Raw genomic sequence first — 57,671 nt, 5'->3', positions numbered from 1 at the left:
CCCAGAGATTGCCGATGCCGCCGATAATGGTCGCGGCGATGGCGAAGAGCATCAGGTCGATCGCCGTCGTCGGTTGCACCTGCGCGCGAGTTCCGTAGAGAAACATCCCGAGAGCAACGAGCACTGCGGCCGTCAGCATCGTCGCCAAATAGATCCGCTGCTTGGCGATGCCGTAGAGCTCGGCCAAATCCGGGTTGTCGGCGACCGCAACCATGAACTGACCGGTTCGCGTGAAGCGCAGAAAGCCAAACAGCACGACCACCGAGCTCACCGCGACCCCGACAGCGGGAATATCCCACTGACTGACCGCCACGTTACCGACGAGCGTGACGGGCCAGAACAGCGACGGAAAGATCGTCGACGGCCAAGTGCCGAACACCAGCATGGCAAGGAACGCAACCACCTCGGAGACAATCAGCGTGAAGATAAACACGAAGATCTGGTCGGCCCGGCGGCGACGCAGCGTCCGAAAGCCGAAGACTTCGATCACGATCGCAAGGATTATGCTCGCTGCCAGCGCAGCAGCGAAGCCAACCCATCCGGGAAGCCCCCAAAGGGCGACGCAGGTGTAGGCGGCGTAAAATGCCACGGTCATCATCGCGGCCTGCGCGAAGTTGAACGCACGGTTGACCTTCAACACCAAGGCGAAGGCGAGCGCGAACAGAACGAAATAGCTTGACGTCGCAAACGACGTCCAAAGGATCTGTGCGACAATGTCGAACGACAACATGGACTTGCTCCGGGACGTCGCGCGGCGTCGAAGCCGCGCGACGATCAATCATTCAACGACGGCGAGTTGCACCCATTTGCCGTTCTTCACTTCCATCAGGAAGACCGGCTTGTTGACTGTATGGTTCTCGTTGATCGTAAGGCGACCGGTCAGCGGCAGATCGAAGGTCTTCGTGGCCACCATCTCGCGCCGGAAATTCTCGCCGGTTAGCGGCAGTTTCTTGTCGTCGAGCGCCTTGAACACCGCCGCGACGATATAGGGCGCATCATAGAGGTACTGCGTATAGGGCAGACCGTTCGGCTCGCGCCCCACCTCCTTGCGCCAGCGTTCGACGTAGTCGGCAACCGCCTTGTCCTCGACACCCGGCGCCAACGAAGTAGCGATCACACCTTCGGCCGCCTTGCCGAGCTGTTCGATCAGCTTGGGATTGTAGACCGCCGAGTACGACGAGACCGGAACGGTCAGACCAAGCTGGCGCATCTGGGCGATGACCTGTGGGGTGTCGGCGACCAGACCCTGGATGTGGATGATATCGGGATTGGCCGCGCGCACCTTGAGCAACGAGCCTGTCCAGTCGGAAGCCTTCGGATCATAGGCCTCGTAGGCGACGACCTGACCGCCGGCCTTGCTGAAGACGTCGCGGTAGATCTGCGCCGCGACAACGCCGGTCTCGTTGTTGATGTACAGCACGGCAGCGCGCTTCTTGCCGAGCTTCGTCGCCGCATGGTTGGCCACGGCGGATATGTCGACATCGGCCAGCGGGAACGTCGTGTAGGTATAGTCGCCAAGCCGGGCGATATCAGCCGAGTTCGCCCCAACCGAAAGCTGGACGACTTTGTTATCATTGGCCACCGGCGCGATCGCCTTGACCACGGCTGACCAGGCGCTGACGAAGACCGGCACCTTCTCGACCGAGACCAGGCGGTTGGCAGCTTGGATGCCCGCCTGCGGATCGGCGCGGGTATCAAGCAGCACCATCTCAAGCTTCTTGCCATTGACGCCGCCGGCCGCGTTGATCGCAGCGACAGCCCATTCGGCGGCCTTGACCTGATCCTGCCCATAAAGCGCCTGACCGCCGGAGAGCGGCATGGCGAGACCGAATTTCAGCGTCTCCTGCGCCATGGCACCGGTGATCGTGAGCCCGGCGAAGAATCCAGCGGCGGCAATGAGCGCGCGCCGCGTCGGAAACCTTGTCGTCATCATCGTGTTCTCCTCTGCGCGTCCTGCCGGACTTGTCGCCGGCCTTCCTTGGCACCGCCCTCAGACGACCCGCCGCAGCGCGGCCAGAGCATCCTCGGTCGGCATTACGTCGGCATATTTCGCCGCCATGTCGAACAGATTGACCGCATGCGAAGTGGCGGAGCGGTCGTAGACCGCGTCCTCGGGCACGAGGACACGGAAATTATAGGCAAAGGCGTCCACGACGCTGCCGCGCACGCAACCACTGGTGCTGCAGCCGGTGACGACCAGCGTATCGGCGCCGACATTGATCAAGTAGCTTGCCAGCGGCGTACCGAAGAAGGCGCTCGGATGCTTCTTCGGCAACAGGATATCGCCCTGAGCCGGCGCGATCGGCGCGACGAACTCATAACCTTTCGCCGCGACGTTCATAATCGCCGGCACCTTGTCGGAAAGCCGACCCATGTCGAAATCCTGCTTCGGCGCGACGTAAGGATAAAGAACCGGCCAACCGCGCTCGCGGAACAGGCCGAGCAGCGCGGAAATGTTGCCGACGGCATTCCAGGCGATCTCACCGCAGGACGTCGGATATTCCTTGATGGCTTCCCAGAACGGCATCGGCTTCGTACCGACCGTGCGGTACTGCACATCGATGATCAGCAGCGCCGGTCGCTTGCCGAGGCCGGTCGTACGACCGAAGCCTGCGGCATTGTAGGCCTTCTGTTCGTCCTCGGAGATGATTCCATCCCATGGCCTTGCCATCGTCAGTCCTCCCTCATGCGCCGATCCGGTAGCGCGCTTCGAGCGCATCCCATCGATCTTTGGCTACCGCCCGCTGCCGTTCCTCGAAGGACGCGAGACGGTCTGCGACCGCCGTGAGTGTTCCGTCGCGCTTGAGAGCGCCCAGCACCTCATAGGAGGCACGAAGCGCCGCTTGCAGAGCGGCATTGGCGTAGAGCACGATGGAGAAACCCATGTCCGCGAGCTTCTCCCGGCCGGGGTCCGGGGTCCGACCGCCGAAAACGATGTTGGCCACCTGCGGCACGGCGAGCGAGGCCGGGATGCGTGCAAGCTGCTCGGCAGAGATCGGCGCCTCGACGAACGTGGCGTCGGCGCCGGCCTCCACAAACGCCTGAGCGCGCTCGATCGCCCGGTCGATCCCCTCGACGGCCGCAGCATCCGTGCGCGCCACGATCTGTAAATTTTGATCCTGCCGCGCGTCGACAGCGGCTTTGATCTTCTGCACCATTTCGTTGAGCGGGATCACGTCCTTGCCGTTGAAGTGCCCGCATTTCTTCGGAAAGACCTGATCCTCGATCTGAAGCCCCGCGGCCCCTGCGCGCTCCAGCGCGCGCACGGTGCGCACCATGTTGACGGCGTTGCCGAACCCGGTGTCGGCATCGACCAGCAGCGGCAGGGACACCGTGTCGGAGATCGCCGCCACCGCCTCTGCAACCTCGGTCAGCGTCGTCAGACCGATGTCCGGCACGCCGAGAGACATGTTGGCAATGCCGGCGCCGGTCACATAGATCGCCTCGAAGCCAAGATCCTCGATCACGCGGGCAAACATCGCATTGGCGGCCCCAGGCAGGGTCACCGCGGCGCGGCGCGCCATTAAGGCCTTGAGCTGGTCGGTCGAACGCATCCGCACATTCCTAGTCTTGCAACGCCCCGGCGGGAGCGAGCTGCACGGACGATACGCATGCCTCCGGAACTGTCAACAGTTTTCAGGATAATTCAGCTACAGAACTCATCTGCACGAGCTTCTCTCTCTAAGTGGTCATAAATTCGCAGAATATGCGCATCTTTTACGCATGACTGCTTATTGCCAACTGTTTTCACTGTGCGAATCTTGTGCAGCGTGTTACGCCTCTGTGGTCAATCGGGATGTATGAATGAGCGCGCTGCACCCCATCGCTGGTACCTCACTCGCGAGCGAGGCCTTCACGAAGATCGTCGAAGCGATCACTTCCGGAGAGTTCGAGCCGGGGGAGAAGCTTTCCGAGGCCGAGCTTGCGCGGCAGCTCGGCATCAGCCGGGGCCCTTTGCGCGAGGCGCTCGGTCGTCTCGAAGGTCGGCTCGTGACGCGCACCCCCCGGCTGGGCGTCAGCGTCATCACCTTCAGCAAGGCGGATCTCGAACAGCTTTTCCTGGTGCGAGAAGCCCTGGAGGGAATGGCCGCGCGACTGGCCGCAGAGCGCGCGACCGGACGCGAACTCGACCGCCTGGAGGAGATGCTGGCCCATCATGCCGAGCAGCCCGCGCTTGCCGCAGGCGAAGCGTATGTCCAGCGCTCCACGGATGAAGACTTCCATTTCGCAATCGCCAAGGCCGCGCGTTGTGAGCGGCTTGAGCTCTTGCTACTGGACGGGGTCTATTATCAGCTCCGATTAAACCGGCTACGTTCGAGCACGCGTCCAGGGCGGGCGCAGGCCGCATTCAACGAACACAAGGCCATCTTGGCGGCGCTGCAAGGGCGCAATCCGTCGAACGCCGAAGAAGCGATGCGTAACCATGTGCGAAATGCACGTTTCAGCACACTCGCCGCTGCAGAGGACGGTTATCCTTCAACCTCGGCGAAGCGCAGCCGGGGCTAGGCGATCATCCACCCCTGCTTACGTTTTCAGAAGCCCTGGTTGCATTGCGCGGCCAGTGCATGGATCCGCAGCCGCTCACGTCATACATCGCATAGCGGTCAAACCCTTCCGGAAAAGACCAGGATCGCTCAATCCACTTTGATGTTTCCCTTGCGGACGATATCGCCCCATATCTGAAAATCGCTCTTGATAGTCGCATCGAACTCTTCCGGCGTCTTCACCGGCAGTTTCGAAAACCCCAGATTGGTCAGCTTCTCGGCCGTGTCAGGCGCCGACAGAACCTCGTTAATTGCCTTATTCAGCCGATCGATGATGCTCTTCGGCGTACCTGTCGGCGCGACGAATGCATAGTAGGCAGCCACATCAAAATTGACGCCCTGCTCGGACATGGTCTTGACGTCGGGCAGTTGCGGCACGCGATAAGGACCGCTCACTGCGATCGCCTTGAGCTTTCCCGCCTGGACCAGAGGTAGGCTGATCGCGACTGGCGCAAAGGCCGAGTCGAGAACGCCCCCCATCAGATCGGTCAGCGACGCCGGCGACGATTTGTACGGGATATGCTTGATCTGAAGTCCGGTCTGCTGCTTGAGCGCTTCCATGCTCAGGTGTCCACCGGAGCCCGAGCCCCACGAACCATAGGACAATTCATCGGCAGGCTTCGATTTCACATAAGCGATGAACTCACTGAGATTGTTCGCCGGCAGCGTCGGAGCAACAACGAGAAGATTACCGCCGGAGCCGACTTGCGCGATCGGAGTAAAATCCTTCAGCGGATCGTAAGTCAGCTTGGGGTAAAGCGCCGGATTGACCACATGCGCGGCGGTGTACGTGTACAATAGCGTGTAGCCGTCGTTCGGCGACTTGGCTGCGGCCTCTGTTCCGACGATCCCGTTCGCTCCCGGTTTGAAATCGAGAATGAACGGTTGTCCGAAGGCCTTCGTCAATCGCTCCGAGAATATCCGGCCGGAGGCATCGCTTCCGCTACCGGCAGCCGCATTGACGATGATCCGTACCGGCTTGTTCGGCCAGTTGTCCTGTGCCTGCACTTCGGCGAACGGCACAACCAGCGTCAGCAGACTCGCAACCACAGCAAATCGCTTAATCACAACTCTCTCCCACTCGTCACAATCAGATCAACTTGTTCGTGCGCACGTTACAAACGAACTTCAACAGACCTACGCTGCGATCTCGCGTGAAGCGGGTTCGACATTCGCATCACACCTCGCCGCGGTCAAAAATGCGAATGTCAAATCCAAGCGCTCCACTAAGCCACTATGTTTGCCGGCGGTTCTTCGATTCCAACATTTGCAAGCGCCGCTATCGCAATGGGATGCACATGTTGGATCGAACCACTCGATATCTAGATGTATCGTGTCAGGTGATATTCAGAGTCGCCCAACATGGCATCCAGCGAGATCAGAAATTTTGCGTAGTGGCTGATGGGCGTCTCATCCTGGAAACCAATAGCACCATGGAGCTGCAGCACATCATGTCCGATCTGGCGTGCAGCCTTGCCCGCCATCCATTTGGCCGCCGAAACAGCTTTCCGGATAGCGACGCCGTCGCCGTCCTGATCAACGGCGGTGACTGCAAGTCGAACAAGCGATCGAACGTTATACAGCGCAAGTGAATGCTCAACGAGACGGTGACGCAGTGCCTGGAATTCGGAGATCGAGCGCCCAAACTGCTGTCGGGCTTTCATGTAATCGATGGTGATCTTCAACGCCCGCTCCATCGCGCCGACGCCTTCGGCGCACAAGGCCAGCGTCACGAGGTCGACGACCTCGTGCAAGACAGCGGATGCAACATCGCCTCCTGCGACGAGCGCGTCGTCCGCAAGCAGCAGGCCATCGAAGGCAATGTCGGATGTCGAGCGGTCATTGTAAGCACGACCCGGCCGGATCGGCGGCAGTCTCGTCGTATCGACACAAAACAACGCAAGCTCGCCTTGCGACGTCTCAAGACGTGCGCTGACGATCATCACCGAGGAACTACTTGCTCCCCAGACCAGCTGCTTCTGTCCGGTCAGGACCCAGCCCGCGCCCGATCGCCTGGCGACAGTCCTGCAATAGGCAGGATCGAAGCGCGCTCCGCGCTCGAGGTAAGCCAATGCGACACGCTGCTCGCCTGCGATCATCTTCGACAGCGACAGACCCGCTGCTGCGGCGGCCTCTGGAAATGCACCCGCAATCTTAACGCCGGCAACCGCTGTCCAAACGTAAGGTTCGACAGGTATCCCTTCACCCAGACTCTCGGCGACGATGGCGAGATCGCGAATTCGACCGCCATATCCGCCAATCTCGGCGGGTGCGATCAGGCCAACCATGCCAAGATCGGCAAGCCCCTTCCAGGCATCAGCGTCGAACGGTACCGGTTGCGCGACAATGGCGCGACGTCGCGCAAACGGGTAATCGCGCTCAATGAAGCGGCTGACCGTCTCGCGCAGCATCTGCTCATCTTCGGTTTCGGCGACCGGCTGGTCGACTGTATCGCCACGCTCGAAAATCTCGCGTGCCACCAGATCGCGCTGGACCTCGGCCGAACCCGTTCCGAGCGTAATGCCTCGATAACGGAAATGGTGGATATGGATGTTCTCGGCGTAACCGGGCCCCAACGGCTCCGCTGCGGCGGCTCCATCCTCCTCCAGCGATGCAGGATCGACTCGCAAGCCATCGGCGCCAACCACCTCCAGCTGCAAGCCGAACAGCTCCTGCAGCAACGCGCCGCCAATCAGACGCAGCTTCATCACTTCGGCGCCGAGATCGTCACCATGCTGGGCACGCTCTACGGCGCGCCACCAGGCTGCCTCGAAGGCCTGCAGCCGAATCTCAAGCTCGGCAATCCGTCGCCCGAACCACGGCTGCTCCTGCAAGTCGCATCCGCCAGGGCCTGCATGGACCGTCAGCGCCTTTAAGTGGGCGAGCTGCGCCTTGCACTCCGGAACGCGGCCGGTGAAAAGCCGTTCGGTGACGAGCAGGCTCTTGGCAATCGACCAACCTGCCCCTTCTTCGCCGACCCGGTTCGCAGCCGGAACGCGCACGTCGTCGAAGAACAGCTCCGAGTGGAACAGGGTGCCGTTGATGAACTTGATCGGGCGAACGGTGACGCCCGGGGACGTCAAGTCTACGAGCAGAACTGTAATGCCTTCCTGCTTGCGCCCCGTCGTCGCGGTTCGCACCAGAACAAGAGCCCAATTGGCCCAATGCGCATGGCTCTGCCAGATTTTGGTCCCGTTGACGATGTAGTCGTCGTCGCCATCGCGACGAGCAGCACATTTCAACGAGGCCAGATCAGACCCGGCGCCTGGCTCGGAATAGGCCTGAGCCCAATAGTCGTCGAAATTGACAATTCGAGAGAGAAACCGTTCTTGTTGCTCCCTCGTGCCGTGCCGGATGATCGTCGGACCAATCGTGCCAAGCCCGAGACTTTCGATCGCCGGAGCGCCAGACAGAAGGAGCTCTTCCTGCAAGATCGCCTGCTTGACGAGCGGCCACCCGGTTCCGCCAAAACGCTTCGGCCAACTCGGCGCACCCCACCCTTTAGCGCTCAGCGTCCGCTGCCATCGCTGAGCCTGCTCTCGTGAGATCAGTCGCCGCGATCTGACCGTGTCGCGGATATCCGCAGGCAATTGACTTTCGACGAACTCACGAACTTCCGCGCGAAAGCCGCCGAGCCCTTCGCTGGTTTCAACTCTTTGCACTGTCCCGCTTCCTGTTGATGGCTTCCAGTGCGCAAATCGCACTCGGAGAAACTGGTGCATCGAAGATCCCGACCATCATGTCGATGACGTTCGCGATGCGGAGCTCACTGTCGAGCGTCGCCGCGCTGCGCTCTCGTTGGGTCTGCATGATCTCTTCAAGAATCGCCAGCATGCGATTCATCACGAACGACGCGGCGACGAACCGCTGGCGCACGACTGGAATCGGATAGTAAGGCTTGCTCCGCGCCAACTCCTTTACGCACTGAACAACCGCGGTGTCGTGCGGCCCGTCGGAGACGCGCTGGCGCATCGCGCGATCGAGCGAAAGCTGGGTCAAGAACCGAATATAGTAATTGGCTTGAGCGCCGACAGAGATCGACTGAGCAAGCGGCATGACCATGACTTCCGCAAGCGCGGCAGAACTCAGCGGAGCATCTCCTGCCTTGGTTCGCGCCTCGGAGAGCATTTGCAACCGAACCTCGTTAATCGGTCGGGTTCTAAGTTCCAGGATCGCCAGGATCACCGCCTCGCGCGAACCGAAATGATAATGAATGGCAGATTCGTTGCGTTGACCTGCCTCGATATTGATCTGCCGCAGCGACGTCCTTTGCAGACCCTGTTCAGCGAACAGACGCTCGGCCGCGTAAATCAACGCCAGTCGCGTTTGCGACGCCTCAGCGCTGCTCGCTTTCTCCGCGCGTCCTGCACGTCCCATCAGCGGCCTCCGTATCGAATGCCGCGCATATAACTCATATGAGTTAAATAATGCAAGCACCAATTTGAGGGCTAGGTCGAGCACCTTCTAAATAGGCGCAGAATGTAGGATTCTGTGAACGAAGAAGAACGATACCACCCCGCCTTGCGCCCGCTTCGCGCAAGTTCTAATGGATATGAATTAGATACCACTCGTGCGTAAAGCAACGATCCTCCCACTCGAGTGAGGCGTTGAGCGAGAGAACTGCCAATTTTTGCGAGGAGACTTTCTTGAGAGATGAGGTCGGCAAGAAACTCTCACCCCCGGGCTTCGGCGATTCACACCGCTTAGACTCGCGTTGTCGCAAGCGCCTTAAGCCTCTCTGCATAATCCGCCGATTGCGGCAACCGCCGCCGCCAGTTTGGATGGCTATCGACAGTTCCGGGAACGTTGATTTGATCAACCACACCGAGCAGATCGTCCAACGATACCGACAGAATACGGCAAGGTGTCGTGCTCAGGAATTTGACGACACCCATAAAATCCTGTCGGCCGATTGAACTCTCTATCAACCGCTGCTCCAAAGCAGCCACTGCTTGATACCGCTGCTCCTCTGTTTCGCCAGGATCCTGGCCCAGCGCCAGCTTCACCCGCAAGTCATGAAACGAGCGCCAACCCGCGAATGAGGGCAGATCGTGGGTATTGAACGTCACCACTGCGTTCGGCGTATAGGAGCTCGCTTGCTTGAAGCGCCCATCGTGCTCCCGCTCGAACAACATCACCTGATATGACCATATCCCCCATTCCCGCAGGTGTTCGCGGAAGCCGTCGGGGACTGTCCCGAGATCCTCGCCAACGACGATACATCGCGCGATCTGGCTCTCTTGCGCGATCACCGCCAGCGAAGCATCCAGCGGCATCGAAAGATATGCACCCTCTACCGGCGAGAGCCCTGCCGGGATGACGTACAATCTCTGGAGGCCCATGACATGATCCAACCGGATTGCGCCTGCGTACCTCATCGACGACCGGACCATCGCTCGCAACGGCTCGAGACGCCGTTTCAGGAGGCCGGTCGGATTGAACCCAACCACGCCCCAATCCTGCCCCATGGTGTTGAGCAGATCTGGCGGCGCACCGACCGATATTTGCCGCGCGAAGACATGCCGCTCCGACCATGCGTCAAAACCGTCGGCTCGCACCCCGACGGCGATGTCGAGATACAAACCGACTTTCAGACCGAGCTGCTTTGCGAGCGTTGAGCATTCCTGCAATTGGATATGAGCGTTCCACTGCACATACTCAATGAATTCCATCTGCTGCCCGGCGAGTCCGGCTCGCTGAGCGTCGATATCCTGCTCAGACGGATTACGCACCCGCTCCGGCCACTCCCACCATGGCATGCGGAACTGCTTGCGCATAACCTCAAAATAGGCGAAGCGGCGCAGCAACTCGCCGCGATCGCGTCGGAAATCCTCAAACGCCTGCCGCCGGACCGAGGAGCCGTCATTCTGAAAATTGCGGAACGCCCGCCAGAGCGAGGCAAGTTTCCAGCGCGCAACATTCCAGTAATCGATGAGATCCTTAGACTTTTCTTCGGCGATCTCCCGCCGCAAGTCCTCGATCCAATCATGGTCGAACTCAGGGACAGCCAGCACATCGATGTAGAGCGGGTTGAGAAACAAACGGCTATTCGGTGCATAGGGGCTGCAGTCGTTTGGATGCTCCTCGAACAGCACATGCAACGGATTGAGACCGACGCCCGCGCAGCCGATCGAGGCACACAGCTGAAGCAAGTCCTTTAGATCGGAAAAGTCGCCGATGCCCCAGTTGCGGTCGGAGACGAGGCTATAGAGCTGGATGGACAGCACCCAAACGCGGTCGAAATCCCCCGAATAGGCTTCGGCGGGCGCTGCCAGCAACAGCCGCGATGAGACCTGATCATCCCCACCGATCACGTCAAGGTCATAGAGTCCAACCGGCATATCCTCCGGCAAAACAACCCGCTCGTTCTCGACCGTTCCCGTTTCAACAACTCCATTCTGGTTACGAAGTTGCCAGCGTGCTCCCCTGATGCTGGGCAACGGCAATGGCCGGTTGTCGTGGCTACGCCGCACATAGGGGGCGGATGTATGCTCCGCCTGCGGCAACGCCTCCAGTACGCGTCGCAGCGTATCGTCCGAGACGATATGACGCCGTCCATGGACGTCGTGATAGTCGGACTGAATGCCGGCTTTGCTTGCTTCTGATCGAATATCCACCGGCTATCCTGATCACGATCCTCAGAGAAACGCTCATCGACGACTTGGGTTCAATGCGTCGCCCCGACGCCAAGTTCCGCAGGAACTTCTGCTTGATGAGGCGCATTAGTGATGGCAACCAACGAAGCTAGGCCGTCTCGAATGTCTGTCTCTGCACAGAAGAATCTTCCATTGCGTCCAGGCGAGCACGGCGCCACCGCTGGAGCGTTTCATATCGAAGACGTCTATCCCAGCATCGAGGGAGGACGTTATCCGATCAAACGTCCGGCCGGCGAGATGATCGATGTCTGGGCAGACATTTTTCGCAGCGGGCACGATATCCTTGCGGCCGACCTGATTTGGCGGCGGGAGGGTGACGCGCAGTGGCAACGAACACGGATGCAACTGCATGATAATGACCGCTGGGTTGGAAGCTTCACGCCGGCCGAGCCGGGACTCTACGTGTATGCGATCGAGGCTTGGACCGACACGTTCGCAACTTGGAAGCACGGCTTCGAGCTCAAGCTAGAAGCCGGTCAGGACGTGGCAATCGATGGTCTGGAAGGTGCCGCACTGCTGGCGCTTCCACTGAACGCAACGGCGGAGGCCAGCGATCTCATTCGGAGCAAGCTCGATCTCTATCTTCGCACCGGAGCGAGCGACGTTCTGCTTGATGAGGCGCTCAGTGCCGCAATGACAGCGAGCCAGGATCGCAGCGATCTCACCCGCTCTCGTCTCTACCCTCTGACCATTGACCGTCCCCGCGCCGTTGCAGGTGCCTGGTACGAAATGGTGCCGCGCAGCCAGAGCGCCGTCCCTGGACAGCATGGCACGTTTCGCGATTGCATCGCGCGCCTGCCCGATATCGCCGCGATGGGTTTCGACGTGCTCTACTTCACACCGATTCACCCGATCGGAACCACAAATCGGAAAGGCCGCAACAATTCGCTGACGGCTGAACCTGGCGATCCAGGCAGCCCCTACGCGATCGGTTCGGCTGAAGGCGGACATACAGCCGTCCATCCGGAGCTCGGAACGCTCGATGATTTTCACGCGCTGATCCGCGCCTGCGAGCAGCATGGCCTCGAAGTTGCGCTCGACATCGCCATTCAATGCTCCCCTGACCACCCCTGGCTGCGTCAGCATCCTGAGTGGTTCAAGCGCCGGCCCGATGGCTCGATCCGCTACGCCGAGAACCCGCCCAAGAAGTACGAAGACATCGTCAATCCGGATTTCAGTTCGGAAGACGCCGGCTCGCTTTGGAATGCGCTGCGCGATGTATTCCTGTTCTGGGTCGATCAGGGCGTCCGCATCTTTCGGGTCGACAATCCGCATACCAAGCCGCTCAATTTCTGGGAATGGCTGATCCACGAGGTGCAATCGCGGCATCCTGGCGTGATCTTCCTATCGGAAGCCTTCACCCGCCCAAAGCTCATGAAGGGACTCGCAAAGCTCGGCTTTACTCAATCCTACACCTACTTCACCTGGCGTACGCAGAAGTGGGAGATCGAAGCCTATCTAAACGAACTCACCGGCTATCCGGAGCGCGACTATTATCGCCCGAATTTCTTCGTCAATACGCCGGACATTCTGCCATTTCATTTGCAGGGCGGCGACCCCTGGATGTTCAAGTCACGCGTCGCACTCGCTGCAACGTTGTCGGGAAATTACGGCATCTATAACGGTTTCGAACTCCTTGAGCATGAACCTGTCCCCGGCAAGGAGGAGTATCTCAATTCAGAGAAGTATGAGATCCGGACACGCGACTGGAACAAACCCGGCAACATCAAGCCTTATATCACCGCGCTCAATGCGGCACGGCGCGCAAATCCCGCGTTTCTGCAAACTCGCAACCTGCGCTTCCTGCCGGTCGATAATGACAGCACCATTGCCTTCACCAAACAGGATACCGCCGCGACCAATACGGTCGTCATCGCGATCGCTCTGACCCGCGATTATCGGGAGTTCTGGCTGCCACTCGATGGCATCATGATCGGCCCACCCGATCAGCGGCAGCCGCCAATCGCACTCGAAAACCTTTTCACCCGAGAACGGCATGCCGTCGAGTGGGGTGGCGTCCGACTGCGCCTCGACCCGACCCAAGATCCGGCGCTGCTGTTTCGTTGCATCGCATGAGCGCACATCATGAACAAGCTGGCTCCGATTGCCACCGCTCAATACACCGCTGCCGATGCACTCTGGTATAAGGATGCCATCGTCTACCAGCTCCATGTGAAAGCTTTTGCCGATAGCAACAACGACGGCGTTGGCGATTTTCCCGGGCTGACCAGCAAGCTGGACTACCTGCAGGATCTCGGCGTCACCACGATCTGGTTGTTACCGTTCTATCCCTCGCCGGGGCGCGACGACGGTTACGACATCGCCGACTATGGCGCGATCAATCCCGAGTTCGGCACGATGAAGGACTTCCGCCGCTTCATCGCCGAGGCGAAGCGGCGCGGCCTGCGCGTCATCACCGAGCTCGTCATCAACCACACCTCGGACCAGCACCCCTGGTTCCGGCGCGCCCGGCGCAGCCCACCGGGTTCAAGCGCTCGCAACTGGTATGTCTGGAGCGACACCGATCAGCGTTATCTGCAGACGCGGATTATCTTTACCGACACCGAAAAGTCGAACTGGACCTGGGACGCGGAAGCCAAAGCCTATTACTGGCATCGCTTCTTCTCCCACCAACCGGACCTCAATTTCGACAATCCGCGCGTCGTCAGCGCCGTCGCGCAGGTGATGAAGCGCTGGCTCGACGCCGGCGTAGATGGCTTCCGGCTCGATGCGATCCCTTATCTTTGCGAACGCGAGGGAACATCCAACGAAAACCTTCCGGAAACGCACGCAATCATCAAGCAACTGCGCAGTCAGCTCGACGCTTACGCGAGCGGCAAGGTCTTGCTCGCCGAAGCCAATCAATGGCCCGAGGACGTGCAGCAGTATTTCGGCGACGGGGACGAATGCCACATGGCCTATCACTTCCCGCTGATGCCGCGCATCTACATGGCGATCGCCCAGGAAGATCGTTTTCCGATCGTCGATATCCTGCGTCAGACACCCGATATTCCCACAAGCTGTCAGTGGGCAATGTTCCTGCGCAACCACGATGAGCTGACCTTGGAAATGGTCACCGATATCGAGCGTGACTACCTCTGGTCCACCTATGCTGCCGATCCGCGCGCCCGCATCAATCTCGGCATCCGTCGCCGCCTCGCACCGCTGATGGACAACGATCGCCGCAAGATCGAGCTGATGAACTCGCTGTTGATGTCGTTTCCGGGCACACCGATCGTCTACTACGGCGACGAGATCGGCATGGGCGACAACATCTATCTCGGCGACCGCAACGGCGTGCGCACCCCGATGCAATGGTCGCCCGATCGTAACGGCGGCTTCTCCCGTTGTGATCCGGCGCGCCTCTATGCACCGCCCGTCATGGACGCGGTCTATGGCTACGAGACCGTCAACGTCGAGGCCCAATCACGAAGCCTGTCGTCGCTTCTGAACTGGATGAAGAAGCTGATCGCAGTTCGAAAATCCAGCCCCGCTTTCGGTCGCGGCGGCATGACGTTCGTGCGGTCTTCCAACAATGCCGTGCTGGCTTACCTTCGCACCTACAAAGACGAGGCCATCCTGTGCGTCGCCAACCTGTCGCGCTCGGCCCAGGCATCCGAACTCGATCTGTCGCCGTGGAAGGGCCGTTCACCCGTTGAAATGCTCGGACGTACGACATTTCCCGATATCGGCGAGCTGCCTTATCTGATCACGCTCAGCCCTTACGGCTTTTATTGGTTTCAGCTGACGGAGAAACCTGTTTCGCCAAACTTGCCCCCGGTGATCACGCCGGATTTCCAGACGCTGGTTGTTCCCGCCGGTGCGACCTGGGAAACATTGAGCCGCACCCGCACGGTCTTCGAGCGCGACGTCCTGCCGCCCTTCCTCGCCCGCTCGCGCTGGTTCCCCGAGCGATCGGCACGCGCCATCACAACCGCCGTGACCGCGACGATCCCGCTTTCTTCGGCAGAACACGGACGCCCCTGGCTGGTTCTCTTCGAAGCCACCACACATGGCGGCACCGGCCGTTATGCGCTACCGGTGCAGATCGTCTGGGACCGACTGGACCGTCGCAACTTCGACCCGAAGGCTTTGGCCGCGGTCCGACAAGGCGCGCGCGAAGGCACGCTCCTGGACATTGCGAGCAACTCGATGTTCATCTCAGGCCTGCTCGATGACCTGCGGCGTCAAGCCCGTCTTCGGGAAGGCGACCACGGAATGATCTTCGTCCCGACCGAGCGCCTCCTGAGTGCGCCGGTCGAACCAGTCGAGATCGTGCGCGCGGTCGAAACCGAACAAACCAATACGACAGCACTGGTCGACGATCGATATGTCATCAAGTTCTATCGCAAGATCGAACACGGCTTGAATCCGGAAATCGAGGTTGGCCGCTTTCTCACCGACGTTGCCGGCTTTGCGAATACGCCTGCGCTGCTTGGCCACCTCGAAGTCGAAGGACCTGGCCTGCAAAGCGCCGTCGCTATTGTTCATGCCTTCGTCGAGAACCAAGGCGATGCCTGGACCTTGACCAGCACTGCACTCGATCGCTTCATTGAAGAAGAGAAGCTGGTCGGTGCCACTGACGTAACGCCCGCGAACGACGAGAAATCGGCCTATCAACTTTACATGATGCAGATCGGAAAACGCGTCGCAGAGATGCATTTGGCGCTGGCCAGTCGCGACGAGATCGAAGACTTCCGGCCACAGCATACAAGCCAAGCTGACGTCGATCGCTGGATCGACGGCATTCTCTCTCGGGCAGAACACGTTTACGCTCGGCTGGAAGCTGCTCCGTTGAACAGCCGCGATGTGCCCCTCGTGCAAGCGCTGGTCGGTGTGCGCGCCGGCTTGCGGGATCGACTTGTTGCGATGAGCTCCGATCTCACAGCGATCCACTCGATCCGTCATCATGGCGATTTTCACCTGGGCCAGATTCTGATCGTCAAAGACGACGTCTATATCATCGACTTCGAAGGCGAACCGCGTCGGACGCTCGCTGAGCGGCGCACAAAAGCTCCGGCAGCACGCGACGTAGCAGGCTTGATCCGCTCGATCGATTATTCGGTCAATGCGGCCTTGGAGCGCGCACTCAAAATGTCACCGGCGGAGGACACTCGCCTGCGTCAATGCCTGGCAGACTGGCGCGATCTCTCCACAAAGACATTCCAGCAGGCATACCGCGCGACGATGACCGACACGCGGCTCTGGCCAACGGATTCTGCCGGTGCCGACAACGTGCTGCAATTCTTCCTGCTCGAGAAGGCATTCTATGAGATCGAGTATGAGCTCGCGCATCGGCCGGACTGGTTGGGTATGGCTTTAAGCGGTGCGCTCCGCATCCTTGGCGAGGAGCCCCGCCTATGAGCAATCTTCCCGCCGAAGCGCATGCCATTCTCCGCGGTCATCACTCGGACCCGTTCAGCTATCTGGGTCGGCACGAGGAGAACGGTCATAGTATCGTCCGGGCCTACCTGCCAGATGCGTCTCATGTCGAGGTCATCAGCGCGTCGGGCGCGACGTGTCCGATGACGCGCATTCATAACGGTGGTCTGTTTGCAGGTGAGCTCCCGGACGGCGCCGATCGCTACCGCCTACGGGCCCGTTTCGGCAACGAGACCGTCGAGATCGAAGACCCTTACCGCTTCCCGCCCATCCTATCCGATTTTGACCTGTACTTGCTGGGCGAGGGCACACATCAGCGTCTCTATGACAAGCTCGGCGCTCATCCGCTCACACGTGACGACGTGAATGGCATCGGATTCGTCGTGTTTGCCCCGAACGCACGCAGTGTCTCGGTGGTCGGCGATTTCAACCTTTGGAATTCTCACCAGCATCCGATGCGGGTGCGCGGCAAGGGTTATTGGGAGCTGTTCGTACCGGGAGCAAAGGCGGGTGATCGCTACAAGTTCGCGATCCGCAGCCGGGCCGGCAAACACCTCCCTCAGAAGGCTGACCCCCTCGCCTTCGCTGCCGAGGTGCGCCCGAAGACCGCATCGATCGTCTTTGATGTGGAGGCCCTGCCGCAACCCGCTCCAGTACAGGCCGACATCAACGCGCTGAGCTCTCCGGTCTCGATCTATGAAGTTCACCTCGGTTCGTGGCAACGCAAGACCGACAACAGCTGGTTGACCTACCGCGAACTCGCCGAAACGCTGCCAGCCTATGCCAGCGATCTCGGCTTCACGCATGTCGAGCTGATGCCGATCAGTGAACATCCGTTCGATGGATCATGGGGCTATCAACCCACCGGTCTGTTCGCCCCCACCAGCCGGTTCGGATCGCCCGACGACTTTGCTCACCTGATCGACGCCTGCCATCGCGCAGGCCTTGGCGTCCTGGTCGACTGGGTACCCGGCCATTTCCCCGACGATCCGCACGGCCTCGGCCAATTCGACGGCACCGCGCTTTATGAGCACGCCAATCCGATGCAAGGGCGCCACCTGGACTGGGGCACCCTGATCTACAACTACGGACGAACCGAGGTGGTCAATCTCCTGGTCGCCAACGCCCTGTTCTGGCTTGACCGCTATGGCATCGACGGACTGCGCGTCGATGCCGTCGCCTCGATGCTCTATCTCGACTACAGCCGTCCGGCCGGAGGCTGGATCCCCAACAAGTACGGCGGCCGCGAAAACCTGGAGGCGATCGAATTCCTACGCCGCTTCAACCGCGAGGTCTTCGCCCGCTTTCCGCACGCAACCACCATCGCCGAAGAGTCGACCGCCTGGCCGAACGTCTCTCGCCCGATTGAATACGGCGGCCTGGGCTTCGGTTACAAATGGAATATGGGATGGATGCACGACACGCTGAATTACATCAGCAAGGATCCTGTTCATCGCAAGCATCATCATGATCAGATCCTATTCGGCTTACACTATGCCTTCTCGGAAAACTTCATCCTACCGCTGTCGCACGACGAAGTCGTACACGGCAAGCGCTCCATCCTCGGCCGCATGCCGGGCGATGCGTGGCAGCGGTTCGCCAACCTGCGCGCGTACTACGGCTTCATGTACGGCCATCCCGGCAAAAAGCTCCTGTTCATGGGCGCGGAGTTCGGTCAGGAGCGAGAATGGAATCATGATCACTCGTTGGATTGGCACCTGCTTGAGAACGAACGGCATCGTGGCGTGCAGAGTCTGATCCGCGACTTGAACCGGCTCTATCGCAGCACACCCGCGTTGCATGATCTCGATTGCCACCCGACCGGATTCGAATGGCTGATCACATCCGACGTCAACCGCAGCGTCTTCGCATGGATGCGCAAGAGCCGCAACGGTCATGATCAATGTCTGGTGGTTGCGAACTTCACGCCCAATGTCTACCACGACTACAAGATCCGTGTGCCGTTTGCCGGGCAATGGCGCGAGTTGCTGAATACCGATTCCCGGTACTACGGAGGCAGCGACGTCGGCAATCGAGGGAGCCTGCAGACATCTGCCGGCGCGCTCCCTCACCTGCAATTGACGATCCCGCCGTTGGCCGTGATCTTTCTCACACCGGACTCTCGATGATGCGGATTTCAGAAGGCTCACCCGTCCGTCTTGGTGCCACTTGGGACGGTCGAGGCACAAACTTCGCGCTCTTCTCCGCTCATGCCGAGAGGGTCGAGTTGTGCCTGTTCGACGGTCAGGGCCGCCGCGAGATCGAACGGATTGCTCTGCCAGAGCGGACCGAAGACGTCTGGCACGGCTACTTCAGCGAGGTGTCACCTGGCCAGCTCTATGGCTATCGCGTTTATGGCCCGTACGATCCGGAACGTGGGCATCGGTTCAACGCCAATAAGCTGCTGCTCGACCCTTATGCGAAACGTTTGGCGGGACGCCTGGTCTGGAGCGACGCCCATTTCGGCTATCGGACGGGGAGTCCTCGGCTCGATCTTTCTTTTGACCGGCGTGACAACGCCCGCGGCGTGCCGAAGGCCGTCGTCGTCGACGAGACCTTCAACTGGGGCCGTCGCGAGCTGCGCCCCAATATTGCCTGGGAAGACACCATCATCTACGAGGCGCACGTCAAAGGCCTCACGCAACTGCACAAAGATGTTCCACCGGCGATGCGCGGTACGTATCGCGCGCTGGGATCGACAGCATTGATCGATCATCTCAAACGGCTCGGCGTAACGACGATCGAGCTGCTTCCGATTCACGCCTTCATCGACGATCGTCCGCTCGTGGAGCGCAAGCTCGTCAACTATTGGGGCTATAACACCATCGCATTCTTCGCACCGGAGCTGCGCTATGCCCAGAACGGTGCGCTTGATGAATTCCGCACCGCTGTCGCCCGCCTGCATGATGCCGGTTTCGAGGTTCTCCTCGATGTCGTTTACAATCACACCGCGGAAGGCAATCATCTCGGACCGACGTTGTCGTTCCGCGGCATCGACAATGCGTCTTACTATTGGCTGTCGCCGCAGAGCGGCCGCTACTACGACGACTTTACCGGGACCGGCAATTCACTGAACCTCACAAACACGCGGGTCCTGCAGATGGTCATGGATTCGCTGCGCTACTGGATCGAGGTCTGTCACATTGATGGCTTTCGGTTTGATCTCGCCAGCACTCTTGCGCGAGGACCGAACGGCTTCGACCAGCACAGCACGTTCCTGACGGCCGTGCGTCAGGATCCGGTGCTCGCGGCTGCCAAACTGATTGCCGAGCCCTGGGACATCGGGCTCGGCGGCTATCAAGTCGGTCAGTTTCCATCACAATGGTCGGAATGGAACGACCGCTATCGCGGCGCGCTGCGGCGCTACTGGGCCGGCGAAGGCAGCTTGATCGGCGAAGTCAGCAGTCGGATGACCGGCTCATCCGACCTGTTCAATCACGATGGCCGCTCGCCACGCGCGAGCATCAACCACATCACCGTCCACGATGGCTTTACACTGGCCGATCTCTACGCCTACGACACCAAGCACAATGAAGCCAATGGCGAGGACAACCGCGACGGCTCCGATCATAACCACAGCATCAACTGTGGACACGAGGGGCCGACAGACGATCCAGACATCAACGCCTTGCGACGACAATTGCGGAAGAACCAGCTCGCCTGCCTGATGCTGGCCCAGGGGGTGCCGCTGCTGCTTGCTGGCGACGAGGTCGGTAACAGCCAAGGCGGCAACAACAACGTCTACTGTCAGGACAACGAGACCGGATGGGTCGACTGGACCCAACTCGGCACGCCGGACGACATGACCCCGTTCGTAGCGACATTGACGGCATTACGCAGGGAATTCCCCCAGTTAAGGGCCCGCCATTGGGTCACCGGCAAACGGCCGGATGGCAGCTTCGGCGCGCTGTGGCTCACGCCGCAAGCGACGGAAATGACCGAAGCCGACTGGAATTTTCCCGAGGGCCGGTTTCTGTCTTATGCCCTGGGGCCGCTCGATCCGGTCGGTGCCACGCTATTCATCGTACTCAACGCAGCGCCGGAGCCGATTGATTTCACATTACCGAAATTCGACAACTGTCCCACATGGACGCTCCGGCTCGACACCACGTCCGGTAAGTCGGGCGCCGTGTCTCTGAAGGCAGGCACGGTGACGACCGCTGCGCCGCGCAGCGTCATCGTATACGAGAGCAGGCCATGACCCCCGCATTGCATGGCCCGCAACTGACCAAGACCGGCGTCTCGCTACGGCTGTGGGCTCCTGCTGCGCGCAAGATCGAAGCGATCGTGCAAGGCCACGCCCATGTGATGACACGCACGGCCGACCGCCCGGGCTGGTTCATCGTCGATCTCCCCGGCGCAAGCGCGGGCCTGACCTACCGCTTCAGAGTAGATGACGGCAATGACGTGCCGGATCCTGCCTCCGCATTTCAGCCCGAGGATATATCCGGACCGAGCGAGGTCATTGATCACGCAGCATTTCGCTGGCAAGCCAAGAATTGGCGCGGCCGCCCCTGGCACGAGGCCGTTTTTCTGGAATGTCATGTCGGGGCCTTCACGCCCGAAGGAACGTATCGCGCCATGATCGAGCGGCTCGATGATCTGGTCGGGACCGGCATTACCGCCATTGAGCTGATGCCGCTCGCCGATTTTCCGGGCGCGCGCAACTGGGGATACGACGGCGTGCTGTGGTACGCCCCCGATCACACCTACGGCACCCCGGATGATCTGCGCACCTTGGTTGATCAGGCTCACCTGCGGGGCCTGATGGTGTTCCTGGATGTGGTTTACAATCACTTCGGCCCGGAAGGGAATTATCTTGCGCGCTACGCGCCGTCATTCTTCAACGACGCGGAAACACCCTGGGGGCGCGCGATCGACTACACAGTTTCGGAGGTCCGCGCCTTCGCAATCGATAACGCACTGCATTGGCTGCAGAACTATCGCTTCGACGGATTGCGCCTCGATGCGGTGCATGCGCTGCACGAGCCTGGTGGACTTGCCATGCTGGGCGAGCTTAGCCAAGCCGTAGCCAGGCTCGCAGCTGAAACCCGCCGCCACATTCATCTCGTTCTTGAGAATGACGACAACCGTGCATCGCTCATCAGGCCAGCCGAGCCTGCGTCAGCGGCACCATTCAGCGCCCAATGGAACGACGACTATCACCACGCCTGGCATGTTTTGCTGACAGGCGAAACGCACGGCTACTATATCGATTATGCGCGCAGTCCGGAGAGGCTGATCGCCCGCATGCTCAAGAGCGGCTTCGCCTATCAGGGCGAGGCATCGGCCCATCGAGGCGGGCAGTCACGGGGCGAACCAACGAAGGGAGTGCCGCCTGCAGCGTTCGTGACTTTCCTGCAGAATCACGACCAAGTCGGCAATCGCGCCCTGGGCGACCGACTGGAATGGTCGGCGGACCCGAAAGCGATTGAAGCTGCACTCGCGATCACGCTGCTGTCGCCCATGCCGCCACTGCTCTTCATGGGTGAGGAGTTTGGCGCACGTACGCCGTTCCCGTTCTTCTGCGACTTCCACGGCGAGCTGGCAGACGCCATCCGCCGCGGACGGCGCATCGAATTCGCGGAAGCCTATGATGCGTATGGCAACGAGGTACCCGATCCCTTGGCTGACTCCACGTTCCAGTCCGCAAAACTGCATTGGCACCAGCGCGACGCAACGCAGCGGGAGCGGCATGCTTTGGTGACGGCGCTTCTTGCGGTACGCCGCACTGAGATCATACCGCGCGTGAAGGAGGCTAGCTTCGGCGAAGGCGATATCCAACCCGATCGCACGCTGCATGCGGAGTGGCGGCTGGCCAAGGGGGAAGCGCTGACCCTGCTTGCGAATATCTCGCCGAGACTTGCAACACGGATCCATCTGCCCATACGCGGCCGACCGATTTGGGGCGGCCATCCGCCTGAACGGCTGCCGCCGTGGTCTGCGTTCTGGGTGATCGGAGGACAGTGATGCCTCCTGCTGTGCCTATCGCCACATATCGTCTGCAACTCAACGCTGCCTTTCGTTTCGAGGATGCGGCTGCGGTCGTTCCCTATCTGAAGTCGCTCGGCATCAGCCATGTCTACGTCTCGCCATTCATGAAAGCGCGCCAGGGAAGCAGCCATGGCTACGACGTGGTCGATCACACGACGTTCAATCCGGAGCTCGGCGGCGACATCGGATTCGAACGATTCAGTGCGGCGCTGAAGGCCAACGATCTCGGCCTGATCCTCGACTTCGTCCCAAACCATATGGGCGTGCATGGTGCCGATAACGCGTGGTGGCTGGATGTCCTCGAGTGGGGACCGAAGTCGCCTTTCGCCAGTTCATTCGACATCGACTGGGATATGCTGCCGCATCGCACGAAACCGAGGCTGCTGCTGCCGATCCTCGGAGCGTCCTACGGCGAGGCGCTCAACCGCGGGGAAATCGAACTCTGTTTCGACCCCCAGGCCGGGTCCTTCTACGCCCGCTATTATGAAAACCGGCTGCCAATCGCCCCCGAGCGATACGGCGATCTCTTACGCATGATAGTCGCTCACGCGGAAGAGAACACGAGTGATACAGGCCGAGGGTTGCTTTCGCTCGCCGCAGCGTTCGGCGGAAAGAAGCATCCAGAGCGTCGGCAAGTGCAGCTTTTGAAGCAACAGCTTGCCGAGATTCCAGGCGCGGCCAAACTCATCGCCCGCGGCTTGGAAGCCTTTCGCGCGACCGCCGGCATGCCGCAAGTGCTCGCTCTTCATCATGTGCTGGAGCGGCAGCACTATCGCCTGTCCCACTGGCGTCTTGCCAGCAGCGAAATCAACTTCCGGCGCTTCTTCGACATCAATGGCTTGGCGGGATTGCGGGTCGAGGATCGTCCTACCTTCAACCGCGTCCATACACTGGTCCGCAGGCTGATTGCCGAAGATAAGATCCAAGGGCTGAGGATCGATCACATCGATGGTCTGCTCGACCCGACGCAGTATCTTCAACGCATTCGCCGGCTGATTGCGGACGCCCAGGCGCCGAGACCGCGCCCCTTCTATCTCGTGGTCGAGAAGATCGTCGGTCATCACGAAACGCTACAGCCGTTCGCCGCTGCCGACGGGACCACGGGATACGAATGGCTGAACACGATCACGCAGACCCTGGTGGAACCGCACGGGCTCAAGGCGCTGGACGACATCTGGCGGCAAGCCAGCAACTCGGCCCCTGCCTTTGCGCCCGTGCTGGCAGCCGCAAAACGACGCGTGCTCGAAACGATGCTCGCAAGCGAGTTTACCGTTCTCACCCGCCTGCTCGCACGGATCGCCGCGGGCCATTACACCACCCGCGACTACTCTGAAGATAGTTTGCGGCAGGCGCTGACCCTCTACGTCATCCATTTTCCCGTGTACCGTACCTACATCACAGCCAAAGGCCCGTCCGCCGCCGACCGCGCATTGATCCGTGCGACGATCCGCAAGGCACAGGCCGACTGGTTCAACGCCGATGCGGGCGTCTTCGATTTCCTGCATGACGCGTTGACACTTGATCTTCTGCAGCCCGGACGCGCACCCCATAGCCGGTCGCGTGTTCGTCGTTTTGCTTTTAAGATGCAGCAGTTCACGCCACCTTTGATCGCCAAGGCGCTGGAAGACACCGCATTCTACCGTTATCCACGGCTGCTCGCGCTGAACGAAGTCGGTGGCGATCCCGCAGCGTCCTCGCTGCCGATCCTCGATTTCCATCATCGGCTGATCGCGCGAAGCCAACAGTGGCCGCACGGCATGACGGCTACGGCAACGCATGATACCAAGCGCGGCGAAGATGCCCGCATGCGCATCATTGCACTGGCCGAACTCTCCGGCGAATGGACTGCAGCGGTCGGACGATGGAAGTTGTTCAACGCACGCTTCGTGACGGATGTGGGCCCGCATCGCAGCCCATCGATTGTCGACGAGTATATGCTGTATCAAGCCCTCGTTGGCGCGATGCCGTTGGAAGGCCCGGATCAGGATTTCGTTGCACGTTTCCAGGCGTACGCCCAGAAGGCGGTCCGTGAGGCCAAACTGCAGACGAGCTGGCTCAATCCCAACGCAGACTACGAACGGGGCCTCAAGACTTTCATCGACAACATTCTCGATCCGAGGCGCGCCGCCGAGTACTTGGATTCGTTCATGGCATTCCTCAAGCGGGTCGCACTGATCGGCGCGCTGAACAGCCTTAGCCAGCTCACCTTGAAAGCGACGCTGCCCGGCGTTCCTGACTTCTACCAGGGGGCCGAGTTCTGGGATTTGTCGCTGGTCGACCCTGACAACCGGCGACCCGTCGACTTTGGATCGCGGCGGGCGGCCTTCGCCGCTCCGCCAGCCGACCTCGCGGCTGCGACGCGGAACTGGAGCAGCGGCCAGATCAAACTCCTGTGGACACGGCATCTGCTGACTCTGCGGCAGCAGTATCCCGACCTCTTTGCGAGGGGCGAGTACATTCCTCACTCTGTGGACGGCCCTGGCGCCGAGCATGTCGTTGCTTTTACGCGCCGTTTCCGGAAGCAGGCACTGACGATTATGGCGCTGCGTTTTTTCTCGCCGTTGACCCAAGGTGGGACACGTTGGCTGGAACCGGGAACCCTGAACGCGACCGTCACAATTGACCCAATCGGGCGAGTCGGCGTTAGTCAGTTGATCCGCCATGTACCGGCAACAATCATGACGTCGGAAGCACTTCGACAGATTGTCCGGCCCGGCCGCATGGCTTCGCTCATTTGAGCGGCCTGCCTGCGAGGGTCAGCGCATGACGACCAACCGCCTTGTTCAACATGCTGTCGTACAAGCAACACCTCTTGCGCGAGACGTTGCTGAAATTCGTGGAGCAATACTGTCCAAGCTCGCGCTGATGGTCGGCCGAGAGCCGGAACGGGCTACCAAGCACGATTGGTACGTGGCCACGGTCTTGACGCTACGCGATCGCATCGTTCATCGCTGGCTGCAGTCGGATCGCGAGACCCGCCGCGAAGGGAAGAAGCGCGTCTATTATCTTTCACTCGAGTTCCTGATCGGGCGATTGTTCACCGATGCGCTGAGCAACCTGGAACTGATGCCAGCCTTCGACAGCGCACTCAGAACGCTTGGCATTGACCTTGCTACGTTGAAGACCGTCGAGCCGGATGCCGCCCTTGGCAATGGCGGGCTTGGTCGCCTTGCTGCGTGCTTCATGGAAAGCATGGCGAGCCTTGCCATTCCTGCACAAGGTTATGGGATCCGCTACGAACACGGTTTGTTCCGGCAACTGATTTCGCAAGGTTGGCAAGAAGAGTTTCCCGAGCAATGGTTGAATTCTGGCAACCCATGGGAATTTGAACGACCGGACACGGTCTACAATATCCACTATGGCGGACACATCCGCCGCATCGAGCAACGGAGTGGCCACCAGCGAATCGAATGGGTGCCGGCAGAGACGCTGCAAGCAGTAGCCTACGATACGCCGATCGTCGGTTGGCGCGGCAAGCACGTCAACGCTCTGCGCCTATGGTCGGCCCGGGCCGTCGATCCGATGCAGCTCGATACCTTCAATCGCGGCGACCATCTCGGCGCCATGTCTGAGATGGCGCGGGCGGAAGCGATCTCGAAGTTCCTCTATCCGAGCGATGAAACCGCTGCCGGCAAGGAACTGCGGCTGCGGCAGGAATATTTCTTTGTTTCGGCTTCGCTGCAAGACATCATCGAGAACCATCTCCGCACCGACGGAAGCATTCGAACTCTCGCCTCGAAGGCGGCAATCCAGCTTAACGACACGCATCCTGCGCTCGCCGTTCCCGAACTCATCCGTCTGCTGATCGACAAGTATAACGTCAGTTGGAGTGAAGCCCGCGATATCTCTCGCCGAGCCATTTCTTATACCAATCACACCTTGCTGCCCGAGGCGTTGGAGTCGTGGCCGATCGAGCTGTTCGAACGTACGCTCCCGCGTCATCTGGAGATCATCTATCGCCTGAACGTGGACAATCTCCTCGCCGCCGAAATGCGGAGGCCGGATGACAGCCGGTACATCGCGTCGGTATCGCTCATTGACGAAACTGGTGGCCGCCGCGTTCGGATGGGACACCTCGCCTTCATCGGCTCACACCGGATCAACGGCGTGTCGGAAATGCATTCCGAACTGATGCAGAAGACGGTATTCGCCGACCTAAACACGCTGTATCCGAACAGAATCACCAACAAGACCAACGGCATTACCTTTCGTCGTTGGCTGCATCAATGTAATCCAGGCTTGACCGATCTCGTCAAGGAAACATGCGGACCGATCGTGCTCGACGACCCGTTCGCAGCACGTCAACTGGAACGCTTTTCCGAGACACGATCGTTCCAAGACCGCTTTGCGCAGATCAAGCGCCAGAACAAAATACGGCTGGCGGCATCAATCGCGGATAGGCTGAGCATCAATCTCGATCCGTCGGCGATGTTCGACATCCAGATCAAGCGCATCCACGAATACAAGCGCCAGCTTCTGAACGCTTTGGAGACCATTGCGCTCTATCAGGCGATCCGCAACGAACCGCAGCGCGACTGGACACCACGGGTCAAGATCTTCGGTGGAAAGGCGGCCGCGAGCTATCACCAGGCCAAACTGATCATTAAACTGATCAACGATATCGCTCAGCGGATCAATGCCGATCGTTCGATCCGCGATCTGCTCAAGGTCGTTTTCATTCCGAACTACAATGTCAGCGCTGCAGAGGTGCTGATTCCGGCCTGCGATCTATCCGAACAGATTTCCACAGCAGGCATGGAAGCGTCCGGAACCGGCAATATGAAACTTGCCCTGAATGGCGCACTGACCATCGGAACGCTGGATGGCGCCAACATCGAGATTCGCGATCATGTCGGCGAAGAAAACATCTTCATCTTTGGCATGACTGCCAATGAAGTCGTCAAGCGTCGCGGTCTCGGACTGGATGCGACCGACACCATTCGTCATTCGGCAGCTTTGAGCGGTGCCATCGATGCGCTCGATGCCGGCGAATTCTCTCCCGACGATCCATCCCGGTTCGCGCCCATTACTCACGCTCTGCGCCACCTTGATTACTACATGGTGTCCGCAGACTTCGATGCCTATTTCGATGCACAGCGGCGCATTGATCGCGTTTGGGGGACACCTCAATGGCACGCAATGGCCATTCTTAACGTCGCACGCATGGGATGGTTTTCGGCCGACCGCACAATCCGCGAATACGCGGAGGATATCTGGGACGTTTCCAGTGATGGAAACAAGGGCGGCTAAAGCATGATCCGGAGAAGTGCGCAGCGGCTTTCCAAAGAGATCATGCTTAAACAATAAGCTAAAGCGGTGGGACGATTCATCCCAATCTCATCGCGTTTTATCCATCCCATTCCGCTGCGGATGCACGTGGTGATTACCGAGTCGTTGCGCTACGCCTTGTCGGAAGACCTTGCATCAAGCACCAGTTACGCCGAAATCTCAGATGTCATTGTTCATCTGGCGAACTTGCTCGCGCGCTTCCTCTCCCTCTGGAATCGGGCGGCCGCTATCGCGCCACTCAATCGCCGCCTTGAATCCGTACGTCTGCGCGTAGCGTCGGAACCAAAGGCCCTCGGGGTTGTGGCGCGAAATGCCGTCCATGATAGTGGCAAGCGACTGAGTCTGCTCGAGGCCCATGTTGAGCATCACCTGATTCACAACCAGCTTGTGCATGGCCAGGTGACTCTTGGGGACACCGGCAATGCGGTTAGCCAGGCGCATCGTCGCCTCTTCCAGCTCAGCAATCGGAACGGCCTCGTTGGCCAGCCCCCAGTCGGCGGCGCGCCGGCCGTCGATCATATCGCCAGTAAACATGAGCTGCTTGGCACGTGTAGGTCCAAGCCTGAAAGTCCACATCGCCGTCGTCGGGCAGCCCCATACGCGTGTGGGCATGTAACCAATTTTGGCATCTTCAGCCATGATGAGCATGTCGCAGCTCAACGCGATGTCGCTTCCACCGGCAACGGCGTGCCCGTGAACCTTCGCAATGGTTGGCTTCGAGCAGCGCCACAGGCTCATGAATTGCTCTGTGTTCTCCTTCATCGAGGCATAGTCGACCATCGGATCCCAAGGATGGTTCTCCTGCTGGTTAGGATGTCCCTTCTTACGCTCAGCGTAGTGGGCGAGGTCATAGCCGCCGCAAAATCCCTTACCCGCGCCTTCAACAACAATGACGTGAATATCATCGTTCTTCTCCGCCCATTTCACGGCTCGCTGTATCTCTTCAGGCGTTTCATCATTGATCGCATTGAGCCGCTCGGGACGGTTCAGGAGCAGCCGCGCCACCCGAGGCGCGTTCTCGTCGGCTTCAATCGACAGCGTCGAAAACTTCGGCATGAAATTCCCCCATTGAATGACAGACAGTCAGCATTGACTGTAGCATGCATCCTGCTACCGTCAACGGTGACGGTCCAATGGAACATCAGATGTCTGCCAAACTGCACTCGCAAAATCTCGAATCGGCGGGTCAGCAAACTCGCAAGAGACTGCTGAATGCAGCCGTGGAGTGCCTCATCGAGTTCGGCGTAGCCGGCACCACCACACTCGCGGTCCAACATCGCGCAGCGGTCAGCCGCGGCGCCCTGCTCCATCACTTTCCGAGTCATGCCGAGTTGCTGGCAGCTACGGTGACCGAACTGGTGGCGCGAAATGAACTGGCGGTGGGCGCATCGCGTCAGAAATCTCAGGGCATCGAAGATCCGCTTGAGCGCGTCATGCAAGCGCTGGCTTACGCCGCCCGGCAGCCGGCTTACTTGGCTGAACTGGAGCTATGGGCTGTTGCGCGAACGGACCCTCATCTCAAGCGCGTTCTTCTGACCGCTGAGCGGAGGGCGCGGCGAGACAGTGACCGTGTCCATGAGAAGCTGTTTCGCGAATGGAGCGATTCCGAAGCATTCCAAGACGTTATGGCACTAACGCAGTATTTCATCCGCGGCCTTGCCATTTCAGAGAATTTGAGGAGCTCAGCGATCCGACGTGATCGATTGATCGCGATATGGACCAAATCCGCGCGCCTCATGCTCGAGCGCAATGATTCCCACGGCCGCTATGGGGAAACGTCGGCACCAAGGTAAGCGGACCGAAACACTGATAATGCGGGCGCGATATGATGCCCATCCGGAGCGGCAGAAAGCGGGAGAATGCGGCAAGTTATTTCGCGAGACGAAGCAACGATCTCTGGCATCCCGGTGAAGTGCTGCTCGACATGATCAGTCGCGCGTGCTTCCCAACGTGCGAATGATTTTCCGCTGCTCAAGCTGCAGGGTTGGCTCAAACCCAAGCTAGACGACAATAGGGACGCCCGCCCCTGTATTGGGCGATATCGGGGTTCGGTGGCGATCGTTCACTGACTGAATAAATGAAAATGCTCCACCGAAGCGAAACGAGTGATCCTCTGCCCCTTGCCCGCTGTGATCCGCAGCTAAGTTGAGAGACTCAGGTAGCCTTCACCGCCACGCTTGCACGCGTCCAAACGCTAGCGAGCAGAGTTGAACCCGACGATCACCAGTTGAACCGGACGCCGAAAGTACCGGCGGCGGCGGTCTGTTTGCTACGGCCATCGTCGAGCGACCAGCGGTAACTGCCTTGCCCGTAGAGACTCATGTTCTGATTGACGCGCGCAGTGATGCCACCGCCAACCTCGAGCGCCGTACCGCCGAAGCGAGTCTCGATGGCGGGCGAGGACTGACCGAACATCGCGCTGTCGTTGCCGGAGAAGGCGTGCCAAAGATTGATCCGCGCATAGGGCTGCCAGAGAGTGCCTTGCGCGTCCCGATTGGTATACTGCAGCCGGGCTCCGAGCCGTCCCGTCCAGGCGTTGCCCTCGCTCCAGTTCACACCTGAATAGGTGTCGCTGGAGCGATCCACCGAGATCGTTTGGGAGACGATCTGCGCCTGCGGCTCGATCTGCCAACGGTTGCCTTCACCGAAGCGGATTGGGTAGCCAGCCTCAAGCGAAGCGGTATAGCCGGTGGCCTTCGTGGACAGGCCGGCACCGTAGTCCGAGCGCGCGTTGATGTCGTATGAGGTGCCCTGGAACACGGCGTCGACATACCAGCCGCTGGGCCCGAAATGGGTCCAGTAGGCGCCAGCCGAATATCCTGCCATCGAAAGCCGACCAACACGGAGATTCTGAACACCGAGGGCGAAGCCGGAAACTGAGGGCGCGCTGTAATCGGTATAGGCGCCGTAGACGCCGAGATGGTCGCGATGGCCGCCGGCATAGGGATCGGTACGGACGATATCGATGCCAGCTTGCACGCCAATGAGATTGCCGTTGGCGGAGCTGTCGACGGTGCCATCCCAGCGGCTGCGGGTGCGTTCGCCAATGGCGCGGGCCCAGACGCCATTGACGTAACCGCTGCCGGTCAGGGCACGGATATTTTCCTCCTCGCCAACGCGCTCATGCAGTGTGCCGAGGGTCGTGAGCGCCATTTGCCTGCCGATTGCGGGAATGGGCGCATAGAGCGCCACCTCCGGCCGGTAGAGCGGGATTGCGGGAGCGTTCGGCGTTTCTGGCGTTTCCGGCACGCTCGGCGTTGTCGGCGTGTCGATGAGGTAGGAGCGCAGGAACCAGTCATCGGCGCTGGTGCTGCCGCCACGGAAGAGCTGATACTCATAGGCACCAGCGGCGACTCGATGGCCGAGCGTGAAGGCGTCGGTCGCAGTGGTGCCGCCGCCGGTCACCTGCACCAGACGAATGCCATCTGCCACAGTTTGCGCGCCGGGGCCGCCGGCATTGTTGACCAGCACCGAGGTTGTGCCGCTGGCTCGGCCGCCATCGATCACCAGCAGATTGGTCGGCGAGTTGTCTGCGCCAAGAAAGGTATTGAAGCCGATGCGGCTTCCGGCGCTGCCGGTGTAGCTGCCAGCCGTCAGCGTGCTGTAGGCTCCCGGCCGTGCCAGAAACTGGATCAGGCCGGCATTGGTCACCGTGCCAGTTGCGTTGGAATCCCCTGTCACATGCCAGGCGCTGCTGCCATCGATCGCGATCTGGGTTGCGTTCCGAGCCAAGCCGGTCCAGAGGCTGCCCTGCGCCAGCGCAACGCCAGCGGTATTGCCAACATCGGCCAGCAGGTCACCCGTCCATTGCGACGCAGTCAGGCTAACGCTAGCGGTATTGCCCGAGCCAATCAGCGCCAGATTGCCCGCCCAGCGACTGTTGCTGAGGTTGTAGACGAGGGTCGAAGGATCGACGACGATGTCGCCGGTGAGCGCCGGTATGCCATCGATGTTCAGCGTCAGGTTAGCCGGATTGCCCGCAGCATCCTCGGTCACGCGCGCCAGCAATGGCCGGTCGTTCACGACCGCCGGGCTGATCGCAGTGCCGCCGTTGATCGAGACGGTGCCGGTGCCGCCTTCAGCCAAGACGATCGCACCGCTGGCGGCGCTCAAGCTGCCGCCAACAACCGACACAGTGCTCGGAGTGCTGCCTGCAAGGTAGATCGCTGCCGAGCCGGCGCCGCTGACCCCAATCGCGGTGCCGGTGGCAGAAAGCATGCCGCCGTTGATGGCGGTGATACCATGTGCGGCACTGCCTGTGGTGCTGACCGAGCCGCCGGTGACTTGCACACTGCCCGCATTGCTAGCCTGGATGCCGGCGGCGAAATCTCCGGCGGTGGCGATGGCGATACGGTTCAGGGTGATGGCACTACCGGCCCCTTGCGCCTGAGCACCAAAGGCGTTCTGTCCCTGCGTGGCGACCGTGACATCCGTGGCGTCGATCGCGCCGCCCACCATCGCCCGCAGTCCCGCCGCGTTGACGTTCGCGGTGTTTATCGTGGTGCCGTCCAGGACGATGCTGCTGCCGCTGCCAGTCGCCCGGGCGCCATCGGCACCGCCGACGGTGAACGTATCGGCACCGTTGGTCGCGATCGTACCGCCCATCACCAAGGCCGTGCCGCCCTGGCTAGCCCTGATGCCGATGGCACCGTCACCATTGGTCGTGATCTTGCCGTTCTGCACCTGCAGCCGACTACCCGCCCCGGCCACATCCGCGCCATGGGCCTCCAAGCCTACCTCAGCGTCTGGGAACTGGAGAACCGGTGTGGAGCCTCCCGTCACCCGGAATCCGGTACTGACCTCGGTGCCCGTCACGAGGACTGTGCTTCCACCGCGGACAAGCAAGCCGGCGCTGGACGGACCAGTCGTACGGACGATGGTGTCGGTCAGGGTGACCGTGCTGCCCCCATCGGCCTGCGCGCCGGGAGAATTGCGTTGATAGGTGAAGATCCCATAGCCCGAGAAATCAACCCGGCCTCCGGCATCAGCCCATATACCCGGGCTGTTCGCACCATAGGTGGCGGACGTCGCACCATTGCTGACTTGGATTCTGCTGCCGGGTCCTCGAGCGAGGATGCCGGGAGCATCGGCGATGATAGTGCCTCCGAAGTAGTCGCCTGTCACGACGGCACCCCCGTTGAGGACGATCGCTCCCCCGCTGGTGGCGAACAGCCCGACGCTGTCGGCACTCAAGACGTTTACGTAAGTGTTGTTCAACACAAGGCTGCTGCCTACTCCCGAAGCCACGGCGCCGGAAGCATTGGTTGCGCCCATGCTAAAGGTATTCAAGCTGTTGAGGATGATAGAGCCACCGATATCCGCAAAGACGGCCGAAGCACCCGTGCCGTACGTTTGGATATCGGCGCGCGTCAGGGAGACTGTCCCGCCGCTGGCCGCATAGGCACCATATGCGCCATCGCCGAAGGTGTTCACCCCACTCTCAGTCAGCGTAACCCTGCTGCCCGCTCCAACCGCTCCAATGCCATAAGCACCGGCATCGTTCGTGTAGAGAGCCGTATTGTCGGCGGTGATCAGGCCTCCGCCACTGGCATAGAGGGCATGACTGCCCGCACCATAGGTCGTGATCTCGCTGAGCGAGGTGGCGCTGTCGGGCGTGCCGGTCAGGACGATCGTCCCGCCACTGTTCGCGTATGCGCCGTAGCCGTTGCCGGTCACCAGAAGATGGGTGGACGTGGCGCTGTAGCTCCCGGTGCCGGAGACCTCGACCACGGTACCCGGACTTGTCCGATCGGTGAAGGCTGGATCCGTGCAACTGCCGGAGGAGACGCTGACTGCTGCCGGCGGTGGCGGAGAGCACTGCGCGAGCGCCTGCGCGGAAGGCAGCAGCGCTGTCGTTGCAGCGGCCAGGATAATCCGCTGGCAACCAACGGAGCTCGACAGCACGCCTCTCAGCAAGCTGCCGGTTGTCGCGGCGAAACTGGAAGCGGCAATTCGCGTCTCCACGCGGTCAGCAGACAATTGGCGCACTCCTCTTCCGCGAATCACCTCAAGCTGAGGCATCCGGGAATCGTAACAAATACTCTTATAAAATCATTACATGGGATCAGGAGAGACCAACGGCTCCCTCGGGCTCGACGATAAATTGATACTGGATTTGCAGCTCTCACTCCTTGCTGAAGGAGCTCATGGCACAAGAAGGAGGACTGCAAAAATAGATGCAGAAAATGTCTATTCTTGTCGGTCGCGTGAGCGCTACGATCTTCTCCTCAGAGTCTGACTCAGAATGATGTCTGCGGGCTTTCATGGCTTTGCCAGGCGTCTGTGAGGAGCCTGAGATGGGCGACGAGAAGCCAGGGGACTTCTGTGCTGGCAGCACCTTCGAAGTCTCTGGCGAGCCGCCGGCAGCGGCCGAACCAGGCGAAGGTGCGCTCGACGACTCAGCGCCGCGGCAGGAGCTGGAAGCCTTTGACGCCGTGCGGCCGCTTGACGATCTCGATTTGCCACGGACCACAGTGGGCCATGGCATCTGTCAGCTGTTGGCCGCGATAGACGCGATCGGCAAACACATGGCGCAGCTTGGGAAGTTCCTGGCGAATATGCTCGAGCAAAGCGACAGCACCATGGACATCCTGCACGTTGGCCGGATGGACATGAACCGCCGGCAATAGGCCCTCGGTATCGGTGACAATGTGCCGCTTGCGGCCATAGACGCGCTTACCCCGGTCAAAGCCTCGTGGTCCGCCAGCCTGTGTTGTCGTAGCGCTTTGGCTGTCGATGATCGCCGCCATCGGGCTCGGCTTGCGCGTCCCAGTCTGCGACGAGCATACCGAACCAGAACCTTGACGAGCTTGTGCCACAGCCCGTTGTCGCGCCACGCGTAGAAATAGCCTTGAACCGAGTACGGCGGGAACTCGCGCGGCAACGCCCGCAGAACGTACAGAATGGCCTCGATCACGTTGCGAAAATCGACCTTCCGCGGTCGGCTCAAGCGGCGCCGGGGAGGCAGGCGGCGGGCAATCAAACGCCACTCTTCATCCTTCATGTCACCTGCATAGCGCAGGCCGTCGCGCAGATACTGACCACGAGTGATTTTAGTCCATACCATCGTGTTCTCCCTCGAATCTCGCAAATCCGAAGGAATCACAGCCGATCATTCACTGCTTTTTCGGTCAGGCTCTTAGAACGGGGCGCCTCCTTCTTCTCCCTGTCTCGGCTAGTCTTCAGCGATCACCGGATTGCGCAAGACACCGATACCGGAAATCTCGACCTCGACGATGTCGCCCGGCTTCATGAACAGCGGTGGTGTCCGCTTCAGGCCGACGCCGCCAGGGGTGCCGGTGACGATCACGTCACCTGGCAGAAGCGGAAGGATGGCCGAGCAATAGGCAATCAGATCCGGGATGCTGGTGATCAGTTTATCCGTCGTTGTGTGCTGCACCTGCTGGCCGTTCAGTCGCGTTTCCAGCGTCAGCTTCGATGGATCGGGGATCTCGTCGGCGGTGACGAGCCACGGACCGAAGGCGCCGGTGCCGTGGAAAGTCTTGCCTGATAAGAACTGTGTCGTGTGGCGTTGCCAGTCGCGGATGCTGCCTTCATTATAGCAGGCATAACCTCCGACATGTTCGAGCGCCTCATCCCTCGCAATGTGGCGCCCCTCTCTGCCGATTACCACCGCAAGCTCGCCCTCATAATCGAACTGCTCCGAGACCGCAGGCTTGATCATCGGCTGCAGATGACCGACTTGGCTACCGGCAAAACGCGCAAAGAGAGACGGCTTCTCGGTGGCTGTGCGGCCCACCTCGGCTACGTGATCGTGATAATTCATGCCGACGCAGATGATCTTGTCGGGGTCTGGAATAACTGGCACGAGCACGACGTCGGCCAGAGCCATGTCCGCCGCGGACCGAGCCAGGATCGCGTTCGCCTCATCAAGAGCCGCGCTGCCGAGCAACTGGCGCAGCGTTCTTAGCCCATGCCTGCCGAGGCGCTCGCCCAGATCGACGATACCGTCGTCGCCCTTGACGGCACCATAAGACGACTTGCCGTCGCGGAGGAAGGAAACGAGTTTCATCTATGCACCTGTGTTGGTCGTTGTTTGCGCGAAAGGCTAAAGCTGCGCGGCCGACAGGGCTCGCAATGACGTTGATCGCGGAACGGCTTGCAGCAGCGCGGCCAGCTCTTGCGCATTGCGGGCGGCCCCCAGCACATACCGATCAGGCCGGACAAGCACCGCGCTGGTGCCATTTTCTTCAAGCCACGCCTGCAGCGACGTCACTGGATCATCGATGACCCGCAAGCCGTGTTCACGAATACAGGCATGGCTCTCCTGCGGAAGCGCAGCGATGAATGCCGGTGCAGCCAGCAAGGCGAAATCGTAACCGGTCACCTGATCGAGCCGCTGGCCACTGCGCAGCGTCGGCTGCGGCGCCAATTGACCGGTGAGTCGGCTGTCTCCCGCCTGCAGGCCTGGTCCCAACAACGGTTTCGTCGACTTGAGCGTCACCGTTTCGTCGGCTTTGCGGCCAAGCGTCGCCAGCGCGTGGCCCATGTTCTTGGTATTGATGATACCGCCGAGCCGGATCGCACGCTCGATGTACTCGCGCACGTGTGGCGACCGTTCGCTCTCGTAACTGTCGAGCAGATTGTCGGGCGCGCGACCAGTGACGACGTCGGCAAGCTTCCACGCCAGGTTCGACGCATCGCGAATTCCCGCGCACATGCCCTGCCCCAGGAACGGCGGCGTCTGATGCGCGGAATCGCCCGCCAGCAGCAGCCTGCCCGCACGCCAAGCCTCCGCAACCACCGAATGGAACGTGTAGACGGCCGAGCGTTCGATATCGCCATCCTCAGGCGTGACCCACCTCTGCAAAAGCTCCCAGATTCGCTCCGGGCTGGTCACGATATGCGCTTCCTCGCCTGGATGCAGCGTAATCTCCCAGCGGCGTCGGTTACCAGTGCCGCGGACATAGGTCGCGGGACGTACCGGGTCGCAATGCTGCACGCTGAAATCCCCGAGATCGGGGCGCGACCGCCGCAGCATGAAATCCAGCACCAGCCAGCGCTCATGAAAGCCAAGGTCGTCGAGACCTGCTCCCATGAAGCGCCGCACCAGCGAGCGCGCACCATCGCAGCCGACGACATACTTTGCCCGGCAATGCGAGAGCCGTCCGCTCGACAGGCTCTCGTAACGCACGGTTACCCCGTCGGCATCCGTATCCAGCGCAAACACATCGCAACGGGACTGCACCGTCACGCTCGACCAGCGCAGCAAGCCGTCCCGCAGCACGTGTTCAAGGTCCGGCTGATGGAATCGGTAACTCGAATGCCAACCCTGTGGCGTGATCTCCGCCGGTCGCGACCAGTCCATAATCAGCTTGCCGTTGGCATCGATGAAGTGCATGCCAGGTGACAGAATAACGTTCGACGATATCGCCGCACTCAGGCCGATGGTCTCGAACACACGCATGACTTCGTCATCGAAGTGGACGGCGCGCGGCAGATGATACGCCGTCGCTTCGCGCTCAAGCACGACGGTTCGGACGCCACGCAGTCCCAGCAGGTTCGCCAGTGTCGCACCTACGGGACCGTAGCCGACGATGACAACATCGACGTCAGGATCGAGCTGTTGAACTGTGTTTCGCATGCTGCTTCCATCGAACGGCACCATCGTTGCAGCAAGCAACACGCGCTAACTGTCCGCAAGATGGACAGAGCGACCAGAAAATGGACGGAGCCCGAAGAAGACTCCGGCAGCCTTGACGAAGATCGGCATACCCTTGTCCGCCTGTCGGACAAACCCAACGCCACGATGTTTACCCGCACGCCGGCGCGTTATCGCTGATCGGTTCGCCGCCTTGAAACAACGAGCGCAGCACACATGACATTGCCGGTAATCGACGTTCACGCGCATATCCTGCCTAGCCTTTATCTTGAGGCAATGCGTCGGGCGGGTCTCTGCGACCGGGCGGGCAACCCCGTTGGCGATGGCTTCCCATTTCCGACCTGGAGCCTCGATGACACGCTGCGCATCATGGATCGCTACGCCATCCGAGCGTCCGTGCTTTCAATCACGGCACCCGGTGCGCAATTTGAGCGAGGCGCCGATGCCGTAGCCCTCACTCGCGCGCTCAACGATGCCATGGCCGAGATCGTGCGCGCATATCCGCAGCGCTTTGCGGCCCTTGGTGTTCTGCCGTTATCGAACATCGATGCGTCCTTGCAAGAAATCGAGCGCACCCTTGACCAGCTGAAGTTCGATGGCGTCGGCCTGTTCAGCAACGCCGATGGCGCCTATCTCGGCGACAAGCGTTTCGCACCTCTATTCGAGGAGCTCGATCGGCGCAGGGCCGTCGTGTTCGTGCATCCCGCCCAACCGCCATCGTTTGAACGGTTCAGCATCGGCCTTCCTTCGCCGATTCTCGAGTATCCGTTCGACAGCACGCGTATGCTCGCGAGCCTGCTCTACTCGGGCGCGCTCGCACGCTACACCAACATCAAGCTGATCGTGCCGCATGGCGGTGGCACCGTGCCCTACCTTGCCGCACGCATCGCGCGTTCGGCGTCCGCTGTGTTTCAAACAGGCCCAAGGACACCACCGGATGAGGCCATGCAGCTGCTGCGCTCGGTCTACTACGACCTGACTGCCATGAGCGAAGTCGGTAATCTGGCTCTGTTAAGGGAGTTTGTGCCGGCGGATCGCCTTCTGGTCGGTTACGACTATCCTTTCCGCCCCGAGAGCACCATCGCGTCGCAGCGGTCCGCGCTCGACGGCTTCGAGGGCTTCACCGATGAACAGAAGGCAATAATCCGCAGCGGCAATGCGCTTCGTCTGTTCCCGCGCCTCGCCCAATGATCAAGCGGTGTCTCCAAGTGTAATCGCCGCCTCCAACAGCGGTGCAGCGAACTGGCTGATAGCCTCCGGCAGGTCCAGCGCAGTCCTGATCCAGATCACGGAAATACAAGCCAGCACATAGCCGTCGCGCAGGATCGGCACCGCGATGCTTGAGGTCCGCTCGTTATATTCGCCATCGCTGCGCACAGCAAAACCGCGAGCACGGGTGTCGGCAATCATCTGGGCAACGTATTTCGGCAGCAGGTACGGTCGATCCTCCGCCTCGTCGATCCGCGCAATATGCTTGAGGATGATCTCGCGCTCGGCTTCTGGGCAATATGCCAGATAGGCCCGTCCTGCCGACGTCCGCAGCAACGGCAGCCTGCGGCCGATCATACCTCGGTCGATCGATAGCGGGCTGCGTGCGTGGGTCGTCTCCTGGATAACCATCGCCGCGTTCTCATAGGTTGACAGATCGACTGGCCAAACGAGCCGCTTTGAGAGCTCGCCGATCACCGGAGCCGCCGCCTGGCTGACGACAATACCCGGGTCGTATCCATCACCGAGGCTACTGGCGCGGCGCGTCACCCGAAAGCGCTCGTCCGATGCGCTTCGCGCCACATAACCAAGCTCTTCAAGAGTTTCGAGCAGCCTGTAAACGGTCGGCCTTGCCAGGTTTAGCCGCTGCGCGAGCTCGCCAGCCCGAATGCCACCGGAACGGTTCACTTCCAGCAAGACATCGAGTCCACGCTTGATCGACCGAACCCCGTCTATACGCTTATTGCCTTGCTCGGACATTGCCTGCGATCACCTGCGGCCCGCGGTGGATTTCGGTTGTCCGCCTCATGGACAGAACCGGATCGTCAGTTGAGCCGCGTCTAAAGGGAAATGTAAAGATCAATCCTACAGTCCGCCGCTTGCGGCGTTTTACGATGCACGCAGTGTTGTCCGGAGGTCCCATGGAATCGAATACGGGATTGAACACGGAGTTGAAATCGCTCGGCTATATCGGCGTCCGCTCGCCGAAGCTGGATGATTGGAGCCACCTCGCCACCAAGCTCCTTGGCATGCAGCAGGTCGACGACAGCAAAGCCACGCGGGCATTTCGCATGGATGATCGCAAGCAGCGCTATATTATCACTGACGATGGCGCGGACGGTATCGGCTTCATGGGCTGGGAGGTCGACAATCCAGGCGATCTCAATGCACTGGCACGCCGGCTGGAAGCCGCGGGTATCGCTGTTCTGCAAGGTTCACGGGCGCTGGCTGAACAACGGCGCGTGACCGATCTGATCGTCTTCACCGACCCGGCGGGGAATCGTCTCGAGGCGTTCTGGAAACCTGAGATTGCCGATACGCCCTTCGTACCCGGTCGTCCGATCTCCGGTTTCAACACCGGTCCTCTCGGCATGGGCCATGTCGTCATGAACGTAGCCAATGTCGATCTCTTGCTGCCGTTCTATCGTGACCTGCTCGGCTTTCGTATCAGCGATTATAGTCTGCAGCCTTACAAACTCTACTTCTTCCACATCAACGGCCGCCATCACAGCTTCGCCATGGTCGAAACCGGCAAACAGACCCTGCATCATTTCATGGTCGAGCTCGGCAGCCTCGATGATGTCGGACAGGGCTATGACCTCGCACAGTTGCAGGATAACGGCATCGCCTATTCGCTCGGACGGCACACCAACGACTATATGACATCGTTCTATATGCGCACCCCGTCCGAGTTTTTCATCGAGTATGGTTGGGGCGGACGTGTGATCGACCCGAACACTTGGCAACCGCACGAAACTTTCGACGGGCCGAGCTTCTGGGGACATGAAAGGTTCAACCTGCCACCCGACCAGCGCAGTCAGATGCGACAGTTGCGGCTCGACGCCGCCGCACGCGGCATCCGCGCGCCCGTGAACTGCGCCTGGTTTGAAGCCGTCACCGGCCGCGGCTGACTCCTGACGCGTTGAACCTCTTCGTCCTCTCAGTCGATTGGAGACCTCATGGTCGCGACTCCGCGTACCTGCGCCCTGCTTATTGCCCTTGCTTTGTCATTGCCTGCCCTGACGGCCCGCGCCGAGACTCGGGAGTGGCCGACGAAGTATGTTCGACTGATCGTGCCCGGCTCATCAGGCAGTGCGCCGGATGTCATGGCACGCTTCATCGCAGACCGCCTCACCCAGAAGTGGGGACAACAGGTGATTGTCGAAAACCAGCCGGGCGCAGGCGGCAACATCGGCGTCGCGGCGGCGGCGCGAACGGCGCCGGATGGCTATACTCTCCTGTTCAGCCAGGCCGCACCGTTGGCATTAAACCAGCACATCTTCAAGCAGATGCCGTTCAGCATCGAGAACGACTTCGATCCGGTTATCTTCATCGGCGACGGTCCGATGCTGATCGCGGCATCTCCAAAGATTGGCGTCAAAACGATTCCAGAATTGATCGCACGGGCAAAGGCCAATCCTGGCAAGCTCTCCTATGCGACACCTGGCGTGAAGAACGTTCCGCATCTGACCGGCGAGTTGTTCAAGTCGATGACCGATGTGGACATGCAGCACGTCTCCTACCGCACCAACTCGCAGGCGATCACCGATACGATGACCGGCGTCGTCGATCTGGTGATCGACGGCGTCCCGGCCCTGATGCCGCAAATCAGAGCCGGCAACCTTGTCCCGCTTGGCGTGACTTCGGACCGGCATTTGCCGGGGCTTGAAGGCCTTCCCCTGGTGAGCGACACGCTATCGAAATTCGCAATCTCCGGATGGTTCGCGGTGTTGGCCCCTAAAGGAACACCGCCCGCTATTATCGCGCAATTGAATAGCGACATTCAGGCTGCGCTGCAGATAGATGAGCTTTTGGTCCGCATGCGCGACTTGGGAGTTTACCGTGATCTTTCAAATACGACGCCGGAGCAACTTGCCGCCTACATTCGTGCTCAGTCCAACATGTTCGGCAAGATTGCCGAGTCCGCCAAGATCGAGCGGGACTAAGCATGCCTTTCGCGGCTTCAAAATTGAAACAGCTGCGCACTAGATCCTAGGTGCAGGTCCCACAAGCAGCCCGACAAGCGAATCTACACATCGGCCGCACGATCGAGCTCCTGCAGAACCGCGTCGGTCATTGCCGACGTTGTCAGGCTGTCATGTCCCATCGCGATATCCGCAGTGCGCGCGCCCTTCGCAAGCGCCGCCGTCACTGCGCCCTCCAACAAATCCGCGTCACGAGAAGCCCCGACCGTTTCGCGCAAACACAGAGCAAAGCTTAGGATCGCCGCCAGCGGATTGGCGATGCCGCGCCCGGCAATATCGGGGGCACTGCCATGAATGGGCTCATACAGCGCGCGCCGCCGGCCGGTGGCATCGACCCCGGACAACGACGCCGACGCCAACATTCCGAGTGAACCAACAATCATCGCTCCACAATCTGACAACAGGTCACCAAACAGATTGTCTGTGAGCACGACATCGAACTGAGCGGGCCTGCGCACCAGCTGCATCGCGCAATTGTCCGCCAGCATATGATGCAACGGCACGTCCGCGAACTCGCGATCGTGCAAGGACTGAACCGTCTCCCGCCAGAGTCGGCCTGCTTCCATGACATTGGCCTTGTCAACAGAATGCACCACGCCCGGCCGGTCTTGATCGCGGCGCCGGCGCGCCAGTTCGAACGCGACACGCGCCACGCGCTCGATCTCGTCGCTATGGTAAACATGCGTATTCACGCCGCGCCGGCGGCCATCGGCAAGCCGCTCCACCCCGCGTGGCTCGCCGAAGTAGACACCGGCCGTCAGCTCCCGGACGAACACCAGATCAACGGCTTCGATCACTTCGCTTTTGAGGCTCGACATATCGAGCAGCGGCGGAAACGGCCGGATCGGCCGCAGGTTGGCGAAAACGTCGAGCGATTTCCGCAAGCGGAGCAAGCCGCCCCTCTTGCGCTCTTCGGCAGGAATCTGTGCCGTCTGCTGATCGATCGAACCGACTGCGCCAAACAGGATGGCATCGGCCCATTCGATTTCATGCCATGTCTCGTCCGGTATCAAACTGCCATAACGCTGCCAGGACGCCATGCCAAACGGCCGCTCGTGAAGATCCAGCGGCAATGAGCGTACATCGCGAAACCATTCGACAATGCGGCGCACTTCCTGCATCACCTCGATACCGATCCCATCCCCTGGTAAAATGAGCAACCGTACCCGACGCTCAGCAACCATCACGCGTTCGCTCCTCTCTGTATCCGAACCGTGGCTTCAGCTCGCACGAAACCAAATCCACGGCCGCGACCTGCGGTCGGCATCCTGCCAAGCCACAATCTCGTTGCTGTGGAGACGTGTTTGTCCGATTTCGTCGAGCCCCTCAAGCAACGCCCTCTGACGACGATCGTCGATTGCGAATGCCGTCTCACACTTTGCCGGCGACGCCACGATCTTACGCACAAGATCGACGTGTATTGCACCACCGTCTGGCGCCGCCTCGGCCTCGGATGCCATTCGCTGGACGTCGGCTTCGAGCAGCACAATCGGCAACAATCCATTCTGAAAGCAGTTGTTGAAGAATATCTCGCCGAAGCTCGGCGCGATGATGCAACGAACGCCAAGTCCCATCAGCGCCCATACCGCGCCTTCCCGGCTCGAGCCGCACCCGAAATTCGCCCCCGCCAGAATGATCGGGGCACCGCGCCATGGCGGACGATTCAGAACAAAATCCGGATTTTCCGTGCCATCCGGACGATAGCGGAGCGCTTCGAAACAATATGGTCCCAAATGATCCCGGTCGGCTCCGATCAGCCGCTCGATTCTGATGATGACATCGGTGTTGATGTTCGGTACGACCAATGGTGCCGCAACACCCGTCAAAACCGTAAATGCCTGCATTACAGCTTCCTCACATCCGCGATCGCGCCCTTGATCGCTGCTGCCGCCGCCATGGCCGGACTGGCGAGATGGGTCCGGGCTCCTGGTCCCTGCCTCCCGACAAAATTTCTGTTGGATGTCGATATGCAGCGCGCCTGGGGCGGCACCTGCTCGCCATTCGAGGCAAGGCACATCGAACATCCCGCCTCGCGCCATTCGAAGCCGGCCTCGCGAAATACGCGATCGAGTCCCTCCGCTTCGGCCTGGCGTTTGACCCGTTCGGAGCCGGGAACCACCCAAGCCCGGACATGCTCCGCTTTGCGGCGGCCCCGGAGCAACCCCGCGGCATCCTGCAGATCCGATAGCCGGCTGTTGGTGCACGATCCGATGAAGACCCAATCGATTCGAGTGCCTTCAATGGGCTTGCCGGGCTCGAGGCCTTGATAACGCAATGCTTCAGCCCAGGCGTGGCCGCAAGTCGCATCGCCCGCGCGGTCTGGATTAGGGATTACCGCGTCGACAGCGATGACATGCTCCGGACTGGTGCCCCATGTAATCTGCGGCGCGATCGCCGCGACATCAACCACATGCTCGCGATCGAACGTCGCATCTTCTTCCGAGCGCAAGCTGCGCCAATGATCCACCGCACGATCCCACAAAGCGCCTTTCGGCGTAAAATCGCGCCCGGCGAGATACTGCAACGTTACATCGTCCGGAGCGACAAACCCGATCTTCGCGCCCATCTCGATCGAGAGATTGCAGATGGTCGCGCGACCCTCCACGGGCATCGCGCGAATAGATGATCCCGCGTATTCGACCGCATATCCTGTCCCCGCGTCCGTCCCGATCATCCCGATCAGGTGCAGGATCATATCCTTGGCCGTCACGCCTTGTGACATCACCCCCTCAAACCGAATGCGAAGCGCCTTCGGCTTGCGTTGAACCAATGTCTGGGTGGCCAATGCATGAACCAATTCGCTCGATCCGACTCCGAAAGCGAGTGCGCCGACAGCACCATGCGTACAGGTATGACTATCGCCGCAAATGAGTGTTGCGCCAGGCAACGTCAGCCCGAGCTCAAGACCCATCACATGCACGATGCCATGTCCGTCTTCGCCAAGATCGAACACGCGGATACCGTACTCCGACGCCCGCTGGCGCAGCCCCTCCAGCAATTTTGCGCCGGGCGGAAACGTCGCCCCGGTTCGCCCCGGCGCGGTCGAGACTGCGTGATCGGCGGTAGCAAAACACAACTCCGCATTGGCGACGCTGTGTCCCTGCTGCTCGGTGAACAGCAGGGCACGGGCACCCGACAGATCGTGCAGCAGGTGACGATCGATGTGCAGCAGCGCAAATCCGTTGCCGTAATCGCGCACCACATGAGGATCCCAGAGCTTATCCAGTAACGTCAAGTCAGGCATGTTTCAAATCACCCGCGGAAAACGTGATACGCGTTGAATGTCGAGCTCGCGAGGGGACGTCGTTGGAGCCAGGATAACAACGTCCCCTCTCTCGGCTCACACGACTGTCAGCGCCATCAATTCCCCAACATCGTCGAGACGATCCAATGAGTTGACGGTGTCGACGATCCGTTCGATCTGCCCATTCGACATCAGCGGCGCCGATAGTTTGGCGAACTTGTTCTGTATCTCCGCGTCCGTCATGGGATTGCCCGGCGATCCACGCGGATGATCGATCCTCCGCTCGTACACGGCCCCTGACTGCATCGTCACAGTCACGACACACGGTCGAGCCTTGGGGAACATCCGATCGAATTCCGGGTCGACCGAAAAGCTAACCTTGCGCATCAGCTCGATCACGCGGGGGTCGTTCCACTGTTCGCGGATGAATTGAGCCGGCGACAGCTCACGATCGATCAGTGCCATCGCCAGACAGTAAGGAATGCTATGATCGGCTGACTCGCGCGTCTGCGGATAATATGAAGAATCCTTCACCAGAATGCTCGCCCGTGTATTCGCGCGAACATGAATGCTCTTCACCTTGGCGGGATCGATGTCGTTCTCCTTTGCCAGCGCCAGCAGCACTTCGATCGGCGACTGCGACAGATATTCGGACGGGAAACTTTTCAGACTCGTATCAAGAATCTTGAAATGATCATCACCTTTGATGATCGGCGTCAGGTCCTGGTTCTGTGCAACGACGCGGTTGAAGCTCTCGATGATCGTCTTCGGACCCGTGAACCCCTGCTCCGCCAGCATCGCCGCCGTAATGCCGCTCTGCGAACCAAAGCCATAGCCGATCGCCTTCATCATGCTGATCTGGCCGGTGCCAGCCCACCATTCGCCAAGCAGATCGGCCAGAGCATGATTGTGACAACCGCCGATGCCGATCGCATTTGCGATCTGCTCGCGGTCGAGATTCATCAGCTTGCCAGCCACCACCGGCGTGACGTATCCAGCCGCCGTTACATGATGCCAGTCGAGGTGATGGCAGGGAATAGCATCTGCGAACCGCTGCTGGACCTCGAAGCCCAGCACGATCGCAACCAGGAGGTCGCGTCCGTTGCGTTTCTGGCGCTCTGCCACCGCCAACGCAGTCGGGATGTTCTCGCTCGGATGACAACCATCCTTGCTGCGATAGATATCCATGAAATCGAGGTATCGAACCATCACGCAGTTCGCTAATGCGGCATTGGCGCTCGATGTCCGGTCCCCGGTTCCAATGATGGTCGCCTCCGGCACACCACCAAGATTACGCACTGTCGCGCGGGTCATCTGGCTCGGCTCGCTCAGATAACCGCCAAATGCACAGCCCAATGTGTCGAGCAGCAATTGCTTGGCTTTATGCACGACCTCGGGCGGCAATGTCTCATAGGACAGATCGACGGCGAAGGCCGCCAGCGCCTCTGCGGCGGAAGGCATGACTGAAACTCCTGTCATTGGTAATTGATTACGAATGGAAAGCGGCGACCGCCTCCTGACGCGCGCCCGTTATTCGACGCGCGCGCCGGAGCTCTTCACGATCTTGCCCCATAGCGCGTACTCGCTCGCGGCAAACGCTGCGAACTCTTCAGGTGACTCCGATGGGCTCGGCGTGAGACCTTCGCGCGTCAGGATCTCCTGAACGGTCGCGGACTCGATCGCCCCCCGGAACATCGCAAACAACTCGGCCAGCTTGTCGGATGGTACGCCCGCGGGTAACCAAAGCCCGAGCCAGATATACAGATCGAAATCCTGCACTCCGAGTTCGAGCATCGCCGGCACGTCCGGTACCGTTGGCCAGCGCTTCGCGCTCGTCACCGCCAACGGCCGCAGTGCACCGGCCGCAATCTGCGGCGACAGCACCGCGATAGATCCCGCCAGGAAGTCGATCTCACCGCCCAAAAGAGCCATCACCGCAGGCGCACCTCCCTTGTAGGGAACGTGCAGGAACTGGGCACCGGTGGTCTTTTCCAGCCACGATCCAGCAAGATGCTGTGGCGTCCCGTTGCCGGAGGAGCCATAAGTAAACTTGCCGGGCGCAGACTTCGCCTGATCGATTAACTGCGTGAATGAATGAATCGGACTCTCCTTGCGCACGGCAAACAGGAATGGGCCGTAGTTGACGCGCGTCAGCGGCGTGAAGTCTCTCTGCACATCGAATGTCAAATGCGTGTAGAGATGCGGATTGATGGCATGGCTGAAGTTGCCGCCAAGCAACACTGTGTTGCCATCGGGCACGGCCCGTGCCACGGCATCGGAGGCGATATTCGATCCCGCACCAGGCCGGTTTTCGACGATCACCGCCCGGCCGCTTGCTTTGCGGAGCTGTTCAGCCAAGGCACGAGCCACGAGATCCGTGCCACCACCGGGCGGAAAGCCAACCACGATCTTCAGCGTGTCGGCCGCAGCAAACACCTGCATCGCCCCGAGGGCCACAAGCCCGAATGTGGAAAGTGCGAGTGCGCTGCGCCGCGAAAGTCTCGCCGGTATCTTGGTTTTCTGCATCTTTCTCTCTCCCCGGAGATAGTGATACAGCGCTTTGCCGGACGGCATTCTCTCTAATAGAATGCAGATGGTTTTTCGGACGTGTCAGCGATGCTCACCTCATCCCAGCGAAGAAAGGCAGCGCCGTCGAAGGTCGGCGGAGTTGCGGCGGTCGATCGCGCGCTTTCTGTTCTGCTGGCCTTTGGCCCCGGCGACTCGCACCTGTCGCTCGGCGACCTCGCGGCGCGAACCGGACTGTACAAGAGCACCCTGCTTCGCCTTCTGGTATCGTTGGAGGCCGCTCAGTTCATCACGCGCACCGCCGACGGACATTTCCGCCTCGATGCATCGGTCCTGAACCTGGCGACGATCTACGAACGGTCATTCAATCTACGCGAATTCGTCGAACCGGAATTGCAGGATCTGATGGCCAAGACGGCCGAAAGTGCTTCCTACTACATTCGCGACGGCAATCAGCGGCTCTGCCTGTTCCGTGTGGATTCCAAGCAGACTGTCAGGGATCAGCTCAGCATCGGCGAGCGCTTGCCGCTCAACCGCGGCGCTGCCGGGCGCGCCTTCCTGCTCTACGAGCACGGCAAGCCATCGCTGTCGGCATCATGCGACGTCATTCAATCACTCGGCGAGCGCGATCCGGAGATGGCATCGATAGCTGCTCCGGTATTTGGCAAAAACGGCGCGCTCATCGGTGTTCTGAGCATCGCAGGGCCACGCAGCCGGCTCTTTCTCAAACTGAAAAAGCCGGAGACAAGCGATCTTCTGACGCAAGCCGCTCAGCGCCTATCCATGCGGCTGCGCGAATACGACGCGCAACTCCTTGGGCGCAAATCGCACACGAAATAGTAAGGATCGAGATAGAACCGCAATCTGCCCAGGGCGGCGATAAGTTCTGCGCGCGGAATGCGCCGATCCGTCCACATCCATGCTGCTATCAGCGGCTGCGATGGAGTAGACCAAAGCGACTGCAAAGAGGCTAGCGGCTCAAGAGAAGCGGCCGGCCACTCACCGAAGGGCTGACCTCACATGCTCTGGGTCAGACTCGATGACACGCCGGCGGGTCAATCGAGACGTAACCCAAGCTCCTTGACGATAGGCGACCATCGCGCGTTCTCATCGCGCATCAGTTTTGAGATTTCCTCAGGAGACCCGTAGAGCGGTTCGTATGCATTCCGCGACAGTACGTTTGTCATCTCCGGCGACGCAACGGAGGACTCGAGTGCCTTGTTCAGCTTCGTCATGATCGCATGCGGCATACCTTTCGGCGCAAAGAGAATGTACCGAATCGGCACCTGAACGTCCTTGTATCCCGCCTCCACGATGGTCGGCACATTCGGAACCGCAGGATGTCGCTTGTCGCTTAGCACCGCAAGCGCGCGCATGTTTCCGGCCTCGATCTGTGGGAGAACCGAGCCGAGCGTGAACACGCCAAACTGGATGTGACCGGCCACGACATCATTGATGGCCGGGCCGGCACCACGATAGCCCGCCTGATTGATTTTGATGCCGGCGGCACGGCACAACAATTCGAATGCAAGATGCTGCGGCGTTCCGGTTCCGACATTCGCGAAGTTGAGGCTGTCGTTGTCCTTACGAGCCTTCTCGATAAGATCCTGGACAGAATTGACCGGCAACTTCGGATTGATCGCGATCACCATCGGGACGCTGGCTATATAGCCGACCGGCGTCAGATCGTTGATCGGATCATAGGTGAGCTTGGCAAAAAGCAACGAAAGGACCGCCATGGTGTCTGTATTGATCAGCAGCGTGTAGCCATCAGCCGCCGACCGCGCGGCGGCCGAGTTTCCGATGTTGCTGCCCCCTCCGCCGCGATTGTCGATGATGACCGGTTGGCCCAGGTGTTCCTTGAGCCGCTCGACAAGCGGTCTCGCAAGCGTGTCGGTACCGCCTCCGGCCGGAAACGGCACTATCAAGCTGATCGGACGCGTTGGATAAGCCTCAGAAAGAACCGGGATGCAGGAGCCTGCAACCATCGCCAATGCGATCGCTGCGCGAATGCTGTTGACACGCGCCTGCCTGAGCAATCCGTGGCACAATGAAAGCCCGCGCCGTTTCATCACTACTCTCCCCTCGTAGACGAGGCCGCACCGCAGCATCCAACCCAGCGATCGGCAATCTGGAATGATGAAGTAGAAGGTGTCGCAACGCCGGGAAACCTGTGAAACATCAATATCAGTTATATGGTTTGAAGCGTGCGACGCACGCCATGCGCTTCGAGGTTAATATCCGCGCGGCAATCCAAGACGGTGCTCGGCAAGAAACGCCAGGATCAGATTGGTCGAGATTGGCGCGACCTGATAAAGACGCGTTTCGCGAAACTTGCGTTCGACATCGTATTCCGCAGCGAACCCGAAGCCTCCGTGGGTCTGGATACAGACGTTCGCGGCTTCATTCGAGGCATCCGCGGCAAGCAGCTTCGCCATATTTGCCTCGGCGCCGCAGTCTTTGCCCGTCTCATAGAGCGACAGCGCCTCGCGTACCATAAGTTCGGCCGCTCTCATGTTGGCGTAAGCGCGCGCAAGCGGAAACTGAATGCCCTGGTTCTGGCCAATGGGCTTCCCAAAGACGACGCGATCCTTGGCATAGTTCGACGCCCTTTGCAGAAACCACTTGGCGTCCCCGACGCATTCAGCCGCAATCAGGATGCGCTCTGCGTTCATGCCTGAGAGAATGTACCGGAAGCCCTTGCCTTCCTCGCCAATCAGATTTTCGGCAGGCACCCGAACATTGTCCAGGAATATCTCGGTCGTGGCATGATTCATCATTGTGCGGATCGGGCGGATCGTCATTCCCTTGCCCAGGGCTTCGCGCATGTCGACGATAAACACGGATAATCCGTCAGCCCGCTTGGCGACCTGGTCCTTGGGAGTTGTACGAGCAAGAAGAACCATCAGATCGGAATGCTCGGCACGGCTTGTCCAGATCTTCTGGCCGGAGACGATGTAGCAATCGCCATCACGCCGAGCGGTCGTGCGTATCGAGCCTGTATCGGTGCCGCTCGTCGGCTCCGTGACGCCGAAAGCCTGCATGCGAAGCGCACCCGTCGCGACTTGCGGTAGATAGCGCTTCTTTTGCGCTGCACTGCCATAACGCAATATCGTGCCCATGACGTACATCTGCGCATGACACGCACTGCCGTTGCAGCCGGCCCGCTGGACCTCCTCGAGAATAGCGGCAGCCGCCGACAATGGCATCCCGGCGCCGCCGTACTCCTCCGGAATCAATACCGCAAGGTAGCCGGACTTCGTTAGCTCGTGGACGAATTCGGATGGATAAGCCATCCTCGCATCGAGCTCCCGCCAATACTCGCCCGGGAAATGCGCACAAAGCTTGGCCACTTCAGCGCGAATGTCATCGTACTGAGCCGCATCAATCATCCGGCGTTTGTCTCCTGACCAACGCGCGTCGTCCGCGCAGTGCATTATCGGCGTAATCGACGGCGTGGCCGTGAAACGACGCCGCCACAGCCATGAATGATAGTGGTGCAAGCGCACAAGAGATAACTGTTATCACGCGATCCGACCGACTCTTCGTTTGGCCGATTGGCAAACGTCGCGCAGGCTCGTGACCGATGCTCGTCACCTCGGATCAGGAAGGCAACACTCATGCTGAAACTTATGGTGAATGGTCGATCGGTCGACGTGACGGCAGAGCCCGAGACGCCGCTGTTGTGGGTGCTGAGGGACGAACTCGGTCTAACCGGGACGAAATTCGGATGCGGCGCCGGGCTATGCGGCGCCTGCACGGTCCACGTCGATGGCAGCGCCGTCCGATCCTGCCAGATCGCGGTAAAGGACATCGGCAATGACAAAGTTGTCACGATCGAAGGTCTGAGCAAGGCCTCAGATCATCCTGTGCAGAAGGCTTGGGTCCTCGAGCAGGTGCCGCAATGCGGGTACTGCCAATCGGGTATGCTGATGGCCGCAAGTGCCCTGCTCGCGACCAACCCGAAACCAACCGATGCGGACATTGAGGCGACCATGACGAACATTTGCCGCTGCGGCACCTATCCGCGTATCAAGGCCGCTATTCATCGCGCCGCAAATGGTTGAGGCGGGAGACTTCGATGAGCACCATAACCTCCCTCGATCGACGTCTGTTTCTGGCGAGCTCCGCTGCCGGAGAATTGATGATCGCACTCGGATTGCCTATCGGCGCGGCACGCGCTCAAGCAGCTGCCGTCTTTGGGTCTTTCCTTCGCATCGCGCCGGATGGCCAGGTGACAGCCGTCGTCCCTTGCGTCGAAATGGGCCAGGGTTCACATACCGCGCTGGCTATGATCCTTACGGATGAGTTGGGCGCGGATTGGTCGCGTGTGACCGTCGTCGCGCCACCACTCGGCCTGGCCTACCGCACGCCCGGACGCCCGTTTCAGAACACATCAGGTAGCCAGATGGTCCGCCGCTGGGAGACGCCGCTTCGGCGCTCGGCTGCGGCCGCACGAGAGATGTTGGTGCAGGCTGCCGCCAATCAGTGGCGGGTCGAGACCACGGCATGCGCGGTTGCCAACGGCGAGGTCTCCCATCCGCCAAGCGGACGCAGGGCCACTTTTGGCGCCCTGGCGGGCGAGGCTGCGAAACTGCCCGAGCCAAAGGAACCCGCTGTGCGGACAACACGCACGCTCATCGGCAAGAGCTTGCCCCGCGTCGATATCCCCGCGAAAGTAAACGGAAGCGCGGTGTTTGGTATCGACGTCCGCCTTCCCGGCATGATTTTCGCAACCATCCGTCAAGCACCGGTCTTCGGCGCAAAACTGGTATCGGTGGATGACACAAAGGCACGAGCGATGCCCGGGGTCATCGACGTCGTCAAGCTTCCCGATGCGGTCGCCGTGGTGGCCGATAGTTTTTGGCGCGCCAAGAGCGCGGCGGATTTCCTCGAACCAGTATATTCCGGAACAGCGCACGCTCGGATTTCCACTGACGACATCATGAAATCGCAACAGATACAACTGGACTCGCCAGTCGCGTCCGTTGGCATCGAGAGCGGCGACATAAGCACGGTCCATAGCGCGAGCGCAAATCTCTATCGCGCCGACTATTCCGTGCCTTTCATCCATCACGCGACGATGGAGCCGATGTGCTGCACGGCCCACCTCACGGACGACAAGTTCGAGTTCTGGGTCCCGACCCAGAACCATACCGGGGTGCAGCAGGTAGCTGTGAAGGTCAGCGGGATGGCCCCTGACAAGATCGTGGTCAACGCCACGCTCGTCGGCGGTGGATTTGGTCGAAAGTTCGAACAGGATTTCGTCGAACAGGCTGCGCTGATCGCCAAAGCCGTTAAACGACCTGTCAAACTGATCTGGACCAGGGAAGAAGACATTCAGCACGGCTTCTACCGCCCAGCAATGAGCGCGCGTCTCACAGCCGATCTCGATCCTGAGGGCTTCCCGCGCGCATTGATCATGCGCGTCGTGGGACCTTCGGTCGTGGAGCACACGATCGGCCAGCCGTTCGTCAACGGGGTTGATCCTGTCGCATTCCTTGGCGTCTCGACCGAAACGCCGCAATCCCCCTCGCGCATCCAGCAGTATGCCATCAAGAATTTCCGCGGCGAATACGTCTATCAGCCGACGCATGTTCCGGTTGGCTATTGGCGCTCCGTCGGCGCCTCCCAAAACGGCTTCTTTATCGAGAGCTTTATCGATGAGCTCGCGGCGAAGGCCGGCAAAGATCCTTACGCATTTCGCCAGAGGTTGCTGCAGAAGAGCCCCCGTGGGCTTGCGGTTCTCGATCGCGTCGCGAAGGAGGCGGGTTGGGAGCAACCGCTTGCCGCTGGACGCCATCGAGGCATTGCCTTCTCCGAATGCGTTGGAAGCATGTTCGCAGCCATTGCAGAAATCTCAATGACGGGCGGAGTTCCAAATGTTCATCGCGTCGTCTGCGCGATCGATTGCGGCAAAGCCATCCATCCCGAGAATGTCATCAGGCAGACTGAGGGCTGCGTGATCATGGGATTGAGCGCCGCTCTCGCAGAGAGAATCACAATCGCCGACGGCAAGTGCGAGCAGAGCAACTTCCATGACTACCCGCTCCTCGGCATCGCTTCCATTCCGCGGATCGAGGTTCATGTGATCGAAAGCGGAGCGGCTCTCGGCGGCGTTGGCGAGGCCGGCGTACCGCACCGGCCGTGGCCAACGCGATGTTTGCGGCGACTGGGAAGCGCGTGCGGTCACTGCCGCTGACCATCGGGCCGGGAAACCTGAGGTGACCTGGTTCAGGCGAATCGCCCCTCAGGCAACCCCTTCACCGCGACCTCCATCGCAAAGAGCGCCCCTGCATCGGGATCCGCTAGGAGTTCACGCTCCGGCATGCGAAAGCGTGCTGACGTGATGTAAAGGGTTCGCAGCTCGGGACCGCCGAACGTCAAATGTGTCGGCTGGCGTGTTGGCATCGTCCACGATTGATCGATTCTGCCTTTCGGATCGAACCGTACGAGCTTGCCGGCGCCAAAGCGCGCGTGCCAGACAAATCCGTCGACGTCGACGCTACAGCCATCCAGCGTGCCTCCTATCCCGCGCGTGTCTGCAAACACCCGCCTGTTCGTGACGGCCCCTGTTGCGAGGTCGTAATCGAAGGCGAACAAGCAATCGAGGTGGCTGTCGCCGAAGTAGAGAACTCGACCACAGGGACTCCAACAAAGTCCATTCGGCACGAACACTCCGGTATCGATCAACAGCCGTGGCGGCTCTCCCTGCGTAAGGCTCCACAGCCGACCGCTGTCACCTCCGTTCATTCGATCCATGCTGCCGAAGAGGAAACGACCGCGGCCGTCCACGCGGCCGTCGTTCATGATATTCGCCGGACGATCCGCCTCCGGACATGCGATGTGCTCATAGCGGTCGAGCGCGGGCCACCAGCGAGAAACGCCAGAGCGCCCGGTGATCACAACGGAGTCATCTTCCGCGAGGCAGAACGAGCCTATCTTCTCCTTGATGACTGTCGATGTGCTGGCACCGCTGCGATGGTCCCAGCGATTCAGTCGCGGCTTCAGCAGATCCACCCACACGAGGCTTTGGGTTCGTGTATCCCAGAGTGGGATTTCACCAAGCTTGTCTTCTGTTCTTGCGACCACCGTGAAGAGATCGGTATCCACCGGCATGATCAGGAGCTCCATATCCCCTTCGAGACTAGCGGGCTCTGATCCACGACACGCGTTATAGCAGTTATCGTTATTTCGGGCCCCGTCGACCTAAAATCATGGCGAGGTTGGGATTTTCCGGGTATGGGAGATAGTGGATAAGAAACTCAGCCAGGGATGGAACGGGCAGCGGCCGTTTGGCCCCGCAGGCACATGGAAATAAAGCAACTCAAGCAGTTTCTTGCGATCATTAATACGGGGAGTCTCTCGCGCGCAGCCGTGATGCTTGGCGTCGCCCAGCCCCTTCTCACCCGGCAAATAAAACACCTCGAAGAAGAGCTCGGTGAGATGCTTCTTCATCGCAACGGGCGCGGAGTTGTTCCGACCGACGCCGGCCGCATGCTTGAGAAGTATGCGAAGACGATTGTCAGCACATCAACCGAAGCCGAGAGCGCCATCAAGTCGCTGAGTGCTGCCCCAACCGGCGAGGTTGTACTCGGTTTGCCCCCGATGATCGGAGCGACGCTGACAGTTCCGGTGGTCGAATCCTTCAAGAAGGCCTTTCCGAACATCTCACTTCGGCTTGTCGAGGCCTATAGCGGGTACATCTTGGAGTGGCTGACGACGGCACGACTCGATGTCGCCATCATCTACAATGTCGCCCGGCATACCTTCTACAAGGCCGAACCGCTCGTCGAAGAGGATCTTTATCTCGCAGCCGCCAACCAGATGCAGCTTCCGTTTACGGGAGAGATCGTCGGCTTTGCCGAACTGATCACCGTTCCGCTGATTTTACCCAACCGTCCAAACGGGCTTCGCAACCTTGTCGATGCCTATTTCGCCAGGCATGGCGGCAAGCCGAATATCACACTTGAGGTTGATGGACTTTCAGCGCTCCTGCGCCTGGTCGAGCATGGACACGCAGCAACAATCATGTCGAGCGGCCTCGCGCGCCGCTATCGGCAGGAAGGGCGAATGCAGGTGTTCCCGATTACCAATCCGCCCATGACCGGCGAACTTTGTCTCGCCACATCGACCCAACGCCCATCGACCTCGGTTACCCGCGCGCTCGCCCGCATCGTCCGCACCGAAGTAAAGGCGTTGTCGCCTGCCAATGGTTGGCGCCCGATCAAGTGAGATCAGCCGACCAGGCGATGATAACTGTTATCCGTCCCAGCCACATTGCCCGTGGCTGAGCGACAGGATTCAATCGCACCCAAGCAATTAGCAACCGGCGTCAAGCCGCGCCGGAAAGGGGTGACTCTGATGAATGCAATACCGTCTGCGAGTGATCTCCTCGAGACCAGTCCAAAACCCGCGAGCCGAACCATTCCAACGCTGCTTGCGGAGATTTCCGCTCGCTACCCCGACCGCCCGGCGCTGGTCTCTGGCGACCTGCGCTGGAACTACAGCGAGCTTCGCTATTACGTGAAGGGCTACGCCAAAGGGCTGACTGCGTTAGGGGTGGCACGAGGTAGTCGGGTGGCCGTGCTGATGGGCAATAGACCCGAGTGGATCGTTGCGGCACTGGCAATCTGTTCGCTCGGCGCAATCATGGTTGCAGTCAACACCTGGTTAACTGTACGCGAGCTCCGCTACGTACTCGAGCACTCAGACACAGATACGCTAATCTTCACGCCCAGGTTTCTGCGCAGTGACTTCGCCGCTATGCTGAACGAGATCACAGCCAATCCGGCCGCCCTTCCAAAACTCAAGCAAACCATACATGTGGGCCAAGCCGGTTGCGGCGAAAGCATCGCTTTCAATACTCTGCCCTGGCTTGGCAGAAAAATATCCGATGCTGAGATCGGTGAAACGTTTTGCCAGGTTCAGGCGAATGACGTCGCCTACCTGCTGTACACATCGGGCTCAACCGCCGCTCCCAAAGGCGTGCAGATTCATCACGAAGGGCTGATCGCCAACGTGTGGGCGATCGGCGAGCGCATGCACGTGACCACCGCTGACCGGCTCTGGCTGGCCATATCGCTGTTCTGGGGGTTCGGCTGCGAGAACGCGCTGTTCAATGCGCTAACCCACGGCGCATGCTTGGTTCTGCAAGAGCATTTCGATGCCGCCGAAGCGCTTCGGCTGATCGAACAGGAACGCTGCACGCTGCTCTATGCGACGCCGAACATCGTCAAGGCACTCCACGCACATCCCGACCGCGCGCAGCGAAATTTAAGCTCTTTGAGGTCCGGCGGAACATTCGGCACGTCTGACCAGATGAAACTGGCGATTGAATTGGGTGCGCATGAGATCTGCCACATCTACGGGCTCACCGAAGTTTACGGAAATTGTCACGTCACCGATTGCAGGCACGACCCGGTCGACAAGCGCCTCACCTCGGTAGGCCGTCCATTGCCGGGTTTCACACAACGGATCGTCGATCCGGAAACGCTCAAACCTCGGTCTGTGGGCGAAGTCGGCGAGATCCTTCTCAAGGGCCATGTAACGAGCGGCTATTATAAGGACCCGCAGCGGACGCAGTTGGCCTTTACCGCCGACGGCTTCTTCCGAACCGGCGATCTCGGCTTTGTCGATGAAGAGGGATTTCTGTACTTCCGCGGGCGTTTGAAAGAGATGATCAAGTCGGGAGGCATCAACGTTTCCCCGGCCGAAATCGAGGACATTCTCTCCTCTCACCCCGCCATTGAGGCCGCATACGTCGTCGGCATCCCGGACGCAGAGAAGGACGAGGTGATTGGAGCGGTGATTATTGGCAAGAAAGTCGATGCCGACGAGTTGAAGGCATTTTGCCGCGAGAGGCTTGCTACCTACAAGATACCGCACAAATTCTGCTTTGTCTCGGAGAGGGACTTACCGCTCACGACCACCGGTAAGCTGCAGCGGGCGCGCCTCGCCGAGCTTTTCCAATTATAGACATGAATCATCGTGCGAAGAGATCGGTCGATCAATTGTCTTTCGCAATTCCGGGCGGTGCACGGACTTGTTGCGGAAGAACCAATGAGTGAGGAGCAAGCGAAATGACCAAGAGCGCTACCAGGGCTGCTACGGGGTCCGTAGCGCCACACCGACGTGATGGCACAGCAGCAGACGGCATCTCAGATGACGAGCGACACCACGTATGATTTTCCGCCGCGAGAAGTGAGTCGGCTCTGTTTT

At 60.2% G+C, this 57,671-nt stretch carries 38 protein-coding genes and 1 pseudogene (1 of these 39 only partly in view); 17 read left to right on the top strand and 22 right to left on the bottom strand.

Annotated elements, in window-relative coordinates; all coding sequences use genetic code 11:
* The 4 genes in view from X566_RS13935 to X566_RS13920 are tightly spaced (at most 57 nt apart) and all read right to left on the bottom strand, a layout consistent with a single transcriptional unit that may run on beyond the window.
* Positions 1-730, bottom strand: partial view of a branched-chain amino acid ABC transporter permease gene (locus X566_RS13935; protein ID WP_081740246.1) — the 5' portion only. 209 nt of this gene lie to the left of the window's left edge; 730 of the gene's 939 nt are visible here — the first part of the coding sequence; the start codon lies at positions 728-730; its stop codon lies off the left edge, out of view.
* A gap of 48 nt (positions 731-778) precedes the next feature.
* On the bottom strand, positions 779-1,933 hold the full coding sequence (locus tag X566_RS13930; RefSeq protein ID WP_152539872.1) for an ABC transporter substrate-binding protein: 1,155 nt from the start codon (positions 1,931-1,933) through the stop codon (positions 779-781).
* A gap of 57 nt (positions 1,934-1,990) precedes the next feature.
* Positions 1,991-2,671 carry an isochorismatase family protein gene (locus X566_RS13925; RefSeq protein ID WP_034468691.1) on the bottom strand — a complete coding sequence of 227 codons (681 nt, stop codon included), beginning with the start codon at positions 2,669-2,671 and terminating at the stop codon, positions 1,991-1,993.
* A 13-nt stretch (positions 2,672-2,684) separates the two neighbouring features.
* Positions 2,685-3,524: an oxaloacetate decarboxylase gene (locus X566_RS13920; protein WP_244434794.1), complete on the bottom strand. Its 840-nt coding sequence runs from the start codon at positions 3,522-3,524 to the stop codon at positions 2,685-2,687.
* Between the two features lie 280 nt (positions 3,525-3,804).
* Here X566_RS13920 and X566_RS13915 point away from each other — a divergent pair, with 280 nt between their 5' ends.
* Entirely contained in the window at positions 3,805-4,506 is a 702-nt protein-coding gene (locus X566_RS13915; RefSeq protein WP_034467180.1) for a GntR family transcriptional regulator, read from the top strand.
* A gap of 128 nt (positions 4,507-4,634) precedes the next feature.
* Here X566_RS13915 and X566_RS13910 read toward each other — a convergent pair whose 3' ends face one another.
* The 4 genes from X566_RS13910 to malQ form a co-directional block, all read right to left on the bottom strand.
* Entirely contained in the window at positions 4,635-5,612 is a 978-nt protein-coding gene (locus X566_RS13910) for a tripartite tricarboxylate transporter substrate binding protein (protein WP_081740182.1), read from the bottom strand.
* A gap of 254 nt (positions 5,613-5,866) precedes the next feature.
* Positions 5,867-8,266 carry an acyl-CoA dehydrogenase family protein gene (locus X566_RS13905; protein ID WP_081740181.1) on the bottom strand — a complete coding sequence of 800 codons (2,400 nt, stop codon included), beginning with the start codon at positions 8,264-8,266 and terminating at the stop codon, positions 5,867-5,869.
* On the bottom strand, positions 8,193-8,921 hold the full coding sequence (locus tag X566_RS23970; RefSeq protein ID WP_051444090.1) for a helix-turn-helix domain-containing protein: 729 nt from the start codon (positions 8,919-8,921) through the stop codon (positions 8,193-8,195). The genes X566_RS13905 and X566_RS23970 overlap by 74 nt, the downstream gene beginning before the upstream one ends.
* 326 nt (positions 8,922-9,247) lie before the next feature.
* Positions 9,248-11,050, bottom strand: coding sequence for a 4-alpha-glucanotransferase (malQ, locus tag X566_RS13895; RefSeq protein WP_244434749.1), 1,803 nt, complete (start codon positions 11,048-11,050; stop codon positions 9,248-9,250).
* 252 nt (positions 11,051-11,302) lie between these two features.
* On the opposite strand from malQ, the gene X566_RS13890 reads away from it, so the two are divergent.
* From X566_RS13890 to X566_RS13860, 7 genes are read left to right on the top strand one after another with little or no spacing between them, the layout of a single operon-like run.
* Positions 11,303-13,276, top strand: a complete 1,974-nt coding sequence (locus X566_RS13890; protein WP_034467170.1) for an alpha-1,4-glucan--maltose-1-phosphate maltosyltransferase — start codon at positions 11,303-11,305, stop codon at positions 13,274-13,276.
* 9 nt (positions 13,277-13,285) lie between these two features.
* The gene (treS, locus tag X566_RS13885) at positions 13,286-16,564 is read left to right on the top strand and encodes a maltose alpha-D-glucosyltransferase (protein ID WP_034467168.1); all 3,279 of its coding nucleotides are present in this window, start codon (positions 13,286-13,288) and stop codon (positions 16,562-16,564) included.
* Positions 16,561-18,711: a 1,4-alpha-glucan branching protein GlgB gene (gene glgB / locus X566_RS13880; protein ID WP_034467165.1), complete on the top strand. Its 2,151-nt coding sequence runs from the start codon at positions 16,561-16,563 to the stop codon at positions 18,709-18,711. Before treS ends, glgB begins: the two co-directional genes overlap by 4 nt.
* The gene (glgX, locus tag X566_RS13875) at positions 18,711-20,783 is read left to right on the top strand and encodes a glycogen debranching protein GlgX (protein WP_034468681.1); all 2,073 of its coding nucleotides are present in this window, start codon (positions 18,711-18,713) and stop codon (positions 20,781-20,783) included. The genes glgB and glgX overlap by 1 nt, the downstream gene beginning before the upstream one ends.
* The gene (gene treZ, locus X566_RS13870) at positions 20,780-22,552 is read left to right on the top strand and encodes a malto-oligosyltrehalose trehalohydrolase (protein ID WP_034467161.1); all 1,773 of its coding nucleotides are present in this window, start codon (positions 20,780-20,782) and stop codon (positions 22,550-22,552) included. Before glgX ends, treZ begins: the two co-directional genes overlap by 4 nt.
* Complete coding sequence (gene treY / locus X566_RS13865) at positions 22,552-25,314, top strand: malto-oligosyltrehalose synthase (protein ID WP_034467159.1); 2,763 nt, start codon at positions 22,552-22,554, stop codon at positions 25,312-25,314. The genes treZ and treY overlap by 1 nt, the downstream gene beginning before the upstream one ends.
* A gap of 25 nt (positions 25,315-25,339) precedes the next feature.
* The gene (locus X566_RS13860) at positions 25,340-27,826 is read left to right on the top strand and encodes a glycogen/starch/alpha-glucan phosphorylase (protein WP_051444089.1); all 2,487 of its coding nucleotides are present in this window, start codon (positions 25,340-25,342) and stop codon (positions 27,824-27,826) included.
* A gap of 198 nt (positions 27,827-28,024) precedes the next feature.
* Here the strand turns inward: X566_RS13860 and X566_RS13855 are convergent, their stop codons facing one another.
* Entirely contained in the window at positions 28,025-28,921 is an 897-nt protein-coding gene (locus tag X566_RS13855; RefSeq protein ID WP_034467156.1) for a crotonase/enoyl-CoA hydratase family protein, read from the bottom strand.
* An 89-nt stretch (positions 28,922-29,010) separates the two neighbouring features.
* Between X566_RS13855 and X566_RS13850 the strand changes: the two genes are divergently transcribed.
* Positions 29,011-29,658 carry a TetR/AcrR family transcriptional regulator gene (locus tag X566_RS13850; RefSeq protein WP_051444214.1) on the top strand — a complete coding sequence of 216 codons (648 nt, stop codon included), beginning with the start codon at positions 29,011-29,013 and terminating at the stop codon, positions 29,656-29,658.
* Between the two features lie 427 nt (positions 29,659-30,085).
* Here X566_RS13850 and X566_RS13845 read toward each other — a convergent pair whose 3' ends face one another.
* The 4 genes and pseudogenes from X566_RS13845 to X566_RS13830 form a co-directional block, all read right to left on the bottom strand.
* On the bottom strand, positions 30,086-33,844 hold the full coding sequence (locus tag X566_RS13845) for an autotransporter outer membrane beta-barrel domain-containing protein (protein WP_160170472.1): 3,759 nt from the start codon (positions 33,842-33,844) through the stop codon (positions 30,086-30,088).
* Positions 33,845-34,104: 260 nt separating this feature from the next.
* Positions 34,105-34,931, bottom strand: a pseudogene (locus X566_RS24355) (IS5 family transposase).
* A 108-nt stretch (positions 34,932-35,039) separates the two neighbouring features.
* Entirely contained in the window at positions 35,040-35,897 is an 858-nt protein-coding gene (locus X566_RS13835; RefSeq protein WP_034467149.1) for a fumarylacetoacetate hydrolase family protein, read from the bottom strand.
* A gap of 36 nt (positions 35,898-35,933) precedes the next feature.
* Positions 35,934-37,469 carry a bifunctional 3-(3-hydroxy-phenyl)propionate/3-hydroxycinnamic acid hydroxylase gene (locus X566_RS13830; protein WP_034468656.1) on the bottom strand — a complete coding sequence of 512 codons (1,536 nt, stop codon included), beginning with the start codon at positions 37,467-37,469 and terminating at the stop codon, positions 35,934-35,936.
* Between the two features lie 240 nt (positions 37,470-37,709).
* On the opposite strand from X566_RS13830, the gene X566_RS13825 reads away from it, so the two are divergent.
* Positions 37,710-38,678 (top strand): amidohydrolase family protein, encoded by a 969-nt coding sequence (locus X566_RS13825; protein ID WP_160170471.1) that lies wholly within the window; start codon positions 37,710-37,712, stop codon positions 38,676-38,678.
* Here X566_RS13825 and X566_RS13820 read toward each other — a convergent pair whose 3' ends face one another.
* Entirely contained in the window at positions 38,679-39,455 is a 777-nt protein-coding gene (locus X566_RS13820) for a DNA-binding transcriptional regulator (RefSeq protein WP_034467144.1), read from the bottom strand.
* A 161-nt stretch (positions 39,456-39,616) separates the two neighbouring features.
* Between X566_RS13820 and X566_RS13815 the strand changes: the two genes are divergently transcribed.
* Together X566_RS13815 and X566_RS13810 are read left to right on the top strand one after the other, a co-directional pair.
* Entirely contained in the window at positions 39,617-40,606 is a 990-nt protein-coding gene (locus X566_RS13815; protein WP_034467141.1) for a VOC family protein, read from the top strand.
* 48 nt (positions 40,607-40,654) lie between these two features.
* Positions 40,655-41,641 (top strand): tripartite tricarboxylate transporter substrate binding protein, encoded by a 987-nt coding sequence (locus X566_RS13810; RefSeq protein ID WP_081740178.1) that lies wholly within the window; start codon positions 40,655-40,657, stop codon positions 41,639-41,641.
* 83 nt (positions 41,642-41,724) lie between these two features.
* Here X566_RS13810 and leuB read toward each other — a convergent pair whose 3' ends face one another.
* The 5 genes from leuB to X566_RS13785 form a co-directional block, all read right to left on the bottom strand.
* Positions 41,725-42,864 carry a 3-isopropylmalate dehydrogenase gene (gene leuB / locus X566_RS13805; protein WP_034467139.1) on the bottom strand — a complete coding sequence of 380 codons (1,140 nt, stop codon included), beginning with the start codon at positions 42,862-42,864 and terminating at the stop codon, positions 41,725-41,727.
* A 36-nt stretch (positions 42,865-42,900) separates the two neighbouring features.
* Entirely contained in the window at positions 42,901-43,524 is a 624-nt protein-coding gene (gene leuD / locus X566_RS13800; protein WP_034467136.1) for a 3-isopropylmalate dehydratase small subunit, read from the bottom strand.
* The gene (leuC, locus tag X566_RS13795; RefSeq protein ID WP_034467134.1) at positions 43,524-44,924 is read right to left on the bottom strand and encodes a 3-isopropylmalate dehydratase large subunit; all 1,401 of its coding nucleotides are present in this window, start codon (positions 44,922-44,924) and stop codon (positions 43,524-43,526) included. The genes leuD and leuC overlap by 1 nt, the downstream gene beginning before the upstream one ends.
* A 96-nt stretch (positions 44,925-45,020) precedes the next feature.
* Positions 45,021-46,385, bottom strand: a complete 1,365-nt coding sequence (locus X566_RS13790; RefSeq protein ID WP_034467131.1) for an MmgE/PrpD family protein — start codon at positions 46,383-46,385, stop codon at positions 45,021-45,023.
* Positions 46,386-46,454: 69 nt separating this feature from the next.
* The gene (locus X566_RS13785; protein ID WP_034468652.1) at positions 46,455-47,450 is read right to left on the bottom strand and encodes a tripartite tricarboxylate transporter substrate binding protein; all 996 of its coding nucleotides are present in this window, start codon (positions 47,448-47,450) and stop codon (positions 46,455-46,457) included.
* Positions 47,451-47,540: 90 nt separating this feature from the next.
* On the opposite strand from X566_RS13785, the gene X566_RS13780 reads away from it, so the two are divergent.
* Positions 47,541-48,290 carry an IclR family transcriptional regulator gene (locus tag X566_RS13780; protein ID WP_034467128.1) on the top strand — a complete coding sequence of 250 codons (750 nt, stop codon included), beginning with the start codon at positions 47,541-47,543 and terminating at the stop codon, positions 48,288-48,290.
* Positions 48,291-48,505: 215 nt separating this feature from the next.
* On the opposite strand, the gene X566_RS13775 is transcribed toward X566_RS13780, so the two are convergent.
* Entirely contained in the window at positions 48,506-49,522 is a 1,017-nt protein-coding gene (locus X566_RS13775; protein ID WP_160170470.1) for a tripartite tricarboxylate transporter substrate binding protein, read from the bottom strand.
* Positions 49,523-49,684: 162 nt separating this feature from the next.
* Positions 49,685-50,842 carry an acyl-CoA dehydrogenase family protein gene (locus X566_RS13770; protein WP_034467124.1) on the bottom strand — a complete coding sequence of 386 codons (1,158 nt, stop codon included), beginning with the start codon at positions 50,840-50,842 and terminating at the stop codon, positions 49,685-49,687.
* 228 nt (positions 50,843-51,070) lie between these two features.
* Between X566_RS13770 and X566_RS13765 the strand changes: the two genes are divergently transcribed.
* Both X566_RS13765 and X566_RS13760 read left to right on the top strand, forming a co-directional pair.
* Positions 51,071-51,517 carry a (2Fe-2S)-binding protein gene (locus tag X566_RS13765; RefSeq protein WP_034467121.1) on the top strand — a complete coding sequence of 149 codons (447 nt, stop codon included), beginning with the start codon at positions 51,071-51,073 and terminating at the stop codon, positions 51,515-51,517.
* A gap of 14 nt (positions 51,518-51,531) precedes the next feature.
* Positions 51,532-53,652, top strand: a complete 2,121-nt coding sequence (locus tag X566_RS13760; RefSeq protein WP_081740174.1) for a xanthine dehydrogenase family protein molybdopterin-binding subunit — start codon at positions 51,532-51,534, stop codon at positions 53,650-53,652.
* Positions 53,653-53,684: 32 nt separating this feature from the next.
* Here the strand turns inward: X566_RS13760 and X566_RS13755 are convergent, their stop codons facing one another.
* Positions 53,685-54,569, bottom strand: coding sequence for an SMP-30/gluconolactonase/LRE family protein (locus X566_RS13755; RefSeq protein ID WP_034468649.1), 885 nt, complete (start codon positions 54,567-54,569; stop codon positions 53,685-53,687).
* A 192-nt stretch (positions 54,570-54,761) separates the two neighbouring features.
* Here X566_RS13755 and X566_RS13750 point away from each other — a divergent pair, with 192 nt between their 5' ends.
* Together X566_RS13750 and X566_RS13745 are read left to right on the top strand one after the other, a co-directional pair.
* Entirely contained in the window at positions 54,762-55,685 is a 924-nt protein-coding gene (locus X566_RS13750; RefSeq protein ID WP_034467118.1) for a LysR substrate-binding domain-containing protein, read from the top strand.
* A gap of 129 nt (positions 55,686-55,814) precedes the next feature.
* A complete protein-coding gene (locus X566_RS13745; RefSeq protein WP_051444080.1) occupies positions 55,815-57,428 on the top strand; it encodes a class I adenylate-forming enzyme family protein in 1,614 nt (537 codons plus the stop codon).
* Positions 57,429-57,671 lie beyond the last annotated feature (243 nt).

The organism is Afipia sp. P52-10, from assembly GCF_000516555.1.
In the GTDB taxonomy this organism is placed as follows: Bacteria; Pseudomonadota; Alphaproteobacteria; order Rhizobiales; family Xanthobacteraceae; genus P52-10.
Note: the sequence above shows the minus strand (reverse complement) of the source record. Positions and strands in the feature narration are given on the sequence as shown.

What these genes read in the sequence shown, in the direction of transcription:
- X566_RS13830 (WP_034468656.1), bottom strand. Translation starts at nt 37,469, where the DNA reads ATGCGAAACACAGTTCAACAGCTCGATCCTGACGTCGATGTTGTCATC.
- treY (WP_034467159.1), top strand. Translation starts at nt 22,552, where the DNA reads ATGCCTCCTGCTGTGCCTATCGCCACATATCGTCTGCAACTCAACGCT.
- X566_RS13750 (WP_034467118.1), top strand. Translation starts at nt 54,762, where the DNA reads ATGGAAATAAAGCAACTCAAGCAGTTTCTTGCGATCATTAATACGGGG.
- X566_RS13905 (WP_081740181.1), bottom strand. Translation starts at nt 8,266, where the DNA reads ATGCACCAGTTTCTCCGAGTGCGATTTGCGCACTGGAAGCCATCAACA.
- glgB (WP_034467165.1), top strand. Translation starts at nt 16,561, where the DNA reads ATGAGCAATCTTCCCGCCGAAGCGCATGCCATTCTCCGCGGTCATCAC.
- X566_RS13760 (WP_081740174.1), top strand. Translation starts at nt 51,532, where the DNA reads ATGAGCACCATAACCTCCCTCGATCGACGTCTGTTTCTGGCGAGCTCC.
- X566_RS13785 (WP_034468652.1), bottom strand. Translation starts at nt 47,450, where the DNA reads ATGCAGAAAACCAAGATACCGGCGAGACTTTCGCGGCGCAGCGCACTC.
- X566_RS13775 (WP_160170470.1), bottom strand. Translation starts at nt 49,522, where the DNA reads ATGAAACGGCGCGGGCTTTCATTGTGCCACGGATTGCTCAGGCAGGCG.
- leuC (WP_034467134.1), bottom strand. Translation starts at nt 44,924, where the DNA reads ATGCCTGACTTGACGTTACTGGATAAGCTCTGGGATCCTCATGTGGTG.
- X566_RS13810 (WP_081740178.1), top strand. Translation starts at nt 40,655, where the DNA reads ATGGTCGCGACTCCGCGTACCTGCGCCCTGCTTATTGCCCTTGCTTTG.
- X566_RS13765 (WP_034467121.1), top strand. Translation starts at nt 51,071, where the DNA reads ATGCTGAAACTTATGGTGAATGGTCGATCGGTCGACGTGACGGCAGAG.
- X566_RS13815 (WP_034467141.1), top strand. Translation starts at nt 39,617, where the DNA reads ATGGAATCGAATACGGGATTGAACACGGAGTTGAAATCGCTCGGCTAT.
- glgX (WP_034468681.1), top strand. Translation starts at nt 18,711, where the DNA reads ATGCGGATTTCAGAAGGCTCACCCGTCCGTCTTGGTGCCACTTGGGAC.
- X566_RS13920 (WP_244434794.1), bottom strand. Translation starts at nt 3,524, where the DNA reads ATGGCGCGCCGCGCCGCGGTGACCCTGCCTGGGGCCGCCAATGCGATG.
- X566_RS13930 (WP_152539872.1), bottom strand. Translation starts at nt 1,933, where the DNA reads ATGATGACGACAAGGTTTCCGACGCGGCGCGCGCTCATTGCCGCCGCT.
- X566_RS13745 (WP_051444080.1), top strand. Translation starts at nt 55,815, where the DNA reads ATGAATGCAATACCGTCTGCGAGTGATCTCCTCGAGACCAGTCCAAAA.
- leuB (WP_034467139.1), bottom strand. Translation starts at nt 42,864, where the DNA reads ATGGTTGCTGAGCGTCGGGTACGGTTGCTCATTTTACCAGGGGATGGG.
- X566_RS13790 (WP_034467131.1), bottom strand. Translation starts at nt 46,385, where the DNA reads ATGCCTTCCGCCGCAGAGGCGCTGGCGGCCTTCGCCGTCGATCTGTCC.
- X566_RS13915 (WP_034467180.1), top strand. Translation starts at nt 3,805, where the DNA reads ATGAGCGCGCTGCACCCCATCGCTGGTACCTCACTCGCGAGCGAGGCC.
- X566_RS13850 (WP_051444214.1), top strand. Translation starts at nt 29,011, where the DNA reads ATGTCTGCCAAACTGCACTCGCAAAATCTCGAATCGGCGGGTCAGCAA.
- X566_RS13755 (WP_034468649.1), bottom strand. Translation starts at nt 54,569, where the DNA reads ATGCCGGTGGATACCGATCTCTTCACGGTGGTCGCAAGAACAGAAGAC.
- X566_RS13820 (WP_034467144.1), bottom strand. Translation starts at nt 39,455, where the DNA reads ATGTCCGAGCAAGGCAATAAGCGTATAGACGGGGTTCGGTCGATCAAG.
- X566_RS13835 (WP_034467149.1), bottom strand. Translation starts at nt 35,897, where the DNA reads ATGAAACTCGTTTCCTTCCTCCGCGACGGCAAGTCGTCTTATGGTGCC.
- treZ (WP_034467161.1), top strand. Translation starts at nt 20,780, where the DNA reads ATGACCCCCGCATTGCATGGCCCGCAACTGACCAAGACCGGCGTCTCG.
- X566_RS13925 (WP_034468691.1), bottom strand. Translation starts at nt 2,671, where the DNA reads ATGGCAAGGCCATGGGATGGAATCATCTCCGAGGACGAACAGAAGGCC.
- X566_RS13855 (WP_034467156.1), bottom strand. Translation starts at nt 28,921, where the DNA reads ATGCCGAAGTTTTCGACGCTGTCGATTGAAGCCGACGAGAACGCGCCT.
- X566_RS23970 (WP_051444090.1), bottom strand. Translation starts at nt 8,921, where the DNA reads ATGGGACGTGCAGGACGCGCGGAGAAAGCGAGCAGCGCTGAGGCGTCG.
- X566_RS13770 (WP_034467124.1), bottom strand. Translation starts at nt 50,842, where the DNA reads ATGATTGATGCGGCTCAGTACGATGACATTCGCGCTGAAGTGGCCAAG.
- X566_RS13890 (WP_034467170.1), top strand. Translation starts at nt 11,303, where the DNA reads ATGTCTGTCTCTGCACAGAAGAATCTTCCATTGCGTCCAGGCGAGCAC.
- leuD (WP_034467136.1), bottom strand. Translation starts at nt 43,524, where the DNA reads ATGCAGGCATTTACGGTTTTGACGGGTGTTGCGGCACCATTGGTCGTA.
- X566_RS13860 (WP_051444089.1), top strand. Translation starts at nt 25,340, where the DNA reads ATGACGACCAACCGCCTTGTTCAACATGCTGTCGTACAAGCAACACCT.
- treS (WP_034467168.1), top strand. Translation starts at nt 13,286, where the DNA reads ATGAACAAGCTGGCTCCGATTGCCACCGCTCAATACACCGCTGCCGAT.
- X566_RS13780 (WP_034467128.1), top strand. Translation starts at nt 47,541, where the DNA reads ATGCTCACCTCATCCCAGCGAAGAAAGGCAGCGCCGTCGAAGGTCGGC.